Origin of the sequence: Crossiella sp. S99.2, assembly GCF_023094165.1 — a bacterium.
Classification (GTDB): Bacteria; Actinomycetota; Actinomycetes; order Mycobacteriales; family Pseudonocardiaceae; genus Crossiella.
In genome coordinates this window covers 1-40663 of the sequence record NZ_JALMDK010000029.1, presented here as the reverse complement: position 1 = coordinate 40663, position 40663 = coordinate 1, and the positions used below count along the sequence as shown (strand labels likewise).

Here is a 40663-nt window from a genome sequence, read left to right as displayed (position 1 = left end):
ACCGAGCCACCGGCCAGCCCGTGACCAGATCCCTGACCGCCTACGACCACTGACCGAGTTAGGACTTACTCATCTAGAGGGCGGCGCGGTGTTCACGGTAGTAGCGGCGGGCTTCCTGTTCCTCGGTGCTGAACCAGTGGGTTGCCCGGCTATCGCCCTCGCCGTCGCGGATACTCCACTGCCCGCGGACGACCTGATAGAGCGTGTGGGTGGTGCCGTCAGGCAGGGTGCTGTCCAGACGGATCAGTTCGATGATGCCCCCGGTCCGGTCAAGCCCAGTCGCGAAGTAGTCGCGCACGTCCTCAGTTTCGTGCCTGTCCAACTCGACCACGGTGGTCGCGGTGACACCCAGCAGCGGCCGCCAGCTGGCCGGGTCTTCCAGCAGTGGCGAACCCCCGTTGACCAAGAGCCCGATCAGTTGCTCCGCGGCGGCGCTGAGCGAGACTGGCCGCTCCCGCCGCGATCCGGGGGGTTCGTACCAGAGTCCGTAGGTCAGCACGCCATCGCTCCACAACTGGAAGCGGTGCTGCTCCCCGAAGCCTCCACCGGGAAACACATGCTCGACGCGCACACCAGGGGTGTGCTGCCATTCTGTCCAGCCAGTCGGATTGTTGCCGAAGATCTGCTCGGCGTCGGCGGGGTTGTTGCAGATGGTCGCCTGATGCGAGCCGTTGTTGCCGCCGAGGATGAACCGGCCGGGCTGCTGGGGCAGCTGCGGTGGGCGGGCGGCGAGGATGTCCTCGACGCTGGTGAGCCCATGGCGATGGTGGATCTGGGCGTGGGAGTAGGAGATTCCGGCCTCGGCCAGGCGTGCCGCGTCGGCAGCGGGCCACCGGCGCCCGTCGTCGTGTCGCCGCCACAGTGCCTGCTCCCACTGCCGGGTGGTACGGCTGAGGTAGGCGTGGGCGTCCTCAACAGAGCTGATAGAGACCGCCACTGCGGGATCAACAAGTTCATGCGGGATCCGCCCCGCGGCCAGGAGCACAGCGGCGGCCTCCGCGGGGACTCCGGTGCGCTCCCAATCGCCGATGTTGTTGTAGGCGGCATGCAACGCGGCCACCAGAGCCTGGCGCTCGGGAGTGAGCGGGAGCCGGCGGGTGCGCCACCCCCACAGAGCGGTGTACTCGTGCAGCCAGAGCACCCCGGCGGCACTGTCCAGGTAGAGGTCAGCGGGGTGGCGTGTGGCTCGGTCCACAGGGCCGAGCGGGACCTGCGGCAGTTCGATCATGGCCTGGTGTTCGGCGGCGGTCTGCCGCAGGCCGTCCTCGGTGTCGGCCAGCGTGGGCAGGTTGGCGCTGTGCAGTCCTGCTCCCAGCAGGGACCGGACTCGCTCTGCGATCCCGGTGCGGACCCGCCTGGTCGCTTCAGCGGCCAGCACCTCGGCGGCTTCGGCCGGGGTGGCCGCGCGGACCTGCGCGGAATGCAGGTGGCCCTGCTGCTCGCCGACTCCGACACTCATTCCCTCGTTCTCAACGTAGGTGGATTCGGCGGTGACGACGGTGACGATCCCGCTGACCCGGTAGGGGAGCAGGCCACGGTCGGCACGACCGCCGGGCACTTGGTCAGCAGCCGGGCCTTCGGTGTTCCACCACGACTCGCGCAGGGTCTTGCCCGGGGTGTAGGCGCGGTGTCCGTACCCGCTGCCGCCGCTGATGGTCCAGGTCGGCGCATCGTCAGGGTTGTGGGGGGTGAGCATGGGGTTCTCCATCGCGAGTGAGCCTGGTGCCGGCGGCGCGTGCGGCAGCACCTGGGCAGGCTGGTTGAGTTGCTGCTCAACCCCACGACGGCAGGGAACCAACCAGCACGGCGCAGCAGGCCGGGCTCAGGACGATTCTAAGGCTGCCCACCGACAATCCAGAGAGCAGCCCAGGCTCCCGACAGTCCGCACACTGCCCGACCGCCGGCCCACCACAGCCTCCTCGCACATGTGGACCAGCACCACATCGCCAGCGTCCACCACGACCAGTCCGGCTGTATGGCGGTCTACAGGAGTCGGGTTCCTGTCCCGGGTGCGATCGCACCCCTGGTGCTCAGCACGGCGACGCGACTCAACGGCAGCCCATGACCGTTGTCCACAACGGACACCGTGCACTCCCGACGCCTGCGGCGGACGATCTCCGTGCCACAGACTGGACTGAACAGCATCTTCCGTGGACAGCAGCCACCCGCTCGATTCCCCCTACCTACCCAGGCCAGCACAATTCCTTGACCCAGTGGATCAGATCGGAGCACCTGGAGCTGTCACGGCCACGTAAGCAATCCGCCACGGTCGAATGACGGCCTGTTGTACGGTCAAGTCTGAAGCAGATCGACACACGCCGGGGGGGGGTTATGCCGGGAGATCGAGAGCAGCTGTTGTCCGTGGCGCGAGAAGTGGTCTCGGCCGGATTGCGCGCACCCAGGGAGCAGGACCGGACGACTGCGGCGTTGCTGGCGATCCGCGAACACGTTGCGCCTGAACAGATCGAGGCGTTCTGGGTGGCGCTGATCGAGCACACCATCAACACGATCAGCACCTTCCTCGCCGTCTACGGCGACGAAGTCGCCACCAGACGCACTCCCGACGCACCTTCCGGCCCTGTGGCACAGAATCTGCCGCTAGACCTGGTCAACGCCGCGCTGGACCACGCCACCAAGGGCGACTACACCACGGTAGCCGACCTCGTACGACAGATGGCCACACTCGATGACCAGCAGCATGCGATGGCGTTGGGCAACATCGTGCACATGGCGCTGGTGGTCGGTGAGATCGTGCGCGGCCACCGCAGTGGTGAATCGGTGACTGGCTGACTCAACTCACCCCAGTCTCCGGCCAAGGCTGGACCAGCCCGCGACACCAGAGTCACAGCCCCTGCCGGGCTGACTGCACTCCGCGCCGCAGGCCTCAGGCCCAGCCCGCGGGGGCTTCTACAGCGATCAGATGGGGTTCTGGGCGTTCCGGGAGGAGGGCGCGCCCCAGTCGGTGCTGATGGCCAGGGTCGAGACCACCTTCCGGCCGAGCTGGCGGATCCGCACCGAGGCCGGCGGTCGCCGCTGCGCCGAGCGGTCGATCGCCGAATACAGGACCGCGGGCACAAGCGACCACGGCACCGACCCGTGGAAGGGCCCGTCGCAGACGATCTCCATGCGCAACCCGGCAGCCAGGCGGATCACGCACCGGTCGGGCCAGGTGACCGCGACCCAGGACCGGAAGGCTCGCGAATCCTCGAACTGGGCGGTCAGCCAGTCATCAGCCGCGGCTACCGACAGTTCGGGGCCGCTCTGACGCAGCAGGATGTCGCAGGTCTGCCACGCGGTGTGGATCCGGCGTTCGCGGTAGGCCCATGCTGGTGGCAGGTCTTCTTTGGGTAGGGCCACCAGAATGCTCGGCTCCAGCCAGCCCTCCGGGCGTTCCAGGGGCAACCGCACACCGACGGCCAGGTCATCGCCGGTGGCATCCCGGGTCCAGAGCACCGTGTCCCGGGCGATGCCGTCGTCCTCCAGTGGTGTGGGCCAGCGCCACACAGGCAGCCGCCGCGGCGAGGGCTGCACCGCTCGGGCGGCGGCGTCCCGTCCGATCGGCTCGTAGGCGATCAGCACCACCGCAACCCCGCGGATGAGCAGGTCCGCCCGCACAGCGTTGTTGCCGGGGTGGCTGGGCGCCACCATCGCGACCTCCGGCGGGCCGGGGGCGGCGGCCAGGCCGGTGGCGACCTCGCCGGCGTAGGGACCAGCTACCCAGTTCAGGACGACCGCGCCCTGCTCGGTGACGGTGTAGTCGACCGCGCGCGCACCGGGCAGAAGCTGATGCTGGCCGACGGCGAGGACGAGCTGGCCAATCACCGTCGCCAGCTGATGCTCGGAGTCCACGGCGCCGACCGTATCCCGCAGGCTGCTCCTCGACCACGGCGATCACCGCCCTGGTGACAGAGTCAGCTCCGCCGGGGTCCGGAATATCACGACCTGCTGCACGGGGCCTGCTCCCGACCCTCTGCGTGGGGCCGTGGTTTCAGGCGTCGCGGCGCCGGGCGCAGACCCTGGTCGACCAGCACCACCGCGCCCAGGACCCAAGCCGTCAACAGCGCGACGAAGCGGCTCACCCAGCCGCCGTCGGGGTGGATCACGGATCCACTTGGCGGTCCGCAGCTACACCACGGTGGCCACCGAACTGGCCCGGTCAGCCTCCGGCCACCAGCCCGTGGTCCTGGACTACGACTCCGCCGCGGTATCCAGCGGGTTCCCCACCGCCACGCCGAGACCGGGGGTTGGCGCAGGCTCGCTGCTCATGCTGGGATGCTGGCACGGTGAGCGATGTGGCCGAGCGTGAGCGGCTGGTCTGGCAACTGCGGATCTGGGGCAGGAAAGCCCTGCTAGCAGGCCTGGACGAGAAGATCGAGGACGTCCACGCCCTAGCCGAGGAGATCAGCAACGTTACCCTGGGCGGGCAGAAGCCCGCTGTCCGCTGGCTGGCCGTGGTGGACGATCTCCTGGCCTGGCAAAGCGATTTCGCCATGGCGGCACTCCACGGCGGGTTGATCCTGGAGAACGTGCCTGTCGCACTGGCCTACCGCGAGACCGCCGAGGAGTTGACCCCCTGGGAGCTGCTGCCCGCAGTCGGTGACCGAATCGCCGAGTTCCGCCAGCATCAGGCCCAGATCGAGCAGGACTACGCCACCACCGACAACCCCACTGTGCGACCACACCCCTGGCGAAGCCAGGTCGGCAACGCCTCCACCTTCTACGCCGCCCTGGCCGCGACCGTCTGGGTCGCGCGGCAGCCGCAGACCTCCAACAACCAACCGGCCGCGATCCGTGAGCAGGTACTGCGCGGAATCCGGGAGGCCAGCGCCCACATGACCGGCGCCCCCGCCCGGGAAACCGTCCTGGAAGTCGCCGACGCCGAGGCAATCCAGCTGCTCCTCGACATCTTCGGCGGCGAGGACATCTTCGAGATCCCCGCCGCCGAGAAGGACCGCAGCACGCGCCACGCCGAACTGCTCGCGGTGGCCCGCCGGTGGCTGCTGGAACACGACAGCGCCCGACCCACCGCCGAACAAGCCTCCGCACTGCGGCTGGAGACCCAGCGCGTGGCCTTCGGCGTCGTCCCGGCCCCCGAGGGCCCGCTGGACTGGCACCACGCCGTGCCGGCCGACGCCCGGCCGCTGACCGCCGCCGACCAGGACGCGGTGGTCGTGCTGGCGCTGCGGCTGCTGGAAGGATTCCTGCTCTCCGCAGGGCCGCAGGTGCGCCAGGCCATGGCCGACCTCGCCACCTACGGGCCGCTGGGCTACCGGTGTGCCACCCACGCCGTCAGTACCCAGGCACTGAGCTGGAGTTCCCACCTCAAGACGATGACCACCGTGCGCTCAGACAAGGTCATCCCGCACATGGAACAGATCATCAAACGGGTGATCCCCGCAAACCAGCAGACCACTGTCTGGACGGCCTACTTCCCCACGCTGCTGGCTTTCACTGAGGCCGGGGCGACTGTTCTGGAACCAGGACTCAGCGAGAACTTCGAGACCGATCTCTACCTCATGACTGCCTACGCCAGCTGGTTCGCCCTCCAACCGCAGATCAACCCGCCCGCGATTCGCGAACAACTCACCGGCGTCATGACCTACCTGTCCACCCCAGACCGGACCACGACGATCGAGACGCTGTCCACCAAGGAGACAGAGAACGCCCGGCTGGTACTGGAGGAGATGCTCGGCAAGCACCTGGTTGCAGCCCTGGCCGAGTCCGCCACCGCAAGCGAATCGCCCGAGAGCCCTGCGGCCGCAGTTGTAGACCAGCTGCTGGAGGCCCAGCAGTCCGGAAGGTCGGCCACGATGCGGCAGATGCTCGCCACCTTCCGGGAGAGCACGAAACGAACCCAGGGCAGCAACGACACCCCGCAGTTCCTGGACCTTCTGCTGCTCGCCGCACACGACCATCACCACGGCGACCAGCATGCCCGGCATCAGATCCAGCGGATGTGGGAATTCCACGAGGCGTACCTGACCGTGAAAGCCCCGCGCTCACGACGCGGCAGCACCCCCGCGGAGAAAGCGGCCCGCCAGGCGGCCCAACGCCGCCTCGCCCAGCGGCGGCGAGGGAAGAGCGGCAAAGGGAAGCGCTGACCAGCTCTGCCAGCACTACGACCACCGGCCCACCGGTTCAGCCTGGTGCGGTGAATCCTGACCAGGGTGGGGCGCCCGCGATCGGGTGTGTGCCGGCGTCGTCCGGGGCCTGCCCTCAGACACTGCTGGTGGAGAGCCTGGCGTACAGGGCAGAGGGGCGCGCCCCAGGTGCTGGCGACCGCGAGGATGGCGGAGGCGTGGATGTCACCGAAGGCCCGCAGGTCACCATCGTCGGCAGCGGAGCATCGCGGGAGTGAGCGGGGCGGGCCACTGAGCCCGCCACCGCGGGCACCATTGCCCACGGTACCCACCCCGCGCCGCTTCCAGAATGAGTGATCTCCAGCCGCAGACCGGACCAACGGCGCAGCACGCACTGGTCGGGCCACACCACCGCCGCGGAGCGCCGGGCGGCGTGCGGGGTGGCCAGCTCACGCTGGATCCAGTCGTCAGCCTCGGCCGTGGAGAAGCCGGGCCCGACCATACGGAGCAGGATTTCGCAGGTCTCCCAGACCTGCTGGATCACCATGGACCGGCGAAACGAGGCGCTGGGCAGGGTGACCGGGGCCAGGGCCACCAGCACGTTGTGTTCGTACCCGGATTCGTCCGGGTCCTCGATCGGCAGGCGCAGCACCACCGCCAGTGGCGGCGAGCGCGATCTGCCCGACCACTCACTGTTGGCGGCTGGTGTCCACGACCAGTCACCATTTTCGTGGTTGTTGCTGCTGGGCCCGGACTCACTGCAAGCTCGTCTTCGGCCACCACCACCTTCCCTGCCTGGGAAGAGGCGGGATCGACACGCTGGGGCAGCCGGAGCACCATTCACCTGTTCGGGTGAGGTTGGCTGATCCCCGTTCCCGAGACGGGGCAGGGACAGAAGATGGCCACCACAGCCGGGGCAGGCGAGCGGCCAGGCCGACCTGAACGGTTGCAGCAATGGGCCCGCTCCAACCCGGGTGAGGCCGTCTCGTCCATCCTCGCGGTGCTGGTGGTGGCCATCGCGCTGAGGTTGCCCCCAACGTTGCGGTGGCTACGACGCCCGGGTGGTTGTGGCTGCTGCTGATCGCGGCTGCGACCGCGGTGGCCTGGGCGGAGATCACGCTCATCACCCGGAAGGCCGCCCGCCGCCGGTATTTCGCCAAGTCGCCGACGCTCTCGACGGCGCGAGTGGTTGGATGGAGCGCAGGGCATGGGTACGGGAACAGCTCGAACAGGCATGGCACCGCCTGAGACGGGCGTGGTGGGCGTATCCGGTCGCCACTGGGGGCACCACGGCCGGGCTGTGAGCCAGAGCGGCCGACATCCTGCCACCCTGGTTGTGGGCGGTGCTGCTGTTTTCCAGGGCTGTTCGGGGCGCTGGGCTATATCGTGCGCTGGGAAAAACGGCGGGATTGTCTGTTTGACACCGCAGCACAGCTGTCCTGAACTACCGCCTGATCGAGCACGCTGTCCTCGATCAGGCGCTCGCTCACGCCACCGTCACCCTGCCTCAACGCCGGGTGCCGGCGAGCCGAAGGATCCCGAGCAGAAGGAGCCGACCTGAAGACCGACAGCACCGCACCGTCCCCGTTGCGGGCTTTCCTCTACCCCAGCCCGCTCGAGGACGACGAGTTCTGCGAGCAGTTCCAGATCAGCCCCACCTCCGACCACGGGGAGGTTTTCCTCGACCACGGCGAGCAGCGCGAACACGGGGCACCGCCGCTGACTGAGAACCAGCGTGACGCCGCGCTGGCGGGTCTGGGCGTACAACGGATCTCCCCGTGGCGTGACACCGAACCCGGCCACGCCGAATGCGACGTGCGCCCCACCGCGGCGATGGCTTCCTGGTACGCCGAACGGCAAGCCGAGTGGCAGGCACGGACCCCCAACCTCCGGCGTCATCGGAGATAACCCCCGGTGACACTGATGACACCCATCCGGTGCCCCGACCACAAGCCCACGCCACGAGGACGGCACTGATTCCCGCCGAGCCCTCGCCTGCCTTGGCCACTGGCGAGTTGGCCCGAACCCGCCGCACGGAAGCAGCACTGCCAGCCTGGCCACCATGCCAGAGAGGATGCCCCCCAACGCGGCGATGACCACCTCGGCGCCTCAGCGACACCCAGAGGAACGGCACGCCACGGCTGACATAATGGCCAACTGCAGCCAGATACAGGGTCCACCCTGGCCCACGTGCCACCGACCCCACAATGCCGATCAGGAGCCGTCGGGCGCCCTCCGGTCCGGCTGGAAACCGAGCAACACCCTAGAAGCGTAAGAAGCAGAAGGCGAGGGTGGTACGTCCGGTGAAGACCCCACAGACTTGGCGCTGGCCAGCCGCCCTTCCAGCGCGGTTCGACCCTGCCCACTGGCGTGAGCACGCCTGTGCACAGCTCGAGACCTGGCTCGTGCAGGATTTCGCTTGGCGTGGTCGGCCCCTGTCGGCCTACATCGCCGCAGTGGACGTGATCTTCGGAGACGCCGTCCCCCTCCGAGTCTGGCAGTCCGATGTGGACAGTCCTGTCGGTGTCCCGCCCGCCGGACCAACCGAGGATTCGGATCTTCTGGATGCAGCCCAGTTCGACATGTGGCATCCAGCATGGGACGACCTGGTGGACCACTGGTACCTCACCGGACAGTGGCTCCACCCGGAAACCAACCTCCAGATCGATCACCTGCTCTTCGCCAAGGACCTAGGCAGTTTGCTGATCGGCTGCCTCGACCGCAACGATCCGCAAGCACCACGCCGCTACGATCCGCGCCTCCCGCCGGATTTGCACGACATCGGCGTGATCACTTTCCCCCTGTATCCCCACCGCACACTGGAATACCTCGCAGCCGGACACACACCGGAAACCGCCATGCTGTTGTGCGCAGGGACCGCCGTGGCCGCAGCCGCGATCCATGAATCACTCGAGCTGTTCCAGCAAGCCCCCGGACGCCCGGTACTGGACCCGCATGATTCGCAACTCGAGATTCAGGTGCGCAGTACCTGGTTTGGTGAGGACGCGCTACGTACCGACGGCTACGCGACGGCCTGAACCGGCGACGTCACAGTCCCTGCCCCCAACCCACCTCACAACAACGGGTCCGGCCCCCACAGCCACAGACAACACACCATCCCAACCAGGCCGCAAGCACCACCGAACTGGAGGCAGTTTGCCGACTGCTGGCGCCTGCGATCGCGAGATACTACCGGACCGGCGTCCGACAACGTCACCGATCTTCCACCGCGGCTCTGTGCTGATATGCCGACGCGGCGATCCGTGCTCCAAGCTGTCGGTGTGAGTGGAATCCAATGTGCTCAGGAAGCTGATGAGATCCTTGACGCCATAGACGAGTAGTTCGCCGCGCTGCACCGCCAAGAGCAACAGCTGGCCAAGGATGGTTGCACCCCAACGATTGGGGCCATCGCAGGCGAACTCCCACAACTTCTCCACCCCGAGATCGCTGAGCAGAATGCCGTGCACGGACTTGATCTCCGCGAACACCGCGGCCACAGCCTCTAACAGTGTCGGAGCCTCGCGCCGACAGTCCAATCCGAACAGACTGCCGACCTCCACCGGACTGCATCCGGCCGGAGGAGTCGCCTTGAACGCATCGTGACACGGATCTTCGAAGCGACGATCCGTTGGCACGCAAAGACAATGCATCAGGATGAACTCGTGGATTGTCATTGAGTCGGTCTTGGTCAACAAGATTCGTTCCTCTCAGCTCTGCCCAGAGCTGTCCTCTAGTTGAGACTGGGCGGCGTCGCTGGTGGTGGTGGTGGTGGTGGGTGTGCCGAGCCGCCGACACCAGTGCGTCCCCAAATACCTGAGGCGAAGACGGCAGCCACGCCCAGCGTGGTGAGAGAGGAACTGTCCACTTCGGAGCGTTCACGACGGTTCAGGACCGTGGCAAGGTGGCCTAACAGCTTACCGGATGCGCTCAGGCTGACACGGGGATCCCAACAGCTGCGGGGGAGACCACCCGCCGCCGGCCGCAGGTCAGTCGACCAGACTCACAGGAGCGTCGGGCAAGCGGCCTGCGAGAAGGTCATCGAACAGCTCTGGCAGAGCTGCAGGCACAAGCTTGTCGGGACAGCGCCGAAGTTCAGCAGCCGACCACCACCGCCGTTCGATCAGTCCGGCCTTCTCATTCTCCGTGGGCCGGAGCGCCACCTGCGCCACCGTGTCGGCGACCCGTCCGAGGAAGACGTGGTCGACGCGATAATGGTCGCGGCCCTGGTAACGAAAGCGAGACTCACACACCCACAGCTTGCGGCCCAAAGACGGAAGCACGATCCCGGATTCCTCAGCGACCTCACAGCGGGCAGCATCAGCCAGGTCTTCGCCCGCTTCCAGACCGCCACCGGGCAGTTCCCACCAACGGTGGCCAGGGTCCTGTGGGTCAAGAGCATGTAGGAGCAGCACCCTGTCGGCAGCGTCGAGCAGCACCACGCGGGCCCCGATACGTGGGGCGGCGGCTGAGTTGGCGGGCATCGGACGACAGTTCCTTGCAGTCGGGGGAGAGCAGCAGCAAGCCGCACGGAAAACAAGCTGAAGGCCAGCACACGAGCAGCTCCGGCTCCTCCCGCGCGATGACCGCCACAGTGGGGACCGACGTTAGCAGCGGCACCCTGGCGATCATCCTCATCTGCACTGCACTGCCAGTCCCGCGTGATCAGGGAGCAGACCTGGCCCGCCGCGGAGGCGGCGCGGCTGGCCGCACCAGCCCGGATGATCATCGGCATCCTCACCCTGCCCCATCACCTGGGCGATTGGGACTCTCGTCTGCTCTCGGTCAAGCTCGGCGCGCCGCTCCGCACACATCAACTGATCGGCCCACCGTTGACTGGTTGCGCCCGGCCAGGATGCGCACCGCCATGTCAACCTGGCACCCTCCGCGGCCGCGGCCTGACCTGCGCTACCCAGCCGGTGCGCGAATGCGACGCCCCGAGGATCGGCCCGTCGAAGCCTGACCGCGGGATACCGGGCCACTACGGTGGGACCGGTGAGCGACTCGACGACGTCAGCGCGGTGGGCTGCCTGCCTATGCGTAGCGGACCATATCGACGGGCAGGTGCGCGCCAACGACCCTCGAGAGGACTCCGACAGTCCGGCCACCGAGGTCTTCACCGACCGGGTGATCCTGGCCGCAGCCACGCTCTACGCCATCGCGACTGAGCGAGACCAGACCACAGTCGCCGAGCTGGCCGAACTCGACCTGCGCGAGCCGATCCGCCGCCTGGAGACCATGGACGTCTCCGCAGCACTGGCCGCGGTGGACTTGCCGCCCGAAGGCGATCTCGTCGGTGACCACCAGCTGAATCTGTTCCAGATGTCCTCCGCGCCGCAGGAGAAACGGGAGGCCTGGCACCAGCAGATGGCTCGAGCGACCGCCGAGATGTTCATCATCCACATGCACCTCGCCGCGCGCACCACAGCCGCCTACGGCCGTGCTGAGACAGAGGACGATGCCGGGTCACCGGAGGGCGCCGCCGCGCTGGGGCTCCGGCTGCCGGAGTGCATAGGGCTGTCCGCGCAGTGGCTGCTGGTCCCCGAGCTAGCCATCCTGCTGACCGCGGTGCCGGGCGTTACCGGGCAGGTCGCCGTCGGTCGGGGTGAGGAGCCGGAGTGGGCCCAGGCGTGGCGGCAGTCCGGACAGGTCGCCGAGGACCTCGCACACTCCTATGACGCGGCCTTCGGCCGGCCGCCGCGACCGCTGACAGGCCGCAGCGCGTTGCGGCTTGCGCGGTTGCTGGCCTACGTGATGGTGCGTGAGGCGGTCACGCCGACCCCGTCCCGGTTGCTCGCCCTGGCACTGGACCCCGAGGTCCTGGCCCGGCAGGCTTGGCACGAGTACCTCGCGGTCCGGTTACCGCTGCTGGGCCATCCACTCGACGGCAGCGCCCCAGCCGGGGACGAGGTGGTGGGATGGTGGCGGCATCTAGCCCAGGTCCACCGCACCGGTCCGTTCACCCGGATACCGTTGTGGTCAGTGCTACCGGACAACCTGGTCGCAATCCTGCACCGGATCCTGCTCGCCCAGCGCGGCGGGCACCCGCTGTATGCCGAGGTGATCGTCCAGACTGGTGCACTGGCCGGGCGCACGGTCGGCATCCTGCAGCCCCACTGGGACAGGACCACCGACAGACAGGACCTACTCACCGGAGCACCAGCCCGGTACTCGGTATATGCAATCACCCCCGACGGGGAGTTGCCCGACGACGCCGTGGTCGAGGCCACTGACCTTCCCACTCCACCCCCACCTGCGCCGGCCCCGCAGCCTCCACACACCGCGATACCAACGCCGGAATCCTCTGCACACGGGGACTAGCGGAGACTGGACGAGCTCGCCGCCGCTGTTGCAGACAGTGCCGCACCCCATGTCGCCGACTGGCCGCCCGGAGCCCGTTTGCGGGTGGCCATGCTGGTGGCATCCAACAGCCCGCATACTCGTCAGCTCGGGTGCCACGTGCGGCACCGAGCTACAGCGGGCCAGAACCACCGGATAGTCCGACCGGGTACGTCGACAAGTACCTAGACAACCGTGCTCATGCACGCTGCGTCAGATCGATACACACAGGTCACAGGGCCACATACCCGCTGAAACAACTCGCCTCAAGAGACATGATCCTCCGCTTGTACTGGCCCGGGACCGCTGACCACGATGCACCGCCGTGACCAACCCCCGCCCCGACCCTCCTCGGAGAACAGCTGGATCAGGCTGCCCTGCGCCGTGTCTAGACCAAGCCGCGGCACCGACTGCAGAGAGGAAAACGATGATCCTGCATGACCACTCTGACCGGTGAGGACCAGCCAGCTGCTCTGGGTCTCAGCCGAGACCGTCATTGCAGACGCGGGTTTCCCTGCGACGTCCGAGTGAACCACACACAGTAACGCCAACCACCAGCCAGGCGCCACTAGGGTCGATATCAGGGCGAGTGCCGTGGAACATCAGGGTGAGAGGAGGTGAAGCAGCGTGCAGGACACAACCCACATCGAGGCTGACTTGGCTATCGCGCCTGCCGAATCCGTTGCGCGCCAGGACTTCGAGTGGTCCGCGCAGGTCGGCACCAACACCGTGGCGATTGTTCGAACTGCGCACGCCAGTCCGGTGTGGATCCAGGCCAACAACTGACCCAAGCTACAAGGAACGCTGTCCGCAGCGCCTTCTTGTGCCGCCCTGGGGGACCATCGGTGACGACAACCTTCGCTCCTTCTCTGCTGTTCAAGAGCACGCGGCTCGATCAGCAAGGTCGGGTCGTCCTTCATGCGGGTTCTGGCGACGAACGCGGGCCATTCGCCATAGACGGCGCTGGTGCTCGCCTCCTCATGTCCTGGCTGCTGGGCCTAGACTCGGCCAACGAAGCCAGCGTCGCCGCACGCGCGGCCGCGGGCATGGGCACCGAACCCAGCCGCGTGCTTGTCGCGACCATGATTGCGGGGAACATCCTCATCCCTACTGGCTGCCACGCTAACGCGCAACCGTACATCACCAGTTGGGGAACTTTCGGCCGGAGGGACGCCGCCGATTTCCATCAAGCGGCCAATGGCTTGCGGTCTATCCCGGACGAAGTCGACTGTCGATGCGCTCCATCGATGAGTTGTCGCCTCTCCGGTCAACGAAGGAGGTTGCCGAACGGGGCCTAGTTTGCGATTTACGTCAACCGTGCCTTTATAGTGCGTGGCGCATGCTTTAGTGCAATTCTTCGCGGGTGGATATCGAATTTTAAGGGGCGGATGTGAGCGAGTTTCGACAATGTTGACAAGTGTAGGTCGAAACCTCAGTGGCGGGAGTCAACAATCTTAGCTCCCGCGATGGGTGTCGAAGGGGAAAAGAGCGTGCAGAATCGTGCTATTGCGATGTGGTCGACAGTTGTCTATGGAAAAGCTGTACCGGAGCTGAAGGCCCGAGTTGTTGCGGATCAGTTGTGAAGCCGCTAGTGTTCCGTATGCCTGACCGTGTAGTCTGTGAAGGCGCGATTCCTGTTATCGTTCCTGCTGGCCCAGATCATGACCCTACTGACGGCGTGGAATCCAGCGTGCAAGCAAGTTTCGAGCACTCCGGTTCTGGACCCAGAGTTGTGCACATCGTTGTCGTCAATGGTGCGAATGTGACGTCAGTAGACGCAGGTGCTCTAGCACGTAAGCTTCGGGAGGTGACTCCGTCGTTTTCCTTGGTGCTGGTTCCTGTTGATATCGGCTATATCCGTGCTGTCGAAATCGGGTTGGATCTTGCACGAAGCCTGGGTACCCGAGATGATCGGGTAGGCTTTCTTGACGCCGACGCACTTCTATGTACCTCGTCCCATTGGCGCGTGCTTGACGAGGCCCTCAACTTACAGCCCGAACTTGACGCCATCAGTGGCCTGGTGATTCACGAAACGTGTGAGATTTGGGAGACGCCGAGTTCGGCGGCGTTCATCAGCGCGCTGGAACGGAGCATCGGTGTTGTGGAGAAACCGTACATCCAAGGAGGCGCTGGTGGGACGCTCGCGCGCCGCGAGGTGTTTGAGCGAAGTGTGACAAACGCACTAGAGCTTGGCACTCTCATCGGTCCGACTCTGTCGGCCACTGCCGTGGCAGGCGGTCGTCAGATCCGTGCGACAAGCCTGCTGCCGTGTCGACACACTCCGCGGAAGACGATGGAGGATTGGGTGAGGTCGGTAACGGCATATGAACGATCGTGGCGGAAACTAGTCAAGTTTTACGGGCCCGGTGTTGAGGAGCCCTGGAAGGACTTCTTGTACTCCGCCAAGGAAAGTTTGCTGTCCGAACCAGCCTTGCTGCGGCGCCTGGCCTACAGCCAAAAGTTGCGACAGCAGATCGTGACCACAGTCGAATGCGCTGAGGGCATCAGATGAGCTGCACCTCATCCTCAGCCGAGCGCAGGGGGCAGAGTTGATACCATTTCACTCCAACAGCCGTCAGCATCGCCTGTTGACCGATCAGCTCGCTCATGCGATTGGCGCGATCGATCTCACTGACGACAAGTCCACCGCTCGGGAACTGGAGAAGTTTGAGCAGGCGCTCGCTGTCTACTGTGGTGTCGATTCCGCAGTCGCGGTGGCCTCCGGCACTGACGCTTTGACCATCGCGCTGAAAGCGCTGAAGGCGCCGGCGGGATCAGAAGTCATCACCTGCGACTTCGGGTTCTACGCCACGGCGTCCAGCATTCTCGCAGCTGGCCTCACCCCCGTATTTGTCGATTCCTCGCCTGGGCAGATGACGATTGATATCGATGCCATCACTCGAGCTATCTCCGCGCGCACAGGCGCTGTCGTGCCGGTGCACCTTTTTGGCGAAGCTGTAGACATGGCTGCGATACAACAGGTGGCGACCAAGAGTTCTGTTGCTGTGGTAGAGGACGCGGCTCAGGCGCTAGGGAGTCGCTCCGGGGGCCGCCTGGTGGGAAGTTTCGGCTCGGCGGCGGGAGTGAGCTTCAACTGGTCAAAACACTTGTCCAGTACGTCCAACGGCGGCGCTGTACTTACCGATAGCCCAGACATGGCAGCACAGCTGCGACATCTCCGAAACTACGGTGACGAAGGCGGCTTCAGTCACACCCATCTCGGCATGAATAGCAAGTTGAACCCTTTCGAGGCTGCGGTCCTGAGAGTGAAATTGCCGTATCTGGACGGCTGGATCGAACGGCGACGCGACATCGCGGCCCACTATGACAAAAACTTCTCTGATTCTCCAGCGATTCTCACCCCTGGCTCGCGCGAGCCCGCTGCTCATGTCTATCACAAATATACCATTCGCGTGCCGCGGCGCGATGAACTCAGGTGCCATCTCAAAGCTCGAGGCGTGGGCAGCCTGGCCTTCTATCCGAGGCTGCTGCACGATCAGCCAGCTTTGGTGGGACAGAAGTTCCGGGCGGAGGACGTCGAGAACGCGACACAGTTGGTTGATCAAGTGTTGTCGCTGCCGATCTATCCGGAGTTGACCGATAGCGAGGTTGACTTCATTTCCGAAGCTGTGATCGAATACTTCGGTGAGCACAGGTGATGCCTGCGGACGCCTCATACGGAGGGCCGCGAGCCATTACGGAACAGCTACTGCGCGGAATCTATCGCCGATCCGCAGCGTGGCTTTGTGACAGCGTCAACATGATGCCCATCGCGGATGACCCACGGTGGATAGGGTTCGGACCTGCCGAGATGGGTATCTCGTGTGCCATGAACGTCGGTTTCGGTGTGCCCTTGCGTGATGAGTCGGTCGTCGTGGGTGGAGCGTGCCTGAGTTACTGCGACGCCGATCTGGCCCGGCTGAGGATGGATTTCGTTGCGGACACGTTAATGCCGCTGCTGTTATCCGCTTGGACAGGTGCTCGATGTCTCCTCTATCTTCCTGTCGGCGAAGAGATCATTGTCTCGGGCGACACCATCGAGCCAGACAGGTGGCGCATACTCGGTGATCAGCTCGAGGTGTTCATTGATGCCTTAGCCGCGTGCGTGCCCGGCAAAGTTCGTCCCATCCTGGTCAGGACGGACGACTCCGCAGTGTCCGATGCTGTGGACGACGCCGCAGACGAGGTGGCACACTACGTGGACGACCGGCAGCTGGGTTCCCTATACACGTTCCGCAGATCAACCCAGGTGCGAAACGAACCCGGAATTCAGCGGTTGCGCCAATATCGACGCAGCATCAGCTCCTACCTGCCGCGGCTCATCCGCCTGTTCGTCGGAGACAAGTCCGTTCGCCATGTGGTGGTCGCCGAGAACCTGCACCAAGTCAAGGCCGTCAGCGCGACCCGGTCCATGATGGAGAGCCGCGCCGACACACTTGATCACCTTGCACATGTGCCACCCCCATCGGTCAGTGGTACCAACCGGATGGCTCGCGCTGCGGAACACTCGGCTCTGTTCTGCCTTGAGGACGCCGACACCCAGCGAGCAAAGACAGCCCGCATGACGCCACATGTGCGTCGCTACTGGGAGAATGTGTGGCCACGCCGAGAGTTCAGTGATTCTCCCCTGACCGAGGCCGATACGACAGCCCGGATGTTCGGCTTATGCCGCACCCTTCTACAGCAGGCGTCCTCCATCGCCAGTCGAACGCCCGTGGTCGGAGGCCACTCGCCCATGCCAGGAACCTTTGACACGCCTGGCCTCGTCAACGTTACGAAGGTGCATGATGGTGCAGATTAGCGGGTCCGTTGGCGTAGTCGGTCTCGGTGAGATGGGCGGTGCTATCGCTTCTCGCTTGATCTCCCAGGGTGTTCACGTCCTCGGGGTGGATACCAACCTCGACGCGGGGCGATTCGACTCACCGTACTTCACCCGAGCAGACAGCATTGCCACCGTGAGCACACAATGCGAGTTCATCCTGGTCATCGTTCATACCGACGACCAGGTGCGCGATGTCGTGCTGGGCGATGGCGGGTTGGCCGAGTCTGCGCAACCGGGCACGACAGTGGTGGTGCACTCCACGGTGGATCCTGCGACCTGCGCCGCGCTCGCGCCGGAGTTGCTCGCACGGCGCCTAGGTCTGCTCGACGCCGGAATGAGCCGGGGCCGCGGCTCAATGCGGGACGGCTCGCTCACCCTGTTCGTGGGAGGCCAGAGCGACGTTGTCCAGCGGACACATCCCCTGTTCGAGGTGTACAGCGACAACGTGGTACACGCTGGCCCAGTGGGTCACGGAATGGTGCTCAAACTGTGTAACAACCTACTGCTGCACACCAACCGCTTAGCGACGTTGGAGGTGGCCCACATCGCCGCCGCGGCGGGCGTTGAACGCGAACCGCTGTTGCAGGGTGTCCGGTCCAGCACGGGAACGAGCTGGGTCGTGGAGAACTGGGGCGACAAAGACGAAAAGACATCGGGCGGCGGGTTGGGCGAGCACCCCCTCACCCACCGAACCACAAGAGAAGTAGACCTTGCCCTGCAAATGGCTGGCCGCCTGGGCGTGGCACTTCCGGCAACGACCGCGACGGGCCAGCATCTGACCGACATCCTCACCCGCGGGCTGGCCGCCCACACCGGTGCCAAAGCCAGAGACGAGGCCGGCGAAGACGCGCGCCGCAGGAACAGCGAGGTGATCGAGGAGTTCCGCGCACAGGGCGGGCGTCTGACCGGATCGCGCGCATCCTCGCAACTGCTTCTGCTCACCACCATGGGAGCGCGAACAGGACTGCTCCGCACCTCGCCCATGACGTACCTACCCGAGGGCGACCACATCTTCGTGTTCGCCACGAACGGCGGCAGCACCAAGCATCCGGCGTGGTATCGCAACATCCTGGCCAATCCGAAGGTGATCGTCGAGCTCGGCGACGAACCCTTCGCCGCACTGGCAACCGAGATGCCAGAGAACCTTCGCGCACAGATCTACGCTCGGCAGGTCGCGCGGCGGCCCGAGTTCGCTGACTACGCCGACCAATCGTGCAGGGCCGTTCCGGTGATTCGGCTGCAGCGCAACGGCAACTGACCCCAGCTGTTCCCGGCCTCTCGTGCACAAGGAAGGGATTCATCGGTGCTGTTCTTCGACTTCGGCGTCACGATGGCAGGAGGCCTCAACGGTGTGGGACTGCGCGCGTGGGAAGTGGCGGCGGCGCTGGCCGAGCACGAGGACGTCACGATCCTGACACCGGACACTCCCCATGCCGAGGTACTGCAAGCCTGGCCCCACATCTCCTGGCGTTGCCTTGACCGCGGAGATGTTCCGATCACGCAAGGACGCGACGTGGTTGTCTACGGCTTCGCGACCGACCCGACTTCCGTGGCCCACTACAAGGAGGCGGGAGCTACCTGCGTTTTCGATGCGATCGTGTGGCCGCAGGAATACCTTACCTACGAGTGGATACGCAATGCGCCGGACAGCACCCTCGCCTACGGATCCCTGCTTGGTGACTACCTCCAGCGAGTTCGGCTTGCGGATGGGTACTTTGTTGGCCGCGACGTGGAGAAGCAGGCGCTGGTGAGCGTGTTGACGGTCTGCGACTTCGAGCGCTTGCTAGCGCCCGATGTCGATCCGTCCTTTGACGACCGAATCTGCATTCTCCCAGTGGGATTCAGTGCGTGGAACGAGCGCCGCAGACTAGCACCCAAGCCCAGTACTCGGGAACTGGAACGCCCGACGTTCGTGTGGAACGGCGGCCTATGGAACCACTACCACCCGGCCGCGGCGGCGCGCGGCCTCACGGCGTTGCTCAGCGCTGGCAGTGATGCACAGCTGTGGTTCCTCTACCCTCAGCGGGGAACCCCTACATCGGCATACACGGCAGTCCGCGACGTAGTAGAGGCCGACCGCAGGCTCGGAGACAGAGTCAAGTTCTGTCAGGGCGGCCTGTCACTGGCAGAAAGAATCAGCATCTTGGACTCCGCGTGCGCGTCGCTGTGCCTCTACGAGCCTCGCGCACTGTGGGATCTTGCTCCCCCCACACGGATACGGGACGTCTTCGTCTACGGCCTGCCCGTTGTTGCGCCTCGACGCGGGGCACTGGGCGACCTGATCATCCGCGAGGGATTCGGGATCACGGTTGACACTCTGGAACCTGACGCTGTGGCGGCAGCAATGCAGAGCTGCCTTGACCACGACCAAGCTGCGGCTATGCGCACGGCGGCCACACAGGCCGCAGCAGAGCACCAGTACGAACATGTCGCCCCAACCGTCCACACTTGGCTTGAGCGAATCCGGAATCCATGAAACGTCGCGATACCGTCATCCTTGATCTCGACGGCACCTTGATCGACGAACGAAGCAACGTCGACGGCGCCTTCCTTGCTGCAGGCCTCCTCGTACAACAAGAGACCGGTATCGACGCCCACCGCTTCGCCTCGATCGCACGCTTGGCTGCACAACGACTCTGGTGGAAGCCACGATGGCTCGATCCCCTCGGCGACGAGTTCGGCCTGTCAGCCTGGGACGGGCTCTCGGCTCAGTACACAGGCGCGGTCCAGGCATTGGACCGACTCCGCGCCTGGCTGCCCGCCTACCGCCAGGCCGCATGGACGTTGACGCTCGACCGATGTGGCCTGCAGGGCTCGTCACTGTCCACAATGGTCAGCGAGGCGTTCGTGGAGCATCGTCGAGATCACGTGGAATGCCTTCCCGGAGCAATGGAACTCGTCAGCACCCTTGCCAAGGACCGGGCACTTGTAGTGCTCACCAATGGGCCAGGCGATGGTCAGCGAGGCAAACTGGCCGTGTCCGGTGTGAGCGATCACGTGCAAGACATTGTGGTGTCCACCGAACTCGGGGTAGCGAAACCGCATAAGGCAGCGATGGACACCGCCCTGGCGCGTGTTGGTGGACGCACCGCAACCGCGATCATGATCGGAGACTCCTACGACCGCGACATCCAAGGCGCTCTCGCATCTGACGTTCCAGCCCTGTGGATAGCCGGGGACCACACTCACGACCGATCCCGACACCGTCTTGTAACAACGGTGAAGACCACGGCGGACGTGCTGTCCGCGCTACGAGACCTCGAGGGTTCAGCCGGCCCCTAGGTCGATCGTCGGTCTGGTCGCGTGCGACAGCAAGCGGGGTGCGTGCGCTGTCAACGGTCACAGTGAGTCGGGGGTGTTGCTGTATTCGAAGTGGATGACCCGCCTGAAATCCTGGGTCTATGTCTGCCGAATGCGCCAGCCCTGGCCTGGAGGGACTGCTTCGTGACGCGAGGCCACCAGAGCCGTCGGTTCGCCGGGCCGCAGTGGAACCACTAGCGGCGCGGGTTGGTGAACTTGGAGTCGAGGAAGCACTCCGGCGGTCCGGGCTCAACGCCGCGGAGGCATCGGCAACGACCTCTTTCCCTTACCCCGCATCGGTGGGCCCCTGACCAAGAGGCCGCGCGAGTCCGGCGGTCAGACGGGCGCCTGTAGCCATCCGATGCGGCCAGGGGCTGGCACACGAGCTCATGTGGCCAGGGCGGGGGCGGCCTGCAGGTCGCGAACAACTGATGTCGCATTAGGCGCCATGGCACCCCTACTTCCGGGGTGACTCCCTCGAACAGCAGCCAGCCCTCACCGCGGAGCGGCACCATCGCTGCCCCGCCTACGCGCCGGCACCCCAGCACCGGAAAGCACTCAGCCGGTTGTGCCTCGGCCGATTCCGGTCACGGCGGCGTACTGGCTGACCCCGGTCGGTGGCGCGGCTATCGCCCCTGCCGATGGCGTGGTGTACCTGCTGGCGGCTGTTTGTGGCGCCGGGATGCTTCTGCCGCTCGCCGGGATGAGCCCCATCCTCACTGGTGACATCGACCCTGACCCTGCCCTCACTCGGGCCATCCGGGCGGCCGGCCGCATTGTCATGGCGGGCTTCCAATTCCTGCTCGCAGTGCCGGTCAGAGCTGGCTGTACCTGGGCACGCGTCGTCCGGCTTCTCATTTGCGGGCTCTCGGTGTTCTCGACGCTGGTGGACCTGTCGAGCATCCGCAATGGCTACGGCTCGCTGGTGATGGCGGTCGACCTCATCTTGAGCGTGGCAGGCGACAGCAACTGTTGCGGCGTGTCCGCGCTACCCTGTGTCTGATGAGTCACCGTTGCTGCCATCTCGTGCAGAACCTGGGGTTCGGGACAGCAACGATCTGGAGCAGGTCTGTCCAGTTGAGAACAGCTGGTTCGCTACCTGCACCGTGGCAGATCGGCGAGGAGTTTCCGCAGTGTCCATCACTCTCGATCTTCGTGCTGCCGTGATTGGTTAAGGGCGTACGATCTGCCGAGAACCACCGTGACACGCCGCCGACGAGGAGCCATGACCGATTTCGCTGTGCCTGCTGAGTCCGAGTTCCCCGCAGCGGACGATCGCTGCGCAGTGCACCACTGGCACCCCGATGTCGAATGCGAGGGTTCCCCTTCGTTGGCTCGACTTCGCCACCCGCTGTTCGGTCCGGCGTGGGCCTGCCTGCCTCATGCTGTCCATGGCGTGCGATCTGAGCCGCGGCTGCCGATCATCGAGGTTGACACCGACGCGGTGGGGGACATGGCCAGCTTTGCCTCCGAGATCCGTCACCGAGCCTGGGCGCCCTGACCCAGGTCAGCGCTGTGAACTGTGCCGCTCGGCGGAGACGCGCGGCATCCTGAGCCATTCATGGTTGTTAGATCAGCCCACCAGGAGTCGGTCTTGGACAGCGCTGGGTTTAGCGCAGCGTCCAAGCTCGCTCATTGTCGGCGGCGTTGTCTGTTGCGCGTTAGCGCGGGGTCCATTGTGCGTCGACTGAGGCGTGCCAGCCGAGTCGTGGCGCGTCGCCGTAGTCGTCGACTGCGGCGTGCCACACGGCTCGGTTGTCCCAGACCGCGAGGTCTCCGGGTTGCCAACGCCACCGCACGATGAAGCGAGCTTGGGTCGCGTGCGCCTTCACAAACCGTATGAGGGTCTCTTGCTCAAGGTCTCCCAGGCCGACGATGCGGACCGCGGAGGTGCTGAAGTACAGGCCCCGCTCGCCGGTCTCTGGGTGGGTGATGACCAGTGGGTGAATTGTCTCGCGGCATGAGGTGGCCTGGGCTCGAGTATCGGGTGAATACTGCGCGGGGTCAGCGAGGTACGCGGCGCTGAGTTCATCGACTAGGTGTTGCATGGGTGCTGACAGCGAGCGGTAGGCAGCCTGGAGGTCGGCCCACATCGTGTCACCCCCGGCAGGTGGAGTGATCTTGAGTTGGAGAAGTTCGGCGATGAACGGATTGGGGCGCCATGGCCCGCCGATGTGCCAGTCTTTCGCAGGTCCGTGCGCAGTCTCCACGGGGTTGATGTAGGGGTTATCGGGCAGCTTCGGCATCGTGGGGTGGTCGAACATGTCGCCAAAGAGTCTGCCAAATCGTTCGAACTCATCGGTGCTGAGTTCTTGTCGACGAAAGAACAGGACTTTTCGATCCAGCAAGCCTGCGCGCAGTCGCTTGACTGTCGCTGGAGTGAGAGCGTGCCGCAGATCCAGCCCGCTCACTTCTCCGCCGATCGTCGGATTGACAGGACGAATTTCACAACGTGGCTCGGCGTGTGCCATCGTCACAGCTCCCCTTGTTGATGATCCTGGCCCCGGATTCGCGTGACAGTGTATGCGGCCGCCATGGATTTGTAGGGTGTTGCAGGCAAGCGGCCAATCGGACTTGTTGCCCTGACCATCTGGCGGGTTGATCGGCAGCGACGGGCACGTTAGGAAATGTGCGCGGGAACGGTGCCCGCCGGTGCAACGCCGCAGGCTAGGTCGTGGTCTCGAAATCCCAGCGTTCGGAACAGGCTTGCCGCATGGTATTTGGGGTCGGCGACAGCAACCAGGCGTGCGACGTTCGTCTGCGCGAAGGCCCATTGAGCTGCGGCGATCACCAACGATGTGGCCACCCCGGCGCGGCGGTGTTCCTGTGTGGTCTCCAGTTGCTGTAGCCGCGCGACACCGTGTCCGAGCAGTACGCCGCACGAGCCGATGACCTGGCCGTCCTGATGCGAGGTGAACCATGCCGCGCAGCCCTGGTGAGCACGGCGGCGCAGCAGCTCCAGTCGTTGCGTAACAAACCCCTCGTCCTCAACGCCCAGCGCATCGGACAGTCGGCGCTGGAAGTTCAGCAGGTCAGCCCAGTCATTCTCGCCGTGTACTGCTCGAACGGATGCTGAGGCCGAACCGGGCCGCGCCACGACTGCGTCTGTCATCATACTGAGACTGTCGTAAGGCTCAAATCCCATCGCTGTGAACTGCCGATAGGTTTCCGCGCTTGCCGCGCCACCTTCCCAGGCTATCCTGCAAGTTGTTTCCGCCGCGTCCCCGACTTTCGTCAGCAGGAGGTTGACCCATTCTTCAACGTCAGCGGGAGTCGGGATGCGGGGGAATAGCAATGCGTTTCCCGTTCTCAGTGTGGGGAACGCGGGTGTTCGGACGGCGATCCAATTCTGGTCAACCATTATGTCGGCGTCGGCGCCCACCAGGAACAGGTCGGTGCGCAGTGCGAGCGACTGCAGCCAACCTAAATCGGGCACAGTGCTACTCATCTCAGGCGGTCCTCCCCGGTTGCCCAGATGGATACCTCACATGGCGAGGCGATCGCGAGTGTTGGTACCTGCGTGATCGCCTCGCCATGCTCAGGGTCAGACTAGTAGCACGATCAAGTCGGGCCGACGTAGCTAGCTCGGTAGCACGATGTTGACCAGCTTGGGCGCCCGGACAATGATTTTGCGTGGTTCGCGTCCTGCAAGCAGCTTGACCACTCCGGGGGAAGCCAGGGCGAGCGTTTGGAGTTCGGCCTCGGAGATGGAGGGAGGCACATCCAGCCGCTCGCGGACTTTGCCGTTGACCTGCACGGCGCACACGACGGTGTCCTCGACCAGCAGCGCAGGGTCCGCCTGCGGCCATGAGGCTCTGCTGACGGTGTCGCCGGCCTCGACGTTGTGGCCGAGGCTGGCCCAGCAGTCTTCGGCGCAGTACGGCGCGAACAGGCTGAGCATGATCGCCAACGCTTCGGCGCCGGCCCGGACCGCGGGGTCGGCCGGTCCGGGACTGTTGTCCACGGCTTTACGCAGGCTCGAGGTCAGTTCCATCAGGCGGGCGATCGCGACGTTGAACCGATTCGCCTCGATGAGCTGGGTGACCTCGTGCACTGTGCGCGCGACTGTGCGCCGCACCTGGAGATCGCCGTCGCCGTCACGGGGACCGTCGGCAGCGGCTACGTCGGTGGCCAGCCGCCAGGCCCTGGCCAGGAATTTGCCCGAGCCTGCCGGGGACACGTCGGCCCAGTCGATGTCGTCCTCGGGGGGGCCGGCGAAGATCATGGTGAGCCGGACGGCGTCGACGCCGTACTTGCCCAGCTCGACGCCCAGATCGACCAGGTTGCCGGTGGACTTGGACATGGCCGAGCCGTTGAGGATGACCTGGCCCTGGTTGATCAGTGCCTTGAAAGGTTCGGTGAAGCTGATCAACCCCATATCGTACAGCGCCTTGGTGAAGAACCGGCTGTAGAGCAGGTGCAGGATGGCGTGTTCGACACCGCCGATGTACTGGTCCACCGGCAGCCAGTCGCGCAGCTTGTCGGGGTCAAATGGCTGGGTGTCGTCGTGGGGAGAGACAAACCGCAGAAAGTACCAGGATGAGTCGACAAAGGTGTCCATGGTGTCGGTGTCGCGTTGTGCCTTGCCGCCGCAGCGGGGGCAGTCGACGTTGACCCACTCCGGTACCGAAGCCAAGGGCGAGACGCCCTTGGGGTGTAGGTCCGCCCCCCGCAGATCCGGCAGTCGCACCGGCAGCTGGTCCTCGGGGACGGGTACCTGACCGCACTCGGCACAGTGGATGATCGGGATCGGGCAGCCCCAGAACCGCTGACGCGAGAGCAGCCAGTCCCGCAGCCGGTAGTTCACGGTGGCCTTGCCGACGCCCTTGTCTTGCAGGATCTGCGTGATCTGCCCGATGGCCGCGGTCTTGGTCAGCCCGTCGAGCGGGCCGGAGTTGACCAGTGTGCCTTCCCCTGGTGCTGCGACACCGGTCTGGGCTGGGTCAGCTTCGCCGGTGTTGAGGACGACGCGGACCGGCAGGTCAAATGTGCGGGCGAAGTCAAGGTCGCGCTGGTCATGTGCTGGAACGGCCATGACGGCGCCGGTGCCGTAGTCGGCCAGCACGTAGTCTGCGGCCCATACCGGCAGGAGTTCGCCGTTGACTGGGTTGATCGCGTACCGGCCCAGGAAGACGCCGGTCTTTTTCCGATCCGTGGACTGTCGCTCGATGTCGGACAGTCGCTTGACCTGCTCCACGTAGGCATCCAGTGCTGCCCGCTGCTCGGGCACGCACAGTTCTGCGGCCAGCGCGGCATCCGCGGCAACGACGAAGAACGTCGCGCCAAAGAGCGTGTCGGGTCGCGTCGTGAACACCGTGATCCGCTTGTTGAGGCCGTCAATGTCGAAGTCGACCGCTGCGCCTTCGGAACGGCCGATCCAGTTCCGCTGCATCAACAGGACACGCTCGGGCCAATGGCCTTCTAGCTGTGCCATATCGTCCAACAGGCGCTCGGCGTAGTCGGTCACCTTGAAATACCATTGTGTCAATGATCGTTTGGTGACGACGCTGCCGCACCGTTCGCACGCGCCAGCTACTACTTGCTCGTTGGCCAGGACGGTTTGGTCCTTAGGGCACCAGTTGACCGAGCTTTCCTTGCGGTAGGCCAGGCCCTTGTCGAACATGCGCAGGAACAGCCACTGAGTCCAGCGGTAATATTCCGGGTCCGAGGTGTGCAGTCGTGTCGACCAGTCAAAGGAGATCGCGTATCGTTTGAACGACGCGGCCTGGGTATCAATATTGGTGTACGTCCACTCCGCAGGATGAGCGTCGCGTTTGATCGCAGCGTTTTCGGCCGGCAACCCAAAGGAATCCCAGCCAACTGGGTGCAGCACATCAAACCCGGCCAGCGTGTTGTACCGTGCGATCACATCACCGATCGCGAACGCCTCCGCGTGTCCCATGTGTAGGTCACCGGATGGGTACGAGAACATGTCGAGGACGTACTTGCGAGGCTTACCCTTGGCGTATCCGCCAGCCCGGAACTGGTCAAGCTTGTCCCACACTGGCAGCCAACGCTCCTGGACCGCCTGCCAGTCGTAACGGCCGCTGGCCTCAGTAGTTCCCGTGTCGCTCATCTGGTCTCGTCCCTGTTCTGGTGCGTACGCATCATCAAAGCCCCGCAGAATGCCAGGGCTGGCGCACTGCGATCGTGGCGTGGCAGTGCAACCCGGGTAGACGCCGCTGGCCGCCTGTCGCGCGGCGACAATGCTACCCCCGCGCACATCCGCGCTCGCAGGGTCCGATCGCTGTTGCTCGCCAGATCAGACCAGGTGCCTACGCAAGCGGCACACCAGCACATTGTCCCAAGCGCTACCCGGCAGCTGGTGTCTCGTCAGCAGCACAACATGCCCGCGTGGACTGTGCTGCACGGGCAGGTGCCGACGGTGATCATGCGCGCCACATCAAGTAGGACTCGACGGTCGACAGGCCGTCGGCGCCCTCCGCTTCCGGAGATCGGCACGCGGAACCGGTTCGGCAGCGACCGCGAATGCGGAACGGCGGATCCACAGACAGACCCCTACCGGTCGCCAAAATAGGAGTCAACCGCTATTCGCATGTTTCTGGCGTCAAAACCGACAACATGTCATTTAGCGACGACGGAAGAGTTCTGTCAGGGGGTAGCATCGTGACCTCTTCCGCATATAAAGTCCACACGGGGAGGCGTGTCGGTTTCATGCGGCTCACGCTCGCAGGAGGTGGAGGTAGTGAACAATTCAAAACGCTGGCTGGTTACCGGCACATGTGGTCAACTGGGCGGCTATGTATCATCACTTCTGCAACGACAAGAAACTGCAATGCTGGGACTGAGTCGGCGGCCTTGTGTTGACATGCACGGGAATATCCGAACAATGGATGTGACCTTACTGGATTCATTGGATGCAGTTCTGCGAGAATTCCACCCGACCCATATCGTGCACCTCGCTGCAATCTCGGCTCCGGCTCATGCTCAGCATCAGCAGAATTCTGCGTGGTCAGTGCATGTCGAGGTGACGCGTAAGCTGGCCGCGTTCGCGGCCAGTAACGATGGATGGCTGCTCTATCCCTCAACCGACTTCGTGTGGGATGGCTGCGCGAACAACCGCTATCGAGAAACTGACGCCCCGCAACCGGCTGCATTCTATGGTCGCTGCAAGTTAGCCGGGGAGCACGCCGCCCTCGAGAGTGGCGCGGGAGCCGCAGTACGGTTGTCGCTGTTGATTGGCCTGCCCGTCTGTCCCAGAGAGTCAACCTGGACACGGGTGACAGCGGCGATGCAACGCGGAGACACCATCCCGTGCTGCATAGACGAATTCCGCACCCCTCTGTCATTCGCCGACGCCGCAAGGATTGTGGTGGAACTCGGGGCTCGCCGCTTCCGCGGCGTGCTGCACGTCGCTGGCCCGGAAGTGCTCACCCCGCACCAGTTGATGAGCAGACTCGCCGAAGCGCTCGGGGCAAACCCAGACCTCAAGCCGATCTCCCGGCACGACCTACCCGAAGGCACCCGGCGCCCCCGCAACGTTGCCATGGATGCGTCGACCCTGGCAGCTCTCTTACCCAGTCATGTGCCAGCGCCACTCTCCACTGGTGCGTTGGCCACGCTGCTAGGCGATCTCAAAGGAAGCCCATAGCTGGCAGAGAGCACGACCTGCGCTGACACCACGGTCCAGTGTGTAGTGCGATGACATCGTCCAGTGCTGACTACTTACTTGCTGCGGTTTTGCTCGACGGAGTGGACGGCCTACCTGTTCGCCTGGATCGTCACCTCCCAGGACGATCGGGTGGATCCGGTGGTGCTGAGCGGCGTCATCGTCGTGGCAGTGCTGCTGCACATCGGCGCGCTTACCGCAGCCTGGCGTGTCCACCACCCTGTCAGCACGGCACCAGCAGACGGGGTCCGCCGAGCCCACCTGTCGCGGCGCCGCCGAGTTGATCGCGTGCCCTCCGGACCGCAACCAGCCCTGCTGGGGTGGTTCCGGTCGCCAGGACAAGACCTGCTGCACCCGGCCCACCACCAGGAGGGTTGAATAGTGGATATGGAACGGCCCAGCGGAGAGGCGGCGATCGAGGCCGCACTGGCCGAGCTCGCCGCCACAAACCCCACCATGGCTGAGGATGCGCGGACCGCAGTGGAATCGCTGACCGTGGGACAGGGCTTGGAGGTGCTCAGTCTGCACGGCGTGGCCGATTTCCTGTGGTATCAGCTGCCCGTCAAGTGGCTGAGTGACATCGAGGACAAGCGGCAGATCGCCGCCGCACTGGGCCGACTGTTCGAGCGGGTCGGCCTGCCCCGCTACGCCACGATCTGTGCCGCACCGGTGACGGCCACGATCCTGGACACCTACGACCAGCAAGGCGAGTCTGCAGGACTGGCCGCCTACCAGCGGGCGCTGGCAGCCAGCGGTGTGCAACCACCGGAGGTGCCCGGCCTGCTCACCTGGGGAACGATGCTGGGCACCGAGGAGGCCTCGGCCTACTGGGCAATGACCGAACGGCTGGAACTCGCACTCGCCGCAGGGGAGTACACACCCGGTACCCGAGGATGGCGGAGCACGGCCCAGCGGATCACGGCCGAGTTCCTCACCTCCGGCCCGGTGGAACTGGCGGGTGGGGCGTGGCTGGATCGCATCCACACCGAACGGCTCGGCAGCTGGGCCGACTCCCGCTCTGCGGTGCGCACCGCGCTCACGGGCACAATCACCAACCAGCTGCTCACACCCGTCGAGGTACCCGCCGACGCCGACCACCACCTGGCACCAGTCCACTGGCTGCTGGAACTCGCCGCCGACGGCGGGGTCCCGTTGACTGTGACCGGCACCCTTGCCCGCGCCGTCGTCAGAGAAGGAGCCCACCGGTTCGACTGGCTGCCCCTCGGCAGACAACCTCGCTCCGAGTCCGACCTGCCCGAAGCCTGGACTCTGCGCAGGCTCGCCACGGAGATCGGCGCGGTACGCCGCCGCGGACGCCGCCTTCTCCTGACACCTGCCGGACGCCGACTGTTGACTGCAGGCACTCCCGCACTGTGGCCGGCGGTCATGCCACGGTTGCTGCCCACACCACCGGCCGCAGCCGCAGCCGCCGAAATTGCGCTGCTGCTGATGCTCACCGGGCACCGACCTGGCTACGACCAGCGTAACCGCCAGATCGCCGACGCTCTGACAGGCGAGGGCTGGCGTAGCCAGAGCACAGGCGGCCCGATCGAACCCGGCCAGACCGGCTGGCTACTCGGCGAGCTGGCCCGCCGCCTCGACCTCCTCCGTCTCACCGAGCAACGACGCCCCGGCGACGCGCAAACCCTCACCACCGGCGGAGCTGCCGCCGCCTATACCGCCCTGCGCCACCACGCCTTGGCACCCCGCAACACCCCGTAGGCTCACCCGACAGGCACGCAATCGGTGCTCCGCCACCGGCAAGCCGCCACAGAGCCGATGGCCGTCACCCGCGACAGCGCCCACCCCAGGAACCTGGTGATGGCCGGGCGCGTGCATCGTCGCCCCAGCGTGGCCACTGACGATCAGCTGCCCGCCGCTGAGCCGCAGCGCTGTCCGATTTGCCTATCGCCCTGGGCGCTTGACCTGTGACTCCCGGTCACTATTGGTGCGGTTGGTTGTCTGGCTGACCTGGGATGTACGGGCCGGCTGAACGATCCGGTGACGTGGAAAAGCGTGCTGTGCCGACTGCGGCGCAGCGGGAGCAGCCCAGGCCTGACACGCCGGACCCGCTGGACGGGACAGCCAGTACACGCTGCCTTGGGTAGCGCTATCCAGTGACCGTCAGGCCAACATCCTTGCTGCAGGTGAGCAGGCCGCTACGGTGAGACGGTGACCCAGTCGACGCCGCCCGCACCGTTCGATCCGGCCCGGTGGAGCGCGGCGCTAGCCCTCGCCGACGCCTTGGTGTGCGCACCTGACCAGCTCGACGAGGCAGCGCGGCCAGGCCCGGGACACCACCAGCCTCCGCTGGCCGAGCGAGTGATCCTGTGCGCGGTCCTGCTCTACACCTGCTCGGCCACGTTCCCAGAGCAGTCCTACACGGTCGCCGGCCTCGGCAAGCTCGACCTGATCACGCTGCGCGAACGTCTCTCGTCTCTCCGCCCCGACGACCTGGTCCAGCTCGTGGCCCAGGCCCAGGCCCAGCCCGGCCCACAGGACCCGGCCCGTGGTGAGTGGGCCGCCCTCGACCAGTCCGTGCGCACGCCCATGCGCCCTGAGCTGCCGGCTTCTCCGTCTGTGGCCGGACAGCTGAAGGATTCCGTCCTGGCCCTGCTGGACTACCACCTGCACGCTGCGGGCATCAGACCCAGCTACGCATCCACACATCGTGAGGCGCTGCTGGAGACACGGTTCGCCGCAATCACAGCCCCAGGTCTTTCAGAGCGCCGCTGTTTCCCCAGCCTGGCTGGCCAACTTCCCCACAAGGCCGGGGCCAGCCCAGGGTGGACACCAGTGCGGCGCTACCTGTGGGAGCGGGCCGGGAGGTATGCCGAACGCGTCGCCACTGCCCTCTCCCTGGCCGCCGGACGCCTTCACCGCGACGGGCATGACTACAGCCGCCGGTGGGTCCGGCTGGTCCAGCTGCTGTCCTACCTCCACCGAGCGCAGGACCCGCTGCTGCCCTGGCCCACCGTGGCGCAGATGCGCGCCTGGGCCATCGCCGAGGACCGCGCCCCTGGACCAGCACTACGCGAGCGGGTGTCCACCCGGCTCACCGAACTGGGACACCCCCTGGACGGTTCCGCGGCCGTCGCGGACGAGGCGGCCGCTGCTTTCGGCCTCATCGACCACCTCGTCCACGAGGTACACACGGGTATCGCCTCCCAGAGCCAGCCGATCTGGACATGGACTGTCAGCTGCCTGGACGCGATCCTCACCGCTGCCCGGGGTGGCCACACCGCCGAGGCCACGGTGGCCCTGGTAGCTGGGGACCGGGCAGGCCAGCAGGTGCGGATCACCACGGTGGCCTGGGCACTGGCCGGTGAGTCGGATCTGGCACCGGGCCCGCCGGCGGGCTACCGGGTGAGGGAGCTGATCAGGGAATTCACGGTCCCGGCCTCGGAGCTGCCCCCCGCGCCCCGGGAGATCGAATTGCGATGGGAGCAGGCCAAGCTCACCGTCCAGCGCTGGACACCGGAGGCATCCGGCCTCACCGCTGTCGCGGAGGAATGCTCGAGCACAGCGCTACTGGTGGCCCTCACCGCCTACCTGGCGTCCCGCCACAGCGGACCGCCCTGCTCAAGTAAGTCTCCTGGGGAGTGGCTGCGGGAATTCGGGCGGAGCATGGAGCCGATCCAGGTGGCGAACTACCTCCTCGACTACGTGCAGAACCCGGGATGGGGCCCCTGGCAGGGCGACCCGCATCGGGCCAGCCTGACGGCGGCACGCTCCGATGAGCACCACGATCACGCGTTGCTGGCCGCCCTCGCCACCGGACTGGCCGAGCTGGGCCACGACCTCGGCGACCCCGACGACCCCTTCGCCAGGGCATGGCAGCAACTGGCAGGCCACGGCATAGGCCAGGCCCGCCTGGCCGCGTGGGCCCTGTGCGCTCACACGGCGCAGCGCTCCTGGGAAGCGAGGGTCTGGATGAACCAGGGCCAGGGCCCGGCCCTGGCCGTGGCCGCCGACATCGCGCTGGGCCTTGTCGCTTTCCATCTGGTTCAGGCCTCCGGTCAGACCTCGGTGACGGACATGGCGGCGCTGCAACAGTGGTGGCCGACGGTGGCGCTGCTGACCGTCACCCTCTACGGCCTGGCCTGGCACCAGCGCGCCTCGAAGGTGACCGAGCTGGGCCTACCCGTGGTTCGGGCGGCCTTGGAGGATGTTGAGACGGTGGCACACCTGGTGCGGGTGCGCCCGGCGCCCAGCCCGGACAGGGACCAGGACATCTTCGTGGCGCTGCCGCCGGTCCTGGAACAGCCGCTGATCGCGGCCGCCGCGGACCCGGAACTGCTGGCCGCGACCGCGCAGCAGGCCGTGCACGTGATCCAGCAGGCCCTGGACAGTGCGCTGGTGTGGTTCTCTCCCGCCGGACCTGCCGGGCCTCGCCTGCCGCAGGTATCACTGACGGATGCGGACCGCCGTGATGCCGCTCCAGTCCGGGACTGCTGGATCCAGCATCTGGACCGGCCGCCGGTGGTTGCCCCGGATAAACGAGACGAGCAGGGCTGCGAGGTTCGTCTGGCTTGAACCGCTGAACCCACACCCGCCGAGACCCCAAGATAGTCCACAGCGGACACTCTCACAGCGGCCGGTTCGACTACCTCCGATTGACTTCGAGTCAGACACGCCCGCCGAACTGATTGCAGCCAATGGGAAGCATGCCTATATCAGGGGTCTGGTGCCTCGGCACTCACCACCCTCAGACGTGCGGCAAGCATCAGTCGGGCAACTCGATCCGGGCTGTGTCTGCATGCCCTGCAACCGATCTGTCTCAGTGACGGCCCCGCGTTTCCGGGCCGGGCCGCCCCTCCCCGTGCAGGTTGGGCAAGCTCACAAGGACAGGGCCATGGGGTCGTAGCTCAGCAGCACCAGACGGTGATCGGTCAGAACATCCGGGTGAAGAACCCGCGGCAATAGCCCGCCGCCGCTGTCACCAGACCATCGCACGGCAGCAGTCTGGACCCGATAGCCCCGCAGAGCGCCGGCGAAAGCCCGGCCGCACCAGATATGGTCGAGCCGGGCGGGGGAGTGATCGCCACCGGGCCAGTGCCCCACCGTGGCCTGCCACGGTGCACCGAGAGCCACGGCGGCATCGTGCAGACCGCTGGCCACCAAGGACAAGGTAGGACGCCGATCAGCACTCCAGACCAGCGTGCCATCAGGGCGGTAGATGAGATGGCAGTACTGAGCGAAGCTGTCGGCCCAGCACCGACCTGTGTAGGGATCGGGATCGGCCAAGCCGGGACCCACGAGCGTGGGGGCGGCGGAGACGCTGTTGAAGTCCCCACCGACCAGGGTAGGCCAGCCACGGTAGGCACGCGTGATGGCCACCTGCACCCGCTCGCCCTCATCCACCCGACGGGACCGGCCCATCGGGGTCAGGTGCACGCTGCCATGGACAACCGGCACCGAAGCGCCAACATTCAGGGCGGCCAAGGCCAGGCCATGATGGAAATCCGGGTCAGTGATCGGCCACCAGCCCCCGGGTACAGGTGTGATGCCCTCGGCCCAGGCCAGGCCCACGTGGTAGCCGTGCTGACCCACCGCGACCGCGGGGGCGCCGCCGTGGTGATGGCAGGACAACCCCGCGGCTTCGGCGAATCCAGCCAGCAGCGCGGCGGCCTCACCCGCAGAGTCCGGGCCAGGAGCCAACAGTTCCTGGACGGCGAGCACCTGCACCTCCAGGACCCGCACCAGCGCCGCCAAGTCCTCCTGCCGCCGAGCCTGCTCCACGGTCTGCGGCTTGGCGCGGTAGTTGAAAAGATTCAGCGTCGCGAACCGGATCACCGCGAGGCACGGCCTTCTTCGCAGCAGATCCTGGCCAGTCTCGCCTGCTTGGCCAGCAGGTCGCGCTCATCCGAGCACGCCAGCCAGGACAGCCCACAGGTGGCTGGCTTGGGATCGTCGCTGACCAGGTCGCCAACCGTGGTGGCCCAGTCGTGTCGATCCTGCGGCGGGCCCGTGACCCGGCTGTCCGGAACGTGGACGAGCGCGGTGTGCTCGGTGGCGGCGATGGTGGCCATGAACTCAGTGTGGACCCGTGATGGATCACCTATGTCGGTGATTCGCACCAACTTAGCTAGAGACCAGGCATGGCCGGGCTAACGTGCATCAGAGGGGAGTGGAATGGACGAACCTGTGCAACTACGCCCCGCAGGTCTGCCCAAGGCAATCACCCGGCCGTGCCCCAGGCGCGGAGGAAAGGAATGTGGGTGCTCAACTTCCAGGATCGCGCGTGGAGCCCGAGAGGCTCGCGGCCACATCTCTACCTCACCACTCCCGGCCTGGAACCGCTGCAGCGGGCCTATCTCAAGCGAATCGATGCCTGGTGGGCCACCCAGTACCCGGATGGCCCGGCCCGGCCAACAGCACTACCCCGGGTCGAGCCGAGGTACTTGCACATCACCCTGGCATGGCTCGACGTGCTATCCGCACAGGTCACCAGCCAGCAATGGGAGGCACTGGCTGAGCAGGTGGCGCCCGCGCTGGCCCAGATCGAACCATTCGAGGTGATGGTGGGCCCGGCGTTTCTGGCCACTGTCGGGGTAGAGGTCTACGTCGACCCCGATCCGCGGCTGGCCGAGCTGGCCGCTGCCTCCCGCGCGGCAATCCGTGCGGTCTTCGGCGACGCCGCCGCCCCAGAGCCGTCCCAACCCTTCCGACCGCACATTTCGCTGGCCTACGCCGCAGCCGATGTGGACACCGAGACCCTGGGGTCAGCGCTGACCCGCGCGGAGCTACCGGCAGGGCAGCTGCTGCGCCCCCAACGGGTACCGGTCACCGCAGTATCCATTGTGGACAATGACACGTTCCCAGAGGATGGGGGCGGTTTGCGGTGGGACGAGCAGACCTCGCGCGTGGTGCAGCTTGGCCGGAAACCGGTCGAACCCCGCTGATCACAGCCACACCCACGGCGACATGAGGGCCGCGGCCAGCGAGGGGGATCTGACGACCTGCGCAGCTGGATCCGGGGCGGGCATCGCAGGGACGAATCGTGCGCCAGGTCGTCGCTGACCTGGTGCCTCCAGACCGCAGCGAGCAGCTGAACCTCGGTGACCAACCACGACAGCCGCCATGTCCGGTACCGCACTACCGGCTCGTTCCGCCGGCCCGCCGGGCTTCCTCGCCGCGAGAACCGCCGAACTGCAGGCAGCGCAAGACCTGCTGTCCTTGGCAAACGCCGAGGCATCGCCGGTCCACCGTGACTCCCGTCGCCGGTCTCGCCCAGTGCCGTGTATTGGTGCCGCGTGAGCTAGTCACCCTCAACCTGGTCGGGGTGAGCGGAGTCCAGAGTGCTCAGGAAACCGATGAGGTCCTCGATGCTGTACCCGAGCAACGCGCCGCGTTCTGCAGCCATGAGCAGCAGCTGCCCGACGATGGTCGCACCCCAGCCGTTGGGGCCATCGCAGGAGAACTCCCACAGCTTCTCCACGCTGAGATCTCTCAGCGCAATGCCATGTGCGGACGTGACCTCCGCGCACACCGCGGCCACAGCCTCCAGCAGTGTGGGAGCCTCGCGCCGACAGTCCAATCCGAACAGGCCACCCACCTCAACCGGGGTGCACCCGACCGGCGGGGACGCCTTGATCGCATCGTGACAAGGGTCGTCGAAGCGAGGATCCGGTGGCACACAGGGACAATGCAGCAAGGTGAATTGCTGAATCACCCTCGTGTCGGTCTTGGTCACCAAGGTCCGCTCCTCTCACATCGCCCGTGGCTGAGCCCTTGCCGCCGGCAAGGCGACGTCGCCGTAGTCGTTGCAGGGTAGGCCGCGTCACCGACAAGACTGTGTCGTCACGTGCGTGATGCGACAGTGCCCGGCTGACCTGGACTGGTTCTATGCTGTCCACTGTGGAATGGATCGAGGTGTCGCTGCTACGGGACATCGAGCGCCACGCGCTGCTTAAATTGAGATGTCAGGCCGAGTCAGCGCCGCTGTGCGCGGGAATGCCCCGTCGGCTAGAGTCCCGTCGAGTGTCAGCATCCCGTCCGTGGCGTCTGCGCTGTGATGAGGTCCGGCCTGGCCCGCGCGATGCCGGGATGCCCGGTGCGCACAGCGCTTGAGAGCAGTCCACCGTGGACAGTCGCCTTGGGAGATTTCCGTCGGCTGCACCCATGAGATCGCCCTGCGACGGCAGCTGGCCCGGCTCGGAACCCATGCCACTCACCTGCGACTGGAGCGGATCGTGGACGAGGCCCGCCACACCGTCGACCCGGTCGTGCTGATGCACCTGTTCGGTTTGTCCGCTACCGCCGCGATGAACTACATCGCCACGGTTCATCCCGAGCAGGGCGGCAGCATCAGAAGGTAGGAGAAATCTTTGTCCCGCAACGTCATTGCCGTTCATGCCGGTGAACAACCACCGGAGAGCTACGACGCCAGCATCTTCCTCTGCGGGCCGACGCCCCGCACCAATGACGTGGACAGCTGGCGACCCGAAGCCCTCGCCGAACTCTGTGCACGGTGGCATGGCGACGGGGACCTGGTCGTCTTCGTGCCCGAGCCTCGCAACGGCGAACGCTGGCCCGCCCACGACACCAACCGCGTCTGGGAGCTGCACTGGGGCGACCGCGCCGACGTCGCGCTGTTCTGGATTCCCCGCGGCCATGGCCTGCCCGGGTTCACCACCAACGACGAGTTCGGCCACTGGAAGGACAGCGGCCGGGCCGTGCTCGGCACACCGCCGAGTGCCGACCATGCGGGCTACCAGCGTGACTACGCCACCGACACGGGCATCCCACTCGCCGACGATCTCTCCGGAACCGTCTCGCTCGCACTCGACCACATCGGGCCCGGCGCCCGCCGCACCGGCGGCCAGCGGCACGCGCCCCTGCTGCTGTGGCGCACCAGCTCCTTCCAGAACTGGCTCACCGCCCAGGAAACAGCCGGAAACCAGTTGCGTTCCGGAAGGCTGGAATGGACCTTCCGCGTCGGCCCCGACCGCGACATCGTCCTGTTCTGGGCCTTCCACGCCGTCATCTGGATCGCCGCCGAGCAACGGGAGAAAGCCAACGAAGTAGTGCTCTCCCGGCCGGACCTCTCCACCGTCGTCGCCTACCACCGAGCACCTGAACTCGCCAACAGCGAGATCGTCCTCGTCCGCGAGTTCCGCTCCCCGGCCACCACCGCGGACGGGTTCGTGCGCGAACTTCCCGGCGGCTCGAGCCTCGCACCGTCGTCGCCGAGTGAGCAGGCCGTCGCCGAACTCGCCGAGGAGACCGGTATCACCGTCGCTCCCGACCGCGTCCACCTCCACCACGCCCGCCAGCCCACTGCCACGCTGTCCGGCCATCAGCAGCACGTCTTCGCCGTCGAACTCACCCCCGACGAGCTGGACCTCGCACGATCCGACCGCCGCACCCACGGTGTCGCCGGCGACACCGAACACACCCACGTCGAAGTCCACCGCTACGCCGACCTGCTGGCAGCGCCGACCGTGGACTGGGCCACCCTTGGCGCGATCACCTCAGTCCTGCTCACCGACCAGGAGCCACGCGCATGACCGACCCGACCACCCAGCAGCGATTGTGGAACCTCCACGTCGGCCTCGCCATGGACCTCGCCACCGCGCTGGCCCAGCCCTTGTATCGCGACGACCTCGACCACCCCACCTGGCAAGGCGACATCCGCGACATCCTCAACGCGACCCTCACAGGGCTCGACCTCGACCTTGGCCACTTCGACGCCGGCCTGGCCGCCGCCCTCGACGGCCTGCACCGGCTGTTGACCGACCTGCGCGACCAAGACGCCCGCGATTGGACCCCCGCCGACACCCTCGCCCTCCTAGCGGCAGCCGAGACCTGCGCCAACCACACCGCCCGCGTCGGCAACTTCATCGACCTCTGGCCGCACCCCAAGAATCCCGACCGCTGAACCGCGACCCCAAGTAGGACGACCCGCCTAACCTCCCACCGGCTCCCGAGTTCCGACCACACGCCTCACGAGAATTGCGGAACCCACGTGGAAATGCCGGGAGAACGTCCGACGTTCAGGACTGGCAAAGCCAGGCAGTGCGGCTACTGGCCGAATCCCGGTGTCTGGTGCGCAACCCCCGCCAGGATCGTTGTGAGCTGACCGGTCCCCGAAGCCACCGCAAGCCGGCCACCTGGGAACCTCACCACCTGAACCTGCCCCGCCTGGTGATCATGTTCTGGTTCCCGGCCAACGATCCCCGGATCACGGTCCAGCCGATCGCGTTGTTCGAGCTGGGCGGCGCGCCGGCCACCACCCAGAGCCTGCACCGGCGCCTGGTCGTGGGCGTGGACCCGGACTACCTGCAGCGAGCCGATGTCGTGGAACAACTCGCCCTTATTGGCCCGCTGCTGCCGGTGCACACCACCCCGGCCGAGACCGTGATCGGAATCCATCCCCACCTGAACCCCGATGATGCCGCCCGATCGCCGCCTCGCCTGAGAATCCACAGCAGCCCCGACGATGTCGTCGAGATAATCCCACCGGCAGCGACGATCGCCAGCAGCGAACGCCCTCACCCGCTCCTTGACTAGATCGGGGTCAATCGGGAGATCATCAACCATGAAAACCTTCTTCACCCCCGGCCGAATCTGGCCCACAAACCGCCGCCTGACCCACATTTACTACCTGCCCGACACCAACACCCTCGCTCCATTGCTGGATGCTTACGCGCCGACCCTGCAGGGGCTGGACTTCCTCACACCAGTACCCCCCGAGTGGCTGCACGCCACCCTGCTCAAGATCACAACCCCAATGGATGCGTTCGAGGCCGCAACCGAGGAGGTTCTGCTCGCGCGGCTACGCGCAGAACTGGCCACGGTATCCCCGCTGTCCCTGCTCGCCGGCCCGGCGCTGGCCGGAGCCTCAGCGGTCGTGCTGGACCTGACCCCAGACCACCACTGGAACACACTGTGTGCCCGGATCGCCACAGCCATCGACGATGTCCTCGGGCCGGGCACAGCCATGATCAAACAGCAAGAACGGCCACACATCACCCTGGCCTACGGCATCGCCGACGGCGACTCCGGCGAAGTGCAAAGCCGTTTGCGGCGGGCCACCGACCAGCGGGTCCCGCTGCAACTGGACCGCCTCCACTTGGTCGATGTCATCCAGGACCTCGCAGCATCCGGCTACCGCTGGACCCCACGCGCCACGCTGGACCTGCGACCGACCTGAACGGCCACCGCCCGCCCCTGCTTCCCTGCAGCGCTCAGGGGCAGGCGCGCACACCGCGGTCAGACACTCATCTGCGAACTCGTGTGCCAGCGCGACAGCGCACCTCAGAAGGTGGTGATGCTGACCTGCGCCGCAGTGACGCCGTGGTCGTAGCGACGCACCAGCACCGCTCTGGCGGCAGATACAGCGGCTCTTCTGTGCCTGGGCGAGGGTGGCAAGCGATCACCGGTCCGGCAGAGCATGGGGCAGTCCTCCCGGAGCCGAACCACGCCGCTTCCCAGCCGATCCGCGCAGGGATCACACTGCGTCCCCGGTGGTCCACGACCCCGCGCAGACCTCAACGATCTTGTCCCGCAGTTCCTGGAGACCACGGAACGGCAGTTCCACAACGACCGTGTGCTCGAAGGACTGGCCTGCACGGAATCTGGTGACCGGCCCTTCGACCGTGATTCTCACCTGGTTCACATCCGCCTCGACGTTCCACATCCTGGGGCAATGGCCGCGCACCTCCGCCCCAGTAAGGCCCAGGGCGGTATCGAGCACGACCAGGACCGCAGGTACCGCGTGTAGAGAGAAGCGAAACGCTCCTGCCCGGTTGCTGCTCCGGCGTGCGAGCAGCGCGTCCTCGGACACGTGCCTGCCCGGGAACCGTTCCGCCTTCTGAGGCCGAGATAGAACGAATCCGCTCGTGTTTCCAGGGTCCATCCGGCGGCCTCGGCGGGGAGCGTGATGATCGTGCCCACGAAGCACCCCTTCTTGTGCGCGGCCGCTGAATTCTTCGGCCGCGTCCATCGACACGATGTCACCTGACGGGTTCACGTGTTCCGGGTCGAGACGGCACACCACCGTATCCGCCGCACCACCGTCTCAGCTACGTCGTTGAGCCACACTGGCTCTGGCAGTCTGAACAAGCACCAGCACCCAGTACCCTCTGACCTCACAACGGCTGGGAGTCCGGAGAAAATGTCCCTCACCTACCCCGAGCATCGGCGACGTGAGCAGCTGCGCGACCAGTTTCGCGCTGTCCTGGCCATGGCCATGGAGCAACGATCCGCACGCAGGACCTACGTGGAGACCTCCAACGGCACTCAGACACTCGAATGGGTACTTTTCGAGCGTGAGGTCATGCTCGCCGCGATCAACCGGGCACGAGCGGAGACAGGGCGTGCCCCGGTGCGGATCGAGGAGGTCGTGCGAGCCGAGGAACAGGCGATTGGGCACGTGGACTACGCCATGAAATTCTCGCTCTACTGCGCCGACCTAGTGTCCTGCGCCTGAAATCCGCTATCTAATTGTAGGATTCGGCGATGGCGGGTCGTGGACGGTCCAAGGTCGAG

34 protein-coding genes are annotated in these 40663 nt (G+C 65.9%); 23 read left to right on the top strand and 11 right to left on the bottom strand.

Going from position 1 to position 40663, the window contains the following annotated elements:
• Positions 1 to 73: 73 nt before the first annotated feature.
• Positions 74 to 1696: a hypothetical protein gene (locus MZC64_RS47085; RefSeq protein ID WP_247766194.1), complete on the bottom strand. Its 1623-nt coding sequence runs from the start codon at positions 1694 to 1696 to the stop codon at positions 74 to 76.
• Positions 1697 to 2361: 665 nt separating this feature from the next.
• Here MZC64_RS47085 and MZC64_RS47080 point away from each other — a divergent pair.
• Positions 2362 to 2790 carry a hypothetical protein gene (locus MZC64_RS47080; protein ID WP_247766193.1) on the top strand — a complete coding sequence of 143 codons (429 nt, stop codon included), beginning with the start codon at positions 2362 to 2364 and terminating at the stop codon, positions 2788 to 2790.
• A 126-nt stretch (positions 2791 to 2916) separates the two neighbouring features.
• Here the strand turns inward: MZC64_RS47080 and MZC64_RS47075 are convergent, their stop codons facing one another.
• Positions 2917 to 3849, bottom strand: a complete 933-nt coding sequence (locus tag MZC64_RS47075; protein WP_247766192.1) for a hypothetical protein — start codon at positions 3847 to 3849, stop codon at positions 2917 to 2919.
• A gap of 434 nt (positions 3850 to 4283) precedes the next feature.
• Here MZC64_RS47075 and MZC64_RS47070 point away from each other — a divergent pair, with 434 nt between their 5' ends.
• The gene (locus MZC64_RS47070) at positions 4284 to 6101 is read left to right on the top strand and encodes a hypothetical protein (protein WP_247766191.1); all 1818 of its coding nucleotides are present in this window, start codon (positions 4284 to 4286) and stop codon (positions 6099 to 6101) included.
• Positions 6102 to 6216: 115 nt separating this feature from the next.
• On the opposite strand, the gene MZC64_RS47065 is transcribed toward MZC64_RS47070, so the two are convergent.
• Entirely contained in the window at positions 6217 to 6732 is a 516-nt protein-coding gene (locus MZC64_RS47065) for a hypothetical protein (RefSeq protein ID WP_247766190.1), read from the bottom strand.
• A 935-nt stretch (positions 6733 to 7667) separates the two neighbouring features.
• On the opposite strand from MZC64_RS47065, the gene MZC64_RS47060 reads away from it, so the two are divergent.
• Positions 7668 to 7988, top strand: coding sequence for a hypothetical protein (locus MZC64_RS47060; RefSeq protein ID WP_247766189.1), 321 nt, complete (start codon positions 7668 to 7670; stop codon positions 7986 to 7988).
• Positions 7989 to 8383: 395 nt separating this feature from the next.
• Positions 8384 to 9118 carry a hypothetical protein gene (locus MZC64_RS47055; protein ID WP_247766188.1) on the top strand — a complete coding sequence of 245 codons (735 nt, stop codon included), beginning with the start codon at positions 8384 to 8386 and terminating at the stop codon, positions 9116 to 9118.
• A 948-nt stretch (positions 9119 to 10066) separates the two neighbouring features.
• Here MZC64_RS47055 and MZC64_RS47050 read toward each other — a convergent pair.
• Positions 10067 to 10561 carry an NUDIX hydrolase gene (locus tag MZC64_RS47050; protein WP_282107051.1) on the bottom strand — a complete coding sequence of 165 codons (495 nt, stop codon included), beginning with the start codon at positions 10559 to 10561 and terminating at the stop codon, positions 10067 to 10069.
• A gap of 580 nt (positions 10562 to 11141) precedes the next feature.
• Between MZC64_RS47050 and MZC64_RS47045 the strand changes: the two genes are divergently transcribed.
• The 9 genes from MZC64_RS47045 (at position 11142) to MZC64_RS47005 (ending at position 21541) form a co-directional block, all read left to right on the top strand.
• On the top strand, positions 11142 to 12398 hold the full coding sequence (locus tag MZC64_RS47045) for a hypothetical protein (protein WP_247766186.1): 1257 nt from the start codon (positions 11142 to 11144) through the stop codon (positions 12396 to 12398).
• A gap of 645 nt (positions 12399 to 13043) precedes the next feature.
• Complete coding sequence (locus MZC64_RS47040) at positions 13044 to 13202, top strand: hypothetical protein (RefSeq protein ID WP_247766185.1); 159 nt, start codon at positions 13044 to 13046, stop codon at positions 13200 to 13202.
• A 1021-nt stretch (positions 13203 to 14223) separates the two neighbouring features.
• Complete coding sequence (locus MZC64_RS47035) at positions 14224 to 14928, top strand: hypothetical protein (protein ID WP_247766184.1); 705 nt, start codon at positions 14224 to 14226, stop codon at positions 14926 to 14928.
• A gap of 76 nt (positions 14929 to 15004) precedes the next feature.
• Positions 15005 to 16075, top strand: coding sequence for a DegT/DnrJ/EryC1/StrS aminotransferase family protein (locus tag MZC64_RS47030; RefSeq protein ID WP_247766183.1), 1071 nt, complete (start codon positions 15005 to 15007; stop codon positions 16073 to 16075).
• A gap of 170 nt (positions 16076 to 16245) precedes the next feature.
• A complete protein-coding gene (locus tag MZC64_RS47025; protein WP_247766182.1) occupies positions 16246 to 17217 on the top strand; it encodes a hypothetical protein in 972 nt (323 codons plus the stop codon).
• Entirely contained in the window at positions 17201 to 18496 is a 1296-nt protein-coding gene (locus MZC64_RS47020) for a nitroreductase/quinone reductase family protein (protein WP_308301147.1), read from the top strand. Before MZC64_RS47025 ends, MZC64_RS47020 begins: the two co-directional genes overlap by 17 nt.
• Positions 18497 to 18541: 45 nt before the next feature.
• On the top strand, positions 18542 to 19714 hold the full coding sequence (locus MZC64_RS47015; RefSeq protein WP_247766181.1) for a hypothetical protein: 1173 nt from the start codon (positions 18542 to 18544) through the stop codon (positions 19712 to 19714).
• A complete protein-coding gene (locus MZC64_RS47010; protein ID WP_247766180.1) occupies positions 19711 to 20520 on the top strand; it encodes an HAD family hydrolase in 810 nt (269 codons plus the stop codon). Before MZC64_RS47015 ends, MZC64_RS47010 begins: the two co-directional genes overlap by 4 nt.
• Before the next feature lie 586 nt (positions 20521 to 21106).
• The gene (locus MZC64_RS47005) at positions 21107 to 21541 is read left to right on the top strand and encodes a hypothetical protein (protein WP_247766179.1); all 435 of its coding nucleotides are present in this window, start codon (positions 21107 to 21109) and stop codon (positions 21539 to 21541) included.
• A 658-nt stretch (positions 21542 to 22199) separates the two neighbouring features.
• On the opposite strand, the gene MZC64_RS47000 is transcribed toward MZC64_RS47005, so the two are convergent.
• The 3 genes from MZC64_RS47000 to leuS all read right to left on the bottom strand — a co-directional run bounded on the left by MZC64_RS47000 (position 22200) and on the right by leuS (position 26614).
• On the bottom strand, positions 22200 to 23009 hold the full coding sequence (locus tag MZC64_RS47000; protein WP_247766178.1) for a TauD/TfdA family dioxygenase: 810 nt from the start codon (positions 23007 to 23009) through the stop codon (positions 22200 to 22202).
• A gap of 149 nt (positions 23010 to 23158) precedes the next feature.
• Entirely contained in the window at positions 23159 to 23650 is a 492-nt protein-coding gene (locus tag MZC64_RS49255; protein ID WP_374205917.1) for a GNAT family N-acetyltransferase, read from the bottom strand.
• A 468-nt stretch (positions 23651 to 24118) separates the two neighbouring features.
• Entirely contained in the window at positions 24119 to 26614 is a 2496-nt protein-coding gene (leuS, locus tag MZC64_RS46990; RefSeq protein WP_247766176.1) for a leucine--tRNA ligase, read from the bottom strand.
• A gap of 621 nt (positions 26615 to 27235) precedes the next feature.
• On the opposite strand from leuS, the gene MZC64_RS46985 reads away from it, so the two are divergent.
• The 3 genes from MZC64_RS46985 to MZC64_RS46975 all read left to right on the top strand — a co-directional run bounded on the left by MZC64_RS46985 (position 27236) and on the right by MZC64_RS46975 (position 32704).
• Positions 27236 to 28150, top strand: a complete 915-nt coding sequence (locus MZC64_RS46985; protein WP_247766175.1) for a sugar nucleotide-binding protein — start codon at positions 27236 to 27238, stop codon at positions 28148 to 28150.
• A gap of 405 nt (positions 28151 to 28555) precedes the next feature.
• Entirely contained in the window at positions 28556 to 29890 is a 1335-nt protein-coding gene (locus MZC64_RS46980; protein ID WP_247766174.1) for a hypothetical protein, read from the top strand.
• 450 nt (positions 29891 to 30340) lie between these two features.
• The gene (locus MZC64_RS46975) at positions 30341 to 32704 is read left to right on the top strand and encodes a hypothetical protein (RefSeq protein ID WP_247766173.1); all 2364 of its coding nucleotides are present in this window, start codon (positions 30341 to 30343) and stop codon (positions 32702 to 32704) included.
• Positions 32705 to 33007: 303 nt separating this feature from the next.
• On the opposite strand, the gene MZC64_RS46970 is transcribed toward MZC64_RS46975, so the two are convergent.
• Both MZC64_RS46970 and MZC64_RS46965 read right to left on the bottom strand, forming a co-directional pair.
• On the bottom strand, positions 33008 to 33964 hold the full coding sequence (locus tag MZC64_RS46970; protein ID WP_247766172.1) for an endonuclease/exonuclease/phosphatase family protein: 957 nt from the start codon (positions 33962 to 33964) through the stop codon (positions 33008 to 33010).
• Positions 33961 to 34200 carry a hypothetical protein gene (locus MZC64_RS46965; RefSeq protein ID WP_247766171.1) on the bottom strand — a complete coding sequence of 80 codons (240 nt, stop codon included), beginning with the start codon at positions 34198 to 34200 and terminating at the stop codon, positions 33961 to 33963. The genes MZC64_RS46970 and MZC64_RS46965 overlap by 4 nt, the downstream gene beginning before the upstream one ends.
• Before the next feature lie 189 nt (positions 34201 to 34389).
• Between MZC64_RS46965 and MZC64_RS46960 the strand changes: the two genes are divergently transcribed.
• Positions 34390 to 35073: a 2'-5' RNA ligase family protein gene (locus tag MZC64_RS46960; protein WP_247766170.1), complete on the top strand. Its 684-nt coding sequence runs from the start codon at positions 34390 to 34392 to the stop codon at positions 35071 to 35073.
• Positions 35074 to 35429: 356 nt separating this feature from the next.
• Here the strand turns inward: MZC64_RS46960 and MZC64_RS46955 are convergent, their stop codons facing one another.
• On the bottom strand, positions 35430 to 35864 hold the full coding sequence (locus MZC64_RS46955; RefSeq protein ID WP_247766169.1) for a hypothetical protein: 435 nt from the start codon (positions 35862 to 35864) through the stop codon (positions 35430 to 35432).
• A 499-nt stretch (positions 35865 to 36363) separates the two neighbouring features.
• Here MZC64_RS46955 and MZC64_RS48470 point away from each other — a divergent pair, with 499 nt between their 5' ends.
• The 5 genes from MZC64_RS48470 (at position 36364) to MZC64_RS46935 (ending at position 39326) form a co-directional block, all read left to right on the top strand.
• Positions 36364 to 36489 (top strand): hypothetical protein, encoded by a 126-nt coding sequence (locus MZC64_RS48470; protein ID WP_282107049.1) that lies wholly within the window; start codon positions 36364 to 36366, stop codon positions 36487 to 36489.
• A 9-nt stretch (positions 36490 to 36498) separates the two neighbouring features.
• Positions 36499 to 37680: a nucleoside 2-deoxyribosyltransferase domain-containing protein gene (locus tag MZC64_RS46950; protein WP_247766168.1), complete on the top strand. Its 1182-nt coding sequence runs from the start codon at positions 36499 to 36501 to the stop codon at positions 37678 to 37680.
• The gene (locus MZC64_RS46945; protein WP_247766167.1) at positions 37677 to 38051 is read left to right on the top strand and encodes a hypothetical protein; all 375 of its coding nucleotides are present in this window, start codon (positions 37677 to 37679) and stop codon (positions 38049 to 38051) included. The genes MZC64_RS46950 and MZC64_RS46945 overlap by 4 nt, the downstream gene beginning before the upstream one ends.
• Positions 38052 to 38323: 272 nt before the next feature.
• Complete coding sequence (locus MZC64_RS46940; RefSeq protein ID WP_247766166.1) at positions 38324 to 38683, top strand: hypothetical protein; 360 nt, start codon at positions 38324 to 38326, stop codon at positions 38681 to 38683.
• 28 nt (positions 38684 to 38711) lie between these two features.
• Positions 38712 to 39326 (top strand): 2'-5' RNA ligase family protein, encoded by a 615-nt coding sequence (locus MZC64_RS46935; protein WP_247766165.1) that lies wholly within the window; start codon positions 38712 to 38714, stop codon positions 39324 to 39326.
• A 297-nt stretch (positions 39327 to 39623) separates the two neighbouring features.
• On the opposite strand, the gene MZC64_RS46930 is transcribed toward MZC64_RS46935, so the two are convergent.
• Entirely contained in the window at positions 39624 to 39959 is a 336-nt protein-coding gene (locus MZC64_RS46930; protein WP_247766164.1) for a hypothetical protein, read from the bottom strand.
• Between the two features lie 330 nt (positions 39960 to 40289).
• Between MZC64_RS46930 and MZC64_RS46925 the strand changes: the two genes are divergently transcribed.
• On the top strand, positions 40290 to 40604 hold the full coding sequence (locus MZC64_RS46925; RefSeq protein ID WP_247766163.1) for a hypothetical protein: 315 nt from the start codon (positions 40290 to 40292) through the stop codon (positions 40602 to 40604).
• Positions 40605 to 40663: the final 59 nt, after the last annotated feature.

What these genes read in the sequence shown, in the direction of transcription:
- MZC64_RS47085 (WP_247766194.1), bottom strand. Translation starts at nt 1,696, where the DNA reads ATGCTCACCCCCCACAACCCTGACGATGCGCCGACCTGGACCATCAGC.
- MZC64_RS47050 (WP_282107051.1), bottom strand. Translation starts at nt 10,561, where the DNA reads ATGCCCGCCAACTCAGCCGCCGCCCCACGTATCGGGGCCCGCGTGGTG.
- MZC64_RS47025 (WP_247766182.1), top strand. Translation starts at nt 16,246, where the DNA reads ATGAACGTCGGTTTCGGTGTGCCCTTGCGTGATGAGTCGGTCGTCGTG.
- MZC64_RS47020 (WP_308301147.1), top strand. Translation starts at nt 17,201, where the DNA reads ATGATGGTGCAGATTAGCGGGTCCGTTGGCGTAGTCGGTCTCGGTGAG.
- MZC64_RS47010 (WP_247766180.1), top strand. Translation starts at nt 19,711, where the DNA reads ATGAAACGTCGCGATACCGTCATCCTTGATCTCGACGGCACCTTGATC.
- MZC64_RS47000 (WP_247766178.1), bottom strand. Translation starts at nt 23,009, where the DNA reads ATGGCACACGCCGAGCCACGTTGTGAAATTCGTCCTGTCAATCCGACG.
- MZC64_RS49255 (WP_374205917.1), bottom strand. Translation starts at nt 23,650, where the DNA reads ATGACAGACGCAGTCGTGGCGCGGCCCGGTTCGGCCTCAGCATCCGTT.
- leuS (WP_247766176.1), bottom strand. Translation starts at nt 26,614, where the DNA reads ATGAGCGACACGGGAACTACTGAGGCCAGCGGCCGTTACGACTGGCAG.
- MZC64_RS46980 (WP_247766174.1), top strand. Translation starts at nt 28,556, where the DNA reads ATGGAACGGCCCAGCGGAGAGGCGGCGATCGAGGCCGCACTGGCCGAG.
- MZC64_RS46965 (WP_247766171.1), bottom strand. Translation starts at nt 34,200, where the DNA reads ATGGCCACCATCGCCGCCACCGAGCACACCGCGCTCGTCCACGTTCCG.
- MZC64_RS46945 (WP_247766167.1), top strand. Translation starts at nt 37,677, where the DNA reads ATGACCGACCCGACCACCCAGCAGCGATTGTGGAACCTCCACGTCGGC.
- MZC64_RS46940 (WP_247766166.1), top strand. Translation starts at nt 38,324, where the DNA reads ATGTTCTGGTTCCCGGCCAACGATCCCCGGATCACGGTCCAGCCGATC.
- MZC64_RS46935 (WP_247766165.1), top strand. Translation starts at nt 38,712, where the DNA reads ATGAAAACCTTCTTCACCCCCGGCCGAATCTGGCCCACAAACCGCCGC.
- MZC64_RS46925 (WP_247766163.1), top strand. Translation starts at nt 40,290, where the DNA reads ATGTCCCTCACCTACCCCGAGCATCGGCGACGTGAGCAGCTGCGCGAC.